Origin of the sequence: Terrabacter sp. NPDC000476, from assembly GCF_040300125.1 — a bacterium.
Taxonomy (GTDB): Bacteria; Actinomycetota; Actinomycetes; order Actinomycetales; family Dermatophilaceae; genus Terrabacter.
The window spans coordinates 55,266-111,394 of sequence record NZ_JBEPDF010000002.1 but is presented as its reverse complement, the minus strand read 5'-3'; the positions used below and the strand labels follow the sequence as shown (position 1 = coordinate 111,394).

The 56,129-nt window shown below is 72.5% G+C and carries 52 protein-coding genes, 2 tRNA genes and 1 other RNA gene (2 of these 55 cut by a window edge); 33 read left to right on the top strand and 22 right to left on the bottom strand.

Annotated elements, in window-relative coordinates:
* From ABT295_RS12955 to ABT295_RS12925, 7 genes are all read left to right on the top strand, one after another.
* Positions 1–1,305: the 3' portion of an AMP-binding protein gene (locus tag ABT295_RS12955; RefSeq protein ID WP_352394824.1), read on the top strand. The gene continues 354 nt to the left of window position 1, outside the view; only the last 1,305 of its 1,659 coding nucleotides appear in the window; the start codon falls outside the window, past its left edge; it ends in the stop codon at positions 1,303–1,305.
* Positions 1,306–1,440: 135 nt separating this feature from the next.
* Entirely contained in the window at positions 1,441–2,886 is a 1,446-nt protein-coding gene (locus tag ABT295_RS12950; RefSeq protein WP_352394823.1) for a sunset domain-containing protein, read from the top strand.
* A 112-nt stretch (positions 2,887–2,998) separates the two neighbouring features.
* Positions 2,999–4,759, top strand: a complete 1,761-nt coding sequence (argS, locus tag ABT295_RS12945; RefSeq protein WP_352394822.1) for an arginine--tRNA ligase — start codon at positions 2,999–3,001, stop codon at positions 4,757–4,759.
* 49 nt (positions 4,760–4,808) lie between these two features.
* Positions 4,809–5,528, top strand: coding sequence for a flavodoxin family protein (locus tag ABT295_RS12940; RefSeq protein WP_345508026.1), 720 nt, complete (start codon positions 4,809–4,811; stop codon positions 5,526–5,528).
* Positions 5,529–5,642: 114 nt separating this feature from the next.
* Positions 5,643–6,023: an SHOCT domain-containing protein gene (locus ABT295_RS12935; RefSeq protein ID WP_352394821.1), complete on the top strand. Its 381-nt coding sequence runs from the start codon at positions 5,643–5,645 to the stop codon at positions 6,021–6,023.
* A 21-nt stretch (positions 6,024–6,044) separates the two neighbouring features.
* Positions 6,045–7,418: a DUF2252 domain-containing protein gene (locus ABT295_RS12930; protein WP_352394820.1), complete on the top strand. Its 1,374-nt coding sequence runs from the start codon at positions 6,045–6,047 to the stop codon at positions 7,416–7,418.
* 67 nt (positions 7,419–7,485) lie between these two features.
* Positions 7,486–8,340 (top strand): DUF4328 domain-containing protein, encoded by an 855-nt coding sequence (locus ABT295_RS12925; RefSeq protein ID WP_352394819.1) that lies wholly within the window; start codon positions 7,486–7,488, stop codon positions 8,338–8,340.
* An 89-nt stretch (positions 8,341–8,429) separates the two neighbouring features.
* On the opposite strand, the gene xylB is transcribed toward ABT295_RS12925, so the two are convergent.
* From xylB to ABT295_RS12895, 6 genes are all read right to left on the bottom strand, one after another.
* Positions 8,430–9,851: a xylulokinase gene (gene xylB / locus ABT295_RS12920; RefSeq protein WP_352394818.1), complete on the bottom strand. Its 1,422-nt coding sequence runs from the start codon at positions 9,849–9,851 to the stop codon at positions 8,430–8,432.
* Positions 9,848–11,368 (bottom strand): mannitol dehydrogenase family protein, encoded by a 1,521-nt coding sequence (locus ABT295_RS12915; RefSeq protein WP_352394817.1) that lies wholly within the window; start codon positions 11,366–11,368, stop codon positions 9,848–9,850. Before ABT295_RS12915 ends, xylB begins: the two co-directional genes overlap by 4 nt.
* 47 nt (positions 11,369–11,415) lie before the next feature.
* Positions 11,416–12,171, bottom strand: a complete 756-nt coding sequence (locus tag ABT295_RS12910; RefSeq protein ID WP_352394816.1) for an SDR family oxidoreductase — start codon at positions 12,169–12,171, stop codon at positions 11,416–11,418.
* Entirely contained in the window at positions 12,168–12,992 is an 825-nt protein-coding gene (locus tag ABT295_RS12905; protein ID WP_352394815.1) for a carbohydrate ABC transporter permease, read from the bottom strand. The genes ABT295_RS12910 and ABT295_RS12905 overlap by 4 nt, the downstream gene beginning before the upstream one ends.
* A complete protein-coding gene (locus ABT295_RS12900) occupies positions 12,989–13,945 on the bottom strand; it encodes a carbohydrate ABC transporter permease (protein WP_352394814.1) in 957 nt (318 codons plus the stop codon). Before ABT295_RS12900 ends, ABT295_RS12905 begins: the two co-directional genes overlap by 4 nt.
* 102 nt (positions 13,946–14,047) lie before the next feature.
* Positions 14,048–15,415, bottom strand: coding sequence for an ABC transporter substrate-binding protein (locus ABT295_RS12895; RefSeq protein ID WP_352394813.1), 1,368 nt, complete (start codon positions 15,413–15,415; stop codon positions 14,048–14,050).
* A 228-nt stretch (positions 15,416–15,643) separates the two neighbouring features.
* Here ABT295_RS12895 and ABT295_RS12890 point away from each other — a divergent pair, with 228 nt between their 5' ends.
* From ABT295_RS12890 to ABT295_RS12875, 4 genes are all read left to right on the top strand, one after another.
* Complete coding sequence (locus ABT295_RS12890) at positions 15,644–16,654, top strand: helix-turn-helix domain-containing protein (protein ID WP_352394812.1); 1,011 nt, start codon at positions 15,644–15,646, stop codon at positions 16,652–16,654.
* A 158-nt stretch (positions 16,655–16,812) separates the two neighbouring features.
* Positions 16,813–18,375 (top strand): Re/Si-specific NAD(P)(+) transhydrogenase subunit alpha, encoded by a 1,563-nt coding sequence (locus ABT295_RS12885; RefSeq protein WP_352394811.1) that lies wholly within the window; start codon positions 16,813–16,815, stop codon positions 18,373–18,375.
* 6 nt (positions 18,376–18,381) lie between these two features.
* Entirely contained in the window at positions 18,382–19,770 is a 1,389-nt protein-coding gene (gene pntB / locus ABT295_RS12880) for a Re/Si-specific NAD(P)(+) transhydrogenase subunit beta (protein ID WP_352394810.1), read from the top strand.
* A gap of 223 nt (positions 19,771–19,993) precedes the next feature.
* Entirely contained in the window at positions 19,994–20,878 is an 885-nt protein-coding gene (locus ABT295_RS12875) for a helix-turn-helix domain-containing protein (RefSeq protein WP_352394809.1), read from the top strand.
* Here ABT295_RS12875 and ABT295_RS12870 read toward each other — a convergent pair.
* The 3 genes from ABT295_RS12870 to ABT295_RS12860 all read right to left on the bottom strand — a co-directional run bounded on the left by ABT295_RS12870 (position 20,794) and on the right by ABT295_RS12860 (position 23,449).
* Positions 20,794–22,293, bottom strand: coding sequence for an amino acid permease (locus ABT295_RS12870; RefSeq protein WP_352394808.1), 1,500 nt, complete (start codon positions 22,291–22,293; stop codon positions 20,794–20,796). The two genes, ABT295_RS12875 and ABT295_RS12870, sit on opposite strands and share 85 nt — an antisense overlap.
* Before the next feature lie 80 nt (positions 22,294–22,373).
* The gene (locus tag ABT295_RS12865; protein ID WP_352394807.1) at positions 22,374–23,261 is read right to left on the bottom strand and encodes a PH domain-containing protein; all 888 of its coding nucleotides are present in this window, start codon (positions 23,259–23,261) and stop codon (positions 22,374–22,376) included.
* 17 nt (positions 23,262–23,278) lie between these two features.
* Positions 23,279–23,449, bottom strand: a complete 171-nt coding sequence (locus ABT295_RS12860; RefSeq protein WP_352394806.1) for a hypothetical protein — start codon at positions 23,447–23,449, stop codon at positions 23,279–23,281.
* A 158-nt stretch (positions 23,450–23,607) separates the two neighbouring features.
* Here ABT295_RS12860 and ABT295_RS12855 point away from each other — a divergent pair, with 158 nt between their 5' ends.
* Positions 23,608–24,588 (top strand): small ribosomal subunit Rsm22 family protein, encoded by a 981-nt coding sequence (locus ABT295_RS12855; protein ID WP_352394805.1) that lies wholly within the window; start codon positions 23,608–23,610, stop codon positions 24,586–24,588.
* A gap of 49 nt (positions 24,589–24,637) precedes the next feature.
* Here the strand turns inward: ABT295_RS12855 and upp are convergent, their stop codons facing one another.
* The gene (gene upp, locus ABT295_RS12850; RefSeq protein ID WP_345508044.1) at positions 24,638–25,276 is read right to left on the bottom strand and encodes a uracil phosphoribosyltransferase; all 639 of its coding nucleotides are present in this window, start codon (positions 25,274–25,276) and stop codon (positions 24,638–24,640) included.
* Between the two features lie 17 nt (positions 25,277–25,293).
* On the opposite strand from upp, the gene ABT295_RS12845 reads away from it, so the two are divergent.
* The 3 genes from ABT295_RS12845 to ABT295_RS12835 all read left to right on the top strand — a co-directional run bounded on the left by ABT295_RS12845 (position 25,294) and on the right by ABT295_RS12835 (position 26,846).
* Entirely contained in the window at positions 25,294–25,797 is a 504-nt protein-coding gene (locus ABT295_RS12845; protein ID WP_352394804.1) for a nucleoside deaminase, read from the top strand.
* 10 nt (positions 25,798–25,807) lie between these two features.
* A tRNA-Ser gene (locus ABT295_RS12840) sits at positions 25,808–25,897 on the top strand.
* A gap of 112 nt (positions 25,898–26,009) precedes the next feature.
* Entirely contained in the window at positions 26,010–26,846 is an 837-nt protein-coding gene (locus tag ABT295_RS12835; protein ID WP_352394803.1) for a helix-turn-helix transcriptional regulator, read from the top strand.
* A gap of 4 nt (positions 26,847–26,850) precedes the next feature.
* Here the strand turns inward: ABT295_RS12835 and ABT295_RS12830 are convergent, their stop codons facing one another.
* Positions 26,851–27,147 (bottom strand): hypothetical protein, encoded by a 297-nt coding sequence (locus ABT295_RS12830; protein ID WP_352394802.1) that lies wholly within the window; start codon positions 27,145–27,147, stop codon positions 26,851–26,853.
* Between the two features lie 135 nt (positions 27,148–27,282).
* Positions 27,283–28,881, bottom strand: a complete 1,599-nt coding sequence (locus ABT295_RS12825) for a helicase HerA-like domain-containing protein (protein WP_352394801.1) — start codon at positions 28,879–28,881, stop codon at positions 27,283–27,285.
* Between the two features lie 50 nt (positions 28,882–28,931).
* On the opposite strand from ABT295_RS12825, the gene ABT295_RS12820 reads away from it, so the two are divergent.
* The gene (locus ABT295_RS12820; RefSeq protein WP_020145941.1) at positions 28,932–29,228 is read left to right on the top strand and encodes a type II toxin-antitoxin system VapB family antitoxin; all 297 of its coding nucleotides are present in this window, start codon (positions 28,932–28,934) and stop codon (positions 29,226–29,228) included.
* Between the two features lie 45 nt (positions 29,229–29,273).
* Positions 29,274–29,810 (top strand): LytR C-terminal domain-containing protein, encoded by a 537-nt coding sequence (locus ABT295_RS12815; RefSeq protein WP_352394800.1) that lies wholly within the window; start codon positions 29,274–29,276, stop codon positions 29,808–29,810.
* Between the two features lie 119 nt (positions 29,811–29,929).
* Here ABT295_RS12815 and argF read toward each other — a convergent pair whose 3' ends face one another.
* Positions 29,930–30,937 (bottom strand): ornithine carbamoyltransferase, encoded by a 1,008-nt coding sequence (gene argF / locus ABT295_RS12810; RefSeq protein WP_352394799.1) that lies wholly within the window; start codon positions 30,935–30,937, stop codon positions 29,930–29,932.
* A gap of 93 nt (positions 30,938–31,030) precedes the next feature.
* Here argF and ABT295_RS12805 point away from each other — a divergent pair.
* Both ABT295_RS12805 and ffs read left to right on the top strand, forming a co-directional pair.
* Positions 31,031–31,115: transfer RNA gene (locus ABT295_RS12805), tRNA-Ser, on the top strand.
* A gap of 103 nt (positions 31,116–31,218) precedes the next feature.
* An RNA gene (gene ffs / locus ABT295_RS12800) (signal recognition particle sRNA small type) lies at positions 31,219–31,315 on the top strand.
* Positions 31,316–31,320: 5 nt separating this feature from the next.
* Here the strand turns inward: ffs and ABT295_RS12795 are convergent.
* Positions 31,321–32,403 (bottom strand): LacI family DNA-binding transcriptional regulator, encoded by a 1,083-nt coding sequence (locus ABT295_RS12795; protein WP_352394798.1) that lies wholly within the window; start codon positions 32,401–32,403, stop codon positions 31,321–31,323.
* Between the two features lie 73 nt (positions 32,404–32,476).
* Between ABT295_RS12795 and ABT295_RS12790 the strand changes: the two genes are divergently transcribed.
* The gene (locus ABT295_RS12790) at positions 32,477–33,691 is read left to right on the top strand and encodes an MFS transporter (RefSeq protein ID WP_352394797.1); all 1,215 of its coding nucleotides are present in this window, start codon (positions 32,477–32,479) and stop codon (positions 33,689–33,691) included.
* A gap of 154 nt (positions 33,692–33,845) precedes the next feature.
* Here the strand turns inward: ABT295_RS12790 and ABT295_RS12785 are convergent, their stop codons facing one another.
* The 6 genes from ABT295_RS12785 to egtB form a co-directional block, all read right to left on the bottom strand.
* Entirely contained in the window at positions 33,846–35,042 is a 1,197-nt protein-coding gene (locus ABT295_RS12785) for a GNAT family N-acetyltransferase (protein WP_352394796.1), read from the bottom strand.
* Between the two features lie 53 nt (positions 35,043–35,095).
* A complete protein-coding gene (locus ABT295_RS12780) occupies positions 35,096–36,517 on the bottom strand; it encodes a hypothetical protein (RefSeq protein WP_352394795.1) in 1,422 nt (473 codons plus the stop codon).
* 13 nt (positions 36,518–36,530) lie between these two features.
* The gene (locus tag ABT295_RS12775) at positions 36,531–37,187 is read right to left on the bottom strand and encodes an ABC transporter ATP-binding protein (protein WP_352394794.1); all 657 of its coding nucleotides are present in this window, start codon (positions 37,185–37,187) and stop codon (positions 36,531–36,533) included.
* Between the two features lie 131 nt (positions 37,188–37,318).
* Complete coding sequence (locus tag ABT295_RS12770) at positions 37,319–37,780, bottom strand: DUF3817 domain-containing protein (RefSeq protein WP_352394793.1); 462 nt, start codon at positions 37,778–37,780, stop codon at positions 37,319–37,321.
* Between the two features lie 175 nt (positions 37,781–37,955).
* Positions 37,956–38,936 carry an L-histidine N(alpha)-methyltransferase gene (egtD, locus tag ABT295_RS12765; RefSeq protein ID WP_352394792.1) on the bottom strand — a complete coding sequence of 327 codons (981 nt, stop codon included), beginning with the start codon at positions 38,934–38,936 and terminating at the stop codon, positions 37,956–37,958.
* Complete coding sequence (gene egtB / locus ABT295_RS12760) at positions 38,933–40,222, bottom strand: ergothioneine biosynthesis protein EgtB (protein ID WP_352394791.1); 1,290 nt, start codon at positions 40,220–40,222, stop codon at positions 38,933–38,935. The genes egtD and egtB overlap by 4 nt, the downstream gene beginning before the upstream one ends.
* A gap of 199 nt (positions 40,223–40,421) precedes the next feature.
* Between egtB and ABT295_RS12755 the strand changes: the two genes are divergently transcribed.
* From ABT295_RS12755 to ABT295_RS12710, 10 genes are all read left to right on the top strand, one after another.
* Positions 40,422–43,244: a DNA polymerase III subunit gamma and tau gene (locus ABT295_RS12755; RefSeq protein WP_352394790.1), complete on the top strand. Its 2,823-nt coding sequence runs from the start codon at positions 40,422–40,424 to the stop codon at positions 43,242–43,244.
* A gap of 76 nt (positions 43,245–43,320) precedes the next feature.
* Positions 43,321–44,079 carry a class I SAM-dependent methyltransferase gene (locus ABT295_RS12750; RefSeq protein ID WP_352394789.1) on the top strand — a complete coding sequence of 253 codons (759 nt, stop codon included), beginning with the start codon at positions 43,321–43,323 and terminating at the stop codon, positions 44,077–44,079.
* Positions 44,080–44,102: 23 nt separating this feature from the next.
* The gene (locus ABT295_RS12745; protein WP_352394788.1) at positions 44,103–44,777 is read left to right on the top strand and encodes a lysophospholipid acyltransferase family protein; all 675 of its coding nucleotides are present in this window, start codon (positions 44,103–44,105) and stop codon (positions 44,775–44,777) included.
* Between the two features lie 45 nt (positions 44,778–44,822).
* The gene (gene nicT / locus ABT295_RS12740; RefSeq protein WP_352394787.1) at positions 44,823–45,923 is read left to right on the top strand and encodes a Nickel transporter NicT; all 1,101 of its coding nucleotides are present in this window, start codon (positions 44,823–44,825) and stop codon (positions 45,921–45,923) included.
* Between the two features lie 98 nt (positions 45,924–46,021).
* Positions 46,022–46,621, top strand: coding sequence for a recombination mediator RecR (gene recR, locus ABT295_RS12735; protein WP_345508066.1), 600 nt, complete (start codon positions 46,022–46,024; stop codon positions 46,619–46,621).
* A 126-nt stretch (positions 46,622–46,747) separates the two neighbouring features.
* Positions 46,748–47,335: a DUF5063 domain-containing protein gene (locus tag ABT295_RS12730; protein ID WP_352394786.1), complete on the top strand. Its 588-nt coding sequence runs from the start codon at positions 46,748–46,750 to the stop codon at positions 47,333–47,335.
* A 128-nt stretch (positions 47,336–47,463) separates the two neighbouring features.
* Complete coding sequence (locus ABT295_RS12725) at positions 47,464–48,735, top strand: aspartate kinase (RefSeq protein WP_345508068.1); 1,272 nt, start codon at positions 47,464–47,466, stop codon at positions 48,733–48,735.
* Positions 48,736–48,848: 113 nt separating this feature from the next.
* Positions 48,849–49,973 carry a WD40/YVTN/BNR-like repeat-containing protein gene (locus ABT295_RS12720; RefSeq protein WP_352394785.1) on the top strand — a complete coding sequence of 375 codons (1,125 nt, stop codon included), beginning with the start codon at positions 48,849–48,851 and terminating at the stop codon, positions 49,971–49,973.
* 235 nt (positions 49,974–50,208) lie between these two features.
* Positions 50,209–50,427 (top strand): hypothetical protein, encoded by a 219-nt coding sequence (locus tag ABT295_RS12715; RefSeq protein WP_352394784.1) that lies wholly within the window; start codon positions 50,209–50,211, stop codon positions 50,425–50,427.
* A 50-nt stretch (positions 50,428–50,477) separates the two neighbouring features.
* Positions 50,478–51,512 carry a DNA topoisomerase IB gene (locus ABT295_RS12710; RefSeq protein WP_352394783.1) on the top strand — a complete coding sequence of 345 codons (1,035 nt, stop codon included), beginning with the start codon at positions 50,478–50,480 and terminating at the stop codon, positions 51,510–51,512.
* A gap of 99 nt (positions 51,513–51,611) precedes the next feature.
* Here the strand turns inward: ABT295_RS12710 and ABT295_RS12705 are convergent, their stop codons facing one another.
* The gene (locus ABT295_RS12705; protein WP_352394782.1) at positions 51,612–52,097 is read right to left on the bottom strand and encodes a pyridoxamine 5'-phosphate oxidase family protein; all 486 of its coding nucleotides are present in this window, start codon (positions 52,095–52,097) and stop codon (positions 51,612–51,614) included.
* A 187-nt stretch (positions 52,098–52,284) separates the two neighbouring features.
* On the opposite strand from ABT295_RS12705, the gene ABT295_RS12700 reads away from it, so the two are divergent.
* Positions 52,285–52,722, top strand: a complete 438-nt coding sequence (locus ABT295_RS12700; protein ID WP_352394781.1) for a hypothetical protein — start codon at positions 52,285–52,287, stop codon at positions 52,720–52,722.
* An 85-nt stretch (positions 52,723–52,807) separates the two neighbouring features.
* Here the strand turns inward: ABT295_RS12700 and ABT295_RS12695 are convergent, their stop codons facing one another.
* Positions 52,808–54,286, bottom strand: a complete 1,479-nt coding sequence (locus ABT295_RS12695) for an MDR family MFS transporter (RefSeq protein ID WP_352394780.1) — start codon at positions 54,284–54,286, stop codon at positions 52,808–52,810.
* Positions 54,287–54,585: 299 nt separating this feature from the next.
* On the opposite strand from ABT295_RS12695, the gene ABT295_RS12690 reads away from it, so the two are divergent.
* Entirely contained in the window at positions 54,586–55,563 is a 978-nt protein-coding gene (locus ABT295_RS12690) for a LacI family DNA-binding transcriptional regulator (RefSeq protein WP_352394779.1), read from the top strand.
* Positions 55,564–55,717: 154 nt separating this feature from the next.
* Positions 55,718–56,129, top strand: partial view of an alpha/beta hydrolase gene (locus tag ABT295_RS12685; protein WP_352394778.1) — the beginning only. It continues 626 nt past the right edge of the window; only the first 412 of its 1,038 coding nucleotides appear in the window; it begins with the start codon at positions 55,718–55,720; its stop codon lies off the right edge, out of view.

Here is a 56,129-nt window from a genome sequence, read left to right as displayed (position 1 = left end):
CACGAGCTGAAGTACGTCCTCGAGCAGGCCGGCATCTCGACCCTGGTGGCGGCGGAGTCGTTCAAGTCGAGCAGCTACCGCGACATGGTCGACGAGGTGCGCGAGGAGGTCGAGACGCTCGAGCGGGTCGTCTACATCGGGACCGCCGACTGGGATGCGCTCGTCGCGCGGGCCGACGACGTCGCCGCGAGCGAGCTGGCCGGCATCCAGGCGGGCCTCGCGAACACCGACCCGATCAACATCCAGTACACCTCGGGCACGACGGGCTTCCCCAAGGGTGCGACCCTCAGCCACCGCAACATCCTCAACAACGGCTACTTCGTCGGGGAGCTCTGCGACTACACGGAGGAGGACCGGGTCTGCATCCCGGTGCCGTTCTACCACTGCTTCGGCATGGTCATGGGCAACCTCGCGTGCACGACGCACGGCGCCTGCATGGTGATCCCGGCGCCGGGCTTCGACCCCGCGGCGACCCTGCGGGCCACGCAGGACGAGAAGGTCACCTCGCTCTACGGCGTGCCCACGATGTTCATCGCCGAGTGGAACCTGCCCGACTTCGCCGACTACGACCTCTCGAGCGTGCGCACCGGCATCATGGCCGGCTCGCCGTGCCCGGCGGAGCTGATGAAGAGCCTCATCGCGGCCGGCATCGAGGAGATGACGATCTGCTACGGCATGACGGAGACGTCGCCGGTGTCGACGCAGAACCGCACCGACGACACGTTCGAGCAGAAGGTCGGCACCGTCGGCCGCGTCGGGCCGCACCTCGAGATCAAGATCGTCGACCCGGTGAGCGGTGAGACCCTGCCGCGCGGCCAGGCCGGCGAGTTCCTCACCAAGGGCTACTCGGTGATGCTCGGCTACTGGGAGCAGCCCGACAAGACGGCCGAGGCGATCGAGGACGGCTGGATGCACACCGGCGACATCGGCGTCATGCACGACGACGGCTACGTCGAGATCACCGGGCGGATCAAGGACATGGTCATCCGCGGCGGCGAGAACGTCTACCCGCGCGAGATCGAGGAGTTCCTCTACACGCACCCGGACGTCCTCGACGCCCAGGTCATCGGGGTGCCCGACGAGAAGTACGGCGAGGAGCTCTGCGCGTGGGTCCGGATGAAGGACGGCGCCGAGCCGCTCACCGCGGAGTCGCTGCGGGCGTTCTGCACCGGCCAGCTCGCCCACTACAAGATCCCGCGCTACGTCGAGATCGTCGACGAGTTCCCCATGACGGTGACGGGCAAGATCCGCAAGGTCGAGATGCGGGAGGAGACCGCGCGCCGGCTGGGACTCGGCTCACGGTGACCCTGCGGTCACACGGGTGCGGACCGGGGGGCCTGACCTCTCCCGGGACGGTCCGGGTCGCGCCCGCGGGGCAGTAGGTTCTGGGGGAGGCGGCCGCCAGGACCGGCGCCCGACACGACTCGACAAGGGGATGCAATGTCCGACACGGGCAAGACGGTGCTGTGGATCGCGGTGGCGGTCGTCGTCGTCGTGGTGGTCGTCTGGTGGTTCGTCGCCGCAGGGCGTCGCCGCGAGCACGAGGCGCGCCGCTTCGAGGCCGGCGAGCTGCGCGCGAGCGCCGACGAGCGTCGCGCCGAGGTGCGCAGCCGGGAGGACCGCGCGTCGGTGACCGGCGAGATGGCGGCGGAGGCGCGGGCGGAGGCCGAGCGCAAGGCCGCCGAGGCCCGGCGGCTCGAGGACCAGGCCCGCCGTGACCGCGAGGCGGCCACGGCCGCGGCGGCCGAGCAGCAGCGGCTCGCCCGCGAGGCCGACCGCATCGACCCCGACGTGCGCACCGACGAGCAGGGTCGCCGTCTGGACGCCCCGGCCACGCACGAGCCGCTCGGCGCCGACGAGGACAAGGACGACGACCTCGCCGACGCCGTCAACCCCTTCGCGCCGCCCGCCGACCTGGCGGCCGACGAGAGCGTCGACGGGACGCGTGAGGCCCCGGTGGGTACTGAACGGACGACAGCGGCGTCGACCGGCACCGGGACCGACACCGAGACCGCCAGCGAGGGGACTCCTGCCATGGCACAGAGCACGCCCAGCACCGAAGGACAGGACGCCGCCGAGGCGACCGAGCAGCCGACCGACCAGCCGACGGGGCAGGTCGCGGCGCCGACCGACGAGCCCGCCGCGGCGCCGGCCGACGAGCCGAAGAGCTCCGCCGCGACCCAGGACGCCACGCCGGAGCCGACCGAGGTGGCCGCACCGGACCGGTCGGGCGACACGGCATCCGACGACACGGCATCCGACGAGACGGCATCGGACGACACGGCATCCGTCGACACCTCGGATGACGCGGCATCCGGCGACACGGCATCCGGCGACGGCCCGGCTCCGGCGGCCCAGGAGGTCGACGTGCCGGCGCTCGCCGACGCGGACGACGTCGTCGTGGCCGGCGGCACCCCCGACAACGACCCCGGCGACCACCGCGGCCAGCCGTGGGCGACGACCCCCGGCCAGCCCGGTCTGGACGACGGCGACGAGCCGGCGGACGAGGGGGTCGACGTCGACATGGCGCCGCACTCCCACGCGAGCGACGAGACCGACGAGGTCGCCGAGGCCGTCGGCGACGACGCCGCGGGTGACCGGGTGCCTGACGACGACGCGGACGGCACGGGTGCGGACGCCGGTGCGCAGGCGGGCTCGCGCCGGGTCTCGGAGTTCGACGAGGTCGTCGACGGTGGCTTCGGCCTCGGCTCGGCCGCGCCGATCCACGACGGCGCCCAGCCGCTCGGCCACGCCGTCAAGGGCCGCCGCGAGGCCATGACGTTCACCGGCCCCGGCGACGAGGGCTACGACGACGCCGAGCCGGACGTGTGGTTCTACAACGAGGAGGCCGCCCGCCGCGCCGGCTTCCACCGCGACGGCGAGTGACCACCGCCTGACCACGGACTGACCACCGCCTGACCGCTCGATCGCAGGAGCGCACCCGCGCCCGGGGAAACCCGGGCGCAGGTGCGCTCGTCGCGCTCATAGACTGGCCCGCATGGTTTCACCGCTCGTGGCGATCACGCCCAAGGTCCAGTCCGCGATCGCCGCCGCTCTCGGCGACGACTTCCGCGAGGCCGACCCGGTGCTGCGCCCGTCGCAGTTCGCCGACGTGCAGGTCAACGCCGCGCTCGCGCTCGCCAAGCGGGTCGGTATGCCGCCGCGCGACGTCGCGGCCAAGATCGTGGCCGCCCTCGAGCTCGACGGCGTCTGCGAGGGCGTCGAGGTGAGTGGCCCCGGCTTCATCAACCTCACCTTCTCCGACGCGTGGCTCGCCCAGCTGCTCCAGCAGGTCGAGGGCGACGAGCGGGCCGGCGTGCCGCTCGAGCAGACGCAGAACATCCCGATCGACTACTCCGCCCCCAACGTGGCCAAGGAGATGCACGTCGGCCACCTGCGCACCACCGTCGTCGGTGACTCGATCGCCCGCACGCTCGAGCACCTCGGCCACCACGTCATCCGGCAGAACCACATCGGCGACTGGGGCACCCCGTTCGGCATGCTCATCGAGCACCTCCTCGAGGTGGGCGAGGGGTCGCCGGAGTCGGAGCTGCTCGTCACCGACCCGAACGCCTTCTACCAGGCCGCGCGGGTGAAGTTCGACGCGGCGGAGAAGGCCGAGCCGGCCGGCAGCGCGGGCGACTTCAACGTCCGGGCCCGCTCGCGCGTCGTGCTGCTCCAGGCCGGCGACGCCGAGACGCTGCGGCTCTGGAACGAGCTCGTCGACCTCTCCAAGGTCTACTTCAACAAGCTCTACTCGACGCTCGGCGTCACCCTGACCGACCTGCACCTCGCCGGCGAGTCGATGTACAACGACGCGCTGCCCGGGATCTGCGAGGAGCTCGAGTCGCGGGGGATCGCCGAGGTGTCGGAGGGCGCGCTCTGCGTCTTCCTCGACGGCTACACGGGCCGCGAGGGCAAGCCGGTGCCGCTCATCATCCGCAAGTCCGACGGCGGCTACGGCTACGCCACGACCGACCTCGCGACGATCCGCTACCGCGTGCGCGACCTCGGCGCGCACCGGGTGCTCTACGTCATCGGTGCGCCGCAGTCGCTGCACCTCAACATGGTGTGGGACACCGCCCGCAAGGCCGGTTGGCTGCCCGACGGCGTCAAGCCGGTCCACGTGCAGATCGGCAACGTGCTCGGCGAGGACCGCAAGATCCTCAAGACGCGCTCCGGGGCGCCGCTGCGGCTCATGGCCCTGCTCGAGGAGGCCGTCGACAAGGCCCGCTCCGTCATCGACGAGACGCGGCCCGACCTCGACGACGACGTCCGCGCCACCATCGCGCGCCAGATCGGCATCGGCGCCGTCAAGTACGCCGACCTGTCCGTCGCGCACGACAGCGAGTACGTCTTCGACCTCGACCGCATGGTCGCCCTCACCGGCAACACCGGCCCGTACCTGCAGTACGTCGTCGCGCGGATCCGCTCGATCTTCCGCCAGGTCGCGCTCGACCCGGCCGACCAGCACGCCGCGCTCGTGCTCGGCGAGCCGCACGAGCGGGCCCTCGCCCTGCACCTGCTCGGGTTCGGCGACGTCGTGGCCGAGGTCGGCGCGACCTACGAGCCGCACCGGCTCGCCGGCTACCTCTTCGACCTGGCCCAGGCGTTCTCGGCGTTCTACGAGAACTGCCCGGTGCTCAAGGCCGACCTCGACGAGGTCAAGGCGTCGCGCCTGACCCTGTGCGCGCTCGTGCTGCGGGTCATGACGACCGGACTCGACCTGCTCGGCGTGGAGGCACCCGAGCAGATGTGACCGGTTCGACCCGTTGTCGATCCGACTGCGGGAGAGGACAGTCGGTCGCATGAGCGAGACGAGCGGGTGGGACTTCAGCGGCCTCAGGGCCACGTACGTCAACTGCACCCTGAAGAAGAGCCCGGAGACGAGCCACACCCAGGGTCTCGTCGACGCGAGTGCCGCCATCATGCGCGAGCACGGGGTGCGCGTCGACGAGATCCGTCTCGTCGACCACGACGTCGCGACCGGCGTCTACCCCGACATGCGCGAGCACGGCTGGGAGACCGACGCCTGGCCGGACCTCTACCCCGGCATCCTCGAGAGCCAGATCCTCGTCGTCGCGGGCCCGATCTGGCTCGGCGACAACTCGAGCGTGACGAAGCGCCTCATCGAGCGCATCTACGCGTTGAGTGGGATGCTCAACGACAAGGGCCAGTACCTCTTCTACGGCAGGGTCGCCGGCTGCCTCATCACCGGCAACGAGGACGGCATCAAGCACTGCGCGCAGAACGTCCTCTACAGCCTCCAGCACGTCGGCTATACGATCCCGCCCAACGCCGACGCCGGCTGGATCGGCGAGGCGGGGCCCGGCCCGAGCTACCTCGACCCGGGCAGCGGCGGACCGGAGAACGACTTCACCAACCGCAACACGACGTTCATGACCTGGAACCTCATGCACCTGGCGCGGATGCTCGACGCGGCGGGGGGAGTGCCGGCATACGGCAACCAGCGATCGGCGTGGAACTCCGGCGAGCACTTCGGGTGGCACAACCCCGAGTACCGCTGAGCTGCGCGGCGCCGGCGCCCGAGTCACCCCGCGGGGATGATGCCGCCCGCGGGCGGTGGTCCGGACGATGGGAGGGGCACCAGAGCGGTGCTGCCTTTCGAGAGAGGTCGGCCCATGTCGTTCTGGGACATCATCTGGTTCATCATCGTCTTCTTCGCGTTCGCCTCCTACCTCATGGTGCTCTTCTCGATCGTCGGGGACCTCTTCCGTGACCCGTCGGTGTCGGGAGGCATGAAGGCCGTGTGGGTCGTCTGCCTCGTCTTCTTCACCTTCATCACGGCCGTCGTCTACCTCGTCGTGCGCGGCCGCGGGATGAACGAGCGCTCGGCCAAGGTCTACGAGCAGGCCCGTCAGGCGCAGGAGAACTACGTGCGCTCGCTCGCCGGCTCCGGCACCTCGGCGCCCGAGCAGATCGCCAAGGCCAAGGAGCTGCTCGACTCGGGCGCCATCTCCGCCGACGAGTTCGCGACCCTCAAGCAGAAGGCGATGGCCTGAGGTCAGGAGTCGAGGGTCCCGGTGGGCACCCTTCCCGGTCTGCCCGGTCTGCCCGGTCTGCCCGGTCTGCCTGGTCCGCCCGGTCTCGGCGAGCACGCGCGGCTCGTCGTGCCGCCCGGTCAGGACCCCGTCGCGATCCTGCAGGAGCAGGGGAGCAGCCGCATCGAGGAGCTGCTGCCCGTGCGCTACGGCCGGATGCTCGCCTCGCCGTTCGCCTTCTACCGCGGTGCGGCCGCGATCATGGCTGCCGACCTCGGCGCCGGCCCGCGGACCGGGCTCGACGTGCAGCTCTGCGGCGACGCCCACATCTCGAACTTCGGCCTCTTCGCCTCGGCCGAGCGTCGTCACCTCTTCGACCTCAACGACTTCGACGAGACGTGGCCCGGCCCCTTCGAGTGGGACGTCAAGCGGTTCGCCGCGAGCCTGCACGTCGCGGCGCGCGGCAACGACGTGGGGCGGAAGCGTCGGCGCAGGATCGTCGTGGAGGCGGTCGACGCCTACCGGCGCGCCATGGCGGACTTCGCGGGCCGCTCGACGCTCGAGGTCTGGTACGCCCACGTCGAGCTGCAGCCCGGCCTGCCGCAGCTGAAGAAGGCGCTGCCGAAGCCGGCGCGGTCGTCGGCCCGCAAGGTGGTCACCGCCTCGCGCGGACGGGACTCGACGCGGGCCGCGCGGAAGCTGACCGTCACCGTCGACGGGCAGCCGCGCTTCCGCAGCGACCCGCCCCTGCTCGTCCCGATCCGGGAGCTGGCCCCCGACCGGGTCGCGGCGCTCGGCGAGTGGCTCGACCGCCTGCTCGACCAGTACCGCGAGAGCCTCCAGTCCGACCGGCGCGTCCTGCTCGACCGGTTCCGGCTCGTCGACGTCGCACGCAAGGCGGTGGGCGTCGGCAGCGTCGGCACCCGGGCCTGGCTGCTCCTCCTGCTCGACGAGGGCGGCGAACCCCTCGTGCTGCAGGCGAAGGAGGCGGTGCGCTCGGTGCTGGCCCACCACGCGCCCGCCGTCGGCCCGGACAACGAGGGGCAGCGCGTCGTCGAGGGCCAGCGCCTCATGCAGGCGAGCAGCGACCTGCTGCTCGGGTGGCAGCGCACCGCGGGCGACGACGGCGTGACGCGGGACTACTACGTGCGCCAGTTCCACGACTGGAAGGGCGGGTACGACGTCGAGGCGCTCGACGCCGACACCCTCGAGCTGCTCGCCAGGATCGCGGCCTGGACCCTGGCGCGCGCGCACGCCCGCTCCGGCGACCGGCGCGCGCTCGCCGCCTACCTGGGCGACACCCTCGAGTTCGCCAAGGCGGTCGCGGACTTCGCGGAGGCGTACGCCGACAAGAACGAGCGCGACCACGCGGCCCTCGCGGCGGCGGCGGCCGAGGGGCGGGTGCCCGTCGCCTGAGTGGCGCGGCCGGCCGCGACGGGCGATGCGCTAGATTCCGGCTGCCGACTCACAGGGGAGAGAACACATGAGCTACCAGCCGCCCACCACCTCAGGCACGCCCGACGTGCCGCCGACCCCGGACGCCCGCGATGCCGGCATCCCGGTCCCGACCGCGCCGGAGCCCGTCGCCGGCACGCTGCCCGCGCCGGTCGGGCAGCCGTATGCCGCAACGTTCCCCGCGACCGCGAGCGGGACGGCGAGCGGGACGGCGAGCGGCCCGGGTGCCGGGGTCGACGTGCGCCCGTGGCGCTCGTCCAACGACGTCATCGCGATCATCGTGCAGGTGCTCCTCGGCCTCACGGCCCTCGTCAACCTCGCCGTGGCGTTCACCGACGTCAGGCTGGCCGGGCTCGTGCGCGAGCGCGACTTCGACCGGGTCGTCGAGCTCGCCACGTCGGCCGAGTCGACCTACCGCCTCGCGATGCTGCTCGCCGTGCCGACCGTCATCGTCTTCGTCGTCTGGGTGCACCGCCTCTGGACCTCCGACCGGTCGGCGCACGCCGTCTACACCCGGAGCACCCGTCTCGCCGTGGGTGGCTGGTTCATCCCCGTCGCCAACCTGCTGCTCGGTGGGCGCGCGCTGCGCGACCTGTGGCACGGCACGGCGGCGGCCCGGGCCGGCGTCGACCAGGGCCCGGGGGTGCGCAGCACGCCCCGACTGCTCCTCGGCTGGTGGGTGGCGTGGTGCGTCATGTTCGTCACCACCCTCGCCAGCCGCGGTTCGCAGGCCGGGGTCGACCGTGCCACGTCGCTGACCGAGCTCGTGTCGGCGCTGGAGTCGGCGATCAACGCCGAGATCGCCGCGTGCACGATCTCGGCCGTGGCCGCCGTGCTCCTCGCCCTCGTCGTCCGCCGCATCACCGGCTTCACCCGGCGCTGAGCGGGCGCGAAGCGGGCGCGAAGCGGGCGGGCACGCAGCCGCGCCCGCCCCGCGCCCGTTCCGCGCCCGTCCCGCGCCCGCGTCGGTCGTCAGCGGCCGTGCGTGCGCGCGAGCAGGTCGCGGTAGCGCGCGACGACCTCCTCCTGCTCCTGCTCGGATCCCGGCGCGACCTCGTGCTCGGCCTCGATCCCGGCCTGCCAGGTGGGCGGCTCGGCCGCACCCGAGAGGGCCCACGCCGCCTGCCGGGCCGCCCCGATGCCGACGTACTCGCCGGGCGCGGGCACGGCCACGGGTGCGCGGAAGAGGCCGGGTGCGAGCTCCCGGACGGCTCGCGACGCGGAGGCCCCGCCGATGAGCAGCACCCGGTCGACGCGCACGCCGTGGTCGCGCAGGGCGTCGACGCCGGCGACGAGGTTGCAGAGCATCCCCTCGACGGCTGCCCGGGCGAGGTTCTCCGGGGTGGCGTTCGCGCGGGTGAGCCCGCCGAGGGTGCCGGTGGTGTCCGGAAGGTCGGGGGTGCGCTCGCCGTCGAGATAGGGCAGCAGCGTCAGGCCGTCCGCGCCCGGGCGAGCCTGCAGGGCGAGGCGGTCGAGCTCGGCCAGGTCGACCCCGAGCAGGGCCGCGGCCGCGCCGAGCACCCGCGCCGCGTTGAGGGTGCACATGAGGGGCAGGTGGTGGCCGGTCGCGTCGGCGAAGCCGGCGACGGCGCCGCTCTCGTCGCGGATCGGCGCCTCGCTGCGGGTGAACACCGTGCCGCTCGTGCCGAGCGAGACGACGACGTCGCCGGGGGCGGTCGTCAGGCCCAGGGCCGCACCCATGTTGTCACCGGTGCCGGCGGCGACGAGGACGCCGTCGGCCGTGCGCCCTGCTGCCGCCGCGGGCGAGAGCACCTCGGGCACGTCGACGACGCGCCCGAGCGACCGCTCGAGTAGGTCGAGGCGGTAGTCGTTGGTCGAGGCGGACCAGTAGCCCGTGCCCGAGGCATCGCCGCGGTCAGTGCTCCACCGCTCGAATCCCTTGCCCTGCTTGAGGATGCGTCCGGTCAGCCAGTCGTGCGGCAGCACGACGCGGGCGACCCGTCGCGCGGCGTCGGGCTCGTGCTCGGCGAGCCAGCGCAGCTTGGTCACGGTGAAGCTCGCCACCGGAACGCTGCCCACGGCATCCACCCACGCCGCCACGCCGCCGAGCTCGTCCACGAGGTCGCGGGCGGCGTCGGCGCTGCGGGTGTCGTTCCACAGGAGGGCGTCGCGCACGACGACGTCGTCCTCGTCGAGCGTCACCATCCCGTGCTGCTGGCCGCCGACGGCGAGCGCCGCGACCCCGTCGAGGACCCCGTCGCCGGTCGCCTCGACGTAGGCGTCCCACCAACGGTCCGGGTGCACCTCGGTGCCGTCGGGGTGGGGCGCGCGGGAGGTCCGCACGACCTCGCCCGTGTCGGCGTCGCAGACGACGACCTTGCTCGACTGCGTGGAGCTGTCGACCCCGGCGACGAGGGTGCGGCCGTCGGTCATGCGCCGACCTTGCTGCTCCAGCTCTGCAGCGTCGCGCGAGCGCCCTGGTCGTGCAGGGCCGCGAGCGCCTCCGTGTAGGCCGCGGTGAACCGTGCGTCGTCGGCGAGGCCGCCGAAGAGGTCGCGGTCCCGCAGGAAGGCCAGTGGGTCCTGACGCTGCCGCGAGGCGGCCGCCATGACGCGGTCCTTGATGCGGTCGACGACCTCGATCGGCTCGCCCTGCTCGTCGACGCCCTCCGCGTAGCGGGCCCAGGAGGCCACGACGAGCGCCGAGCGCTCGACGTCCCCGCCGGTCTCGAGGTTGCGCACGATGACGGGCACGAGCCACTTGGGGATCCGGTCGGAGCTCTCGGCGCAAAGGCGCGCGAGCGTGTCGCGCACCTCCGGGTTGGCGAAGCGCGCGATGAGCTCGTGGCGGTACGCGTCGAGGTCAACGCCGGGCACCTCGGGCAGGGTCGGGCTGCCCTCGTGCTCCATGTAGCCGAGGAGGAAGTCGACGAAGAGCGGGTCCTGGCACACCTCGTGCGCGTAGCGGTAGCCGGCGAGGTAGCCGAGGTAGCACAGCGCCTGGTGGCTGGCGTTGAGCAGGCGCAGCTTCATCAGCTCGTAGGGCACGACGTCGTCGACGAGCTGCACCCCCGACTCCTCGAGCGGCGGACGTCCGTCGGTGAAGTGGTCCTCGAGCACCCACTGGGTGAACGGCTCGCACACGACCGGCCAGCCGTCCTCGACGCCGAACTCCGTTGCGAGCCGGTCGATGTCGTCCTGTGCGGTGACCGGGGTGATCCGGTCGACCATGGCGTTCGGGAACGACACGTGCTCGTCCATCCAGTCGGCGAGGCCCGGGTCCGCGAGCCGCGCGAAGGCGGTCATCATCCGTCGCGCGACGTCACCGTTGCCGGGCAGGTTGTCGCACGACATGACGGTGAACGGCTCCTCGCCCGCGGCGCGGCGGGCCGCGAGGCCCGCGACGACGTAGCCGAACACGGTGCGGGGGGTGGCGCCCGGCTCGAGGTCGGCCACGATGGCGGGGTCGGTGGCGTCGAACTCGCCCGTCACCTGGTTGACGAGGTAGCCGCCCTCGGTGATCGTCAGCGACACGATGCGGGTGCGGGGGTCGGCGAGCCGGTCCACGACCGCCTGCGGGTCGTCGGGGGCGAAGAGCATCTCGACGATGCTGCCGACGACCCGGGCCTCCCGGTGGCCGTCGGGGTGCTTGACCACGAGGGTGTAGAGGCCGTCCTGGGACGTCAGCGTGTCGACGATCCGCCGGTCCTGGGGGAGCGCGCCCACGCCGCAGATGCCCCAGTCGAGCCCGTGGCCGGCGTTCATGAGCCGGTCGAGGTACATCGCCTGGTGCGCGCGGTGGAAGCCGCCCACACCGAAGTGCACGATGCTGGCCGTCACGGCGCCGCGGTCGTATGCCGGTCGCCCCACCCCGGGCGGCAGGGCGGCGAGGTTGCCGGCGGTGAGGCGGACCGGCAGGGCCGAGGGGGCGGAAGGGGGCGTGCTGGACATGGGTCCTCCAGGTGTCTCGAGGGGGCGCGGCGACGGGTGGGGTGGCTTCAGTGGGCCTCGGACATGCTCCACATCGTCCACAGCTCCGTGCGCATGCGTCTCGGCTGGGTCAGCGTGTAGCCGACGGCCCGGGCGATGTCGCCCGGCTCCATGAAGTCGCCGTCGGCCGGGTCCCGGTCGCCGAAGCGCCCGTCGGCCGCCGCGAAGGGGGTGTTGACGCCGGCCGGGGCGATGGTCGTCGTGCGGATCAGCTCGGACCGCAGCTCGCGGTCGAGGGCGTAGCCGAGGTTGATCTGCGCGGCCTTGGTCGCGGCGTACACGGCCTCCTTGCCCCCGCCGATGAGCAGTCCGGCGACGGACCCGATGATGACGAGGTCCCCGCCCCCGCCCTGCTCGCGGAACCGGCGCACGGCCGCGCGGGCCAGCCACACCGTGCCCTTGACGTTGACGTCGACCATGAGCGACACCTCGTCCGAGGAGTAGTCGAGCACGCCGCCGTAGAAGCCGACCGCCGCGTTGGCCACGACGGAGTCGAGCCGGCCGAAGGAGCGCACCGCGGTCGCCACGAGCTCGTCGGCGGTCGACTCCTCCCGCACGTCGCCGACGGCGAGGGCGAGGCGGTCCTCGCCCCAGTCGGCCCGCAGACCCGCGAGCGCCTCGGCGCGCACGTCGCCGGCCACGACCCGGCCACCGGCCTCGAGCACGAGGCGGGCGATCGCGCCGCCGATCGCGCCGCCGGCGCCGGTGACCGCGACGACCGTGTCGGTGAGGTCACGCGTGTGGTCGGTGGAACCCGCCGTCACTTGATCGCTCCCATCGAGAGGCCGCGGACGAGCTGCTTCTGGGCCACCCAGCCGGCGACGATGACCGGCAGGGCCGCGATCGTCGCGGCGGCGGAGAGCACGGCGAGGAACTGGCCGCGCCCGTCGACGAAGCTGCCGAGGAAGGGCGGCGTCGTGCGAGCGGCCGAGCTCGTGAGGAGCAGGGCGAGGAAGTACTCGTTCCAGGCGAAGATGAAGCTGATGAGGGCGGCCGCCGCCACCCCCGGCAGTACGAGCGGCAGCACGATGCGCACGATCTCGCGGAACATGCCGGCGCCGTCGACCCGGGCCGCCTCGATGATCTCGAACGGCACCTCGAGCAGGAACGAGCGCATCATCCAGACGGTCACGGGCAGGTTCATCGCGCCGTAGACGACGGCGAGGACGTAGATGTTGTCGAGCAGGCCGACCGTCTTGAAGATCATGAAGAGCGGCAGCACGATGGCGGCGAGCGGCATGAAGCGCGTCGAGATGAAGAACGACAGCGAGTTCTCGACGTTCTTGACGCGGCGGATCGACAACGCGTACGCCGCGGGGATGGCGAGCAGCACCGAGATGACCGTGGAGGTGACGGCCGCCGTCAGCGAGTTCTGCAGGTAGCCGGCCATGCCGCGGTCCATCGCGAGCTGGTAGCCCTCGGTGACGGGCTTGAAGAAGAACGTGGGGTTGATCGACGAGGCGAGCGACTCCGGCTTGAACCCGTTGAGGAACATCCAGAGCACGGGGAAGAAGAAGACCAGGACGAGGATCCAGGTGACGAGGGTGGTGAGGGCCGCGCGGGCCGACCTGTTCGAGCCGTTCATCGGCTTCCTCCTGCCATGAAGACCTTGAAGACGCTCTTGAGCGCGATGGTGGCGACGATGATGGTGAGCAGCACGGTCACGACGCCGTATGCCGCTGCCTGCCCGACGTCGAGGCCGATGAAGGCCCGCTCGTAGAGGAGGTAGGCGAGGGTCTTCGTGCCGCCGGTGCCCTTGGTGAGAATGGCGATCGGGTCGAAGACCTGCAGGATGATGACCGAGCCGAGCAGCACGCCGATCTCGATGTACATCCGCAGGTGGGGCAGCGTGATCCACGTGAAGGTGCGCCAGGGGCCGGCGCCGTCGACCTGGGCCGCCTCGAGGATGCCCTTGTCCTGGCCCTGCAGGCCGGCCAGCAGGATGAGCATCATGAACGGGGTGAACTGCCACGTCAGGACGATGACGACCGTCATCATCGGGTGCTCGGTGCTCCACGAGACGACCGGCAGGTGCAGGGTCCGGAAGAGCCAGTTGAGCATCCCGATGTTCGTGTCGAACATCGAGTACTTCCAGATGAGGGCGGCCGCCGCCGGCATGATGAGGAACGGCGTGATCATGAGCGTCCGGGCCAGCGCCCGCCCGGGGAACTTCCGGTCGAGCAGCACCGCGAAGAGGAGCCCGAAGAGCACCGCGAGCGTGACCGAGAACGCCGTGATGAGCACGGTGGCCACGATGGAGGGCCACAGGTCGCCCGAGGTGAGCGCGCTCGTGTAGTTGTCGAACCCCGCGAAGGCGCGGTCGTTCGGGTAGAGCAGGTTCCACTTCGTCAGGGAGAACCCGATGGTCGTCAGGAACGGGATCTGCGTCAGCAGGACGAGGAAGATGACGGCCGGGAGCAGCAGGCCCCGGTTGCGCCAGAGCTCCTTGCGCTGCACGCGGCGCTTGTCCGTCGCCGTGATCCCCTGGACGTTCTCGAGCTCGGTCGGTGTGGTCGGTGTGGTCGTGGTGGTCGTCATGTCGGCACTCCCTCGTGCGACGTCGGGTGGGCGCTACGGGTGGGCGGAGGGTGGTGCCGGGGCCGGTCCGGGCCGGCCCCGGCACCACGGGTCACGAGGAGGTCACTTGTTCTTGTGCTTGTCGCCGGCGGCCTGGGCGATGCTCTGGCACTTGCCGAGGGCGTCGTCGATGGTGCCGCGGTTGGCGAGGTAGTCAGCGACGAGCTGGGCGCACTGGTTGCCGACGTCCTGGAACTCGGGGATCGAGACGTACTGGATGCCGACCCAGCCCTGCGGGTTGACGCCCGGCTGCTTCGGGTTCACCGAGCTCATGACGTCGAGGGTGATCGGCGCGTAGGCCTTGGCGGCGTCCTTGTACTCGGGCAGCTCGTACGTCGAGGTGCGCGAGCCCGGAGGCACGTTGGACCAGCCGATCTTCGTGCCGACGAGCTTGATGTAGTCCTTGCTCGTGGCCCACTTGACGAACTTCAGCGCCGCGTCCTTCTGCTTCGTCGACGCGGGGATCGCGAGGTTCCAGCTCCAGAGCCAGCCCGACTCCTTCGTCTTGACGACGGGCATGTGGGCGTAGCCCATCTTGCCCTTGACCGGCGAGTCGGCGGCCTCGAGCATCGAGGCGGCCACGGAGGCGTCGGCCCACATCGCGGCCTTGCCCTCCTTGAGCGCGGTCAGGCACTCGTTGAAGCTGTACGAGACCGGGTCCTTCTCGCCGGAGGTGTCGAGCATCGTCTTGTAGAACCCGACGGCCTCCTTCCACTCCGGGGTGTTGACCGTGGCGTTCCAGTCCTTGTCGTACCAGTTGCCGCCGAAGGTCTGCACGACCGTGGTGAGCGGCGCGAACAGGTCGCCCCAGCCGGGCTTGCCGCGCATGCAGATGCCCGCCATGTCGGCCGAGTTCACCTTCTTGGCCGCGTCGGCGACCTGCTGCCAGGTCGGGTTCTGCGACAGGGTGACGCCGGCCTTGTCGAGAACCTCCTTGTTGTACATGAGGATCGAGGACTCGCCGTAGAACGGGACGGCGAAGAGCTTGTTGTCGAAGGTGTTGACGTCACGCACCGGGGGCAGCAGGTCGGCCACGTCGTAGGACGAGTCCGACTGGAGGTCGGGGGTGAGGTCGACGAGCCAGCCGTTCGCCCCCCACTGGGGCGTCTCGTAGGCGCCGATGGTGACGATGTCGTACTGGCCGGCGCCGCTCGCGACGTCCGCCGTGACGGCGGCGCGGAGGTCGCCCTCCTCCATGACCTGGAAGTTGACCTTGACGCCGGGGTTCGCCGACTCGTAGTCGGTCTTGAGCTTCTCCATGTCCTTCATCTGGCCGTTGTTGACGGTGGCCAGGTTGAGGGTGACGGATCCGCCGGCCGCACCGGTCGACCCGCTGCCCGACTGCACGGCGCCGGACGAGCAGGCGGTCACCGTCATGGCCACCGCCACAGCCCCCGTCCCGAGCGCGAGCACGCGCTTGTTCGCAAGCATTCCTAACTCCTTTGGTAGGCAAACTCTCGTTCCACGGCCCGAGCCCGGGCGACGACGTCCTTGACTGGAACTTGCCGGAACGGTAATGACGCGGCGGTGGCGCCAACAAGGACCATGAGCACGCTGTCGTTGATACGATTTTTCCGGGAGGCTCGGCCGGCACGACCGCATCGGCGGCTGTCACGCACGAGTCGGCGACGACGAGGTCCGACACCGGCGGGGGGCGGCATGAATTCGTATCGATCGGGTGAGCTGCCCGGACGGGGAACGGCCGCCCCGGGCGAGCCAAGTACCAGTGCGCCCGCCTCCGCCCTCCAGCTGGGCGCGCCGATCCGGCGCGAGGTCATCCCGCCCCACCCGCAGGCCTCGGTGCGCGTGCTGACGCACGACTTCCCGAGCGAGATCTGCGGCTGGGGCTACCACCCCGAGTACGAGATCCACCTCATCACCAAGACGCGCGGCAGCTTCATCGCCGGCGACCACATCGGCACCTTCGCGCCGGGGCACGTCAGCATGCTCGGCCCGAACCTCCCGCACGACTGGGTGAGCGACCTCGCGGACGGGCAGGTCGCCGTCGACCGCGACGCCGTCATCCAGTTCAGCGACGAGTGGCTCCGCGGCGCGATGGAGCTGTTGCCCGAGCTCGCCGAGGTGACCGAGGTGCTGCAGCGCTCGACGCGCGGCCTCGTCTTCTCCGGCGCGACGGCGTGGCGGGCGGCCGAGACGATCCTCGCCTGCGTGCACAGCCACGGTGTCGAGCAGCTCGGCCACCTCTTCAAGCTGCTCGCCCTCTTCGCGCACGCCCCGGCCGACGACTACGAGCTGGTGGCGAGCGAGTGGGTCGGCCGCCCCACCGACCCCGCCTCCCGGGACGCGGGCGAGGCCGGGCTCAGCTACATCCTCGAGAACCTCACGGGCGACATCCGCCTGTCCACGGCGGCGCGCCTCGCCTTCATGTCGGAGCCGACGTTCTCGAAGTACTTCAAGAACGCCACGGGCATGACCTTCTCGAACATGGTCAAGAAGCTGCGGATCGCCTACGCCCGCCGCCTGCTCGACACGACGGAGGACTCGGTGGCGCAGATCGCCGAGATGAGCGGCTACCACAACATGGCCAACTTCAACCGGCAGTTCCTCGCGGAGGTGGGCACGACCCCGAGCGCGTACCGCCGGCTCGAGTCCGACCAGAAGCCGCCGCCCGAGCTCTTCAGCCTCGGGCTCCGCGCACCGTCGCACTGAGGCCGTCCCGAGCGGGACGTGCTGCCCACCATCAGAGACGGACGGGCCGGGTTGCGTGTCATTTGTGTGACGTGACCGGCAGGGACTGCCGGAGGGCGAGGTGGTGCTCTAGGTTCGGGAGCCAAGTGCCCCCGACCGTGAGAGCGAAGGAGCCCAGCGTGCAGATCGGTGTCCCCCGTGAGACCCGCGCCCGCGAGACGCGTGTCGCCGCCACGCCCAAGACCGTCGAGCAGCTCGTCGGGCTCGGCTACGAGGTCGCCGTCGAACGCGGCGCGGGCGAGCGCGCGAGCTTCTCCGACGAGGCGTATGCCGCCGCCGGCGCCCACGTCGTCGACGCCGAGCAGGCCTGGGGCTCGGACGTCGTGCACAAGGTCACCGCGCCGTCGGACGAGGAGGTCGCGCGGCTGCGGCCCGGTGCGGTGCTCGTCTGCCTGCTCGCCCCGGCGCTCGCGCCCGAGCTGGTCGAGAGGCTGCGGGCCGCCGGGGTGACGGCCATGGCGATGGACGCGGTGCCACGCATCAGCCGCGCCCAGTCGCTCGACGTGCTCTCGTCGATGGCCAACATCGCCGGTTACCGAGCCGTCGTCGAGGCCGCGCACGAGTTCGGGTCCTTCTTCACCGGGCAGGTCACGGCCGCCGGCAAGGTGCCACCTGCCCGCGTCCTCGTCGCCGGCGCCGGCGTGGCGGGCCTCGCGGCCATCGGCACGGCCCGCTCGCTCGGGGCGGTGGTGCGCGCGACGGACGCCCGCGCCGAGGTCGCCGAGCAGGTCGAGTCGATGGGTGCGGAGTTCCTCGCCGTGCAGCTGCCCGAGGTCGACGAGGCGGCCCGGTCGAGCGACGGCTACGCCAAGGAGATGGGGGAGGAGTACAACCGGCGCGCGGCCGAGCTCTACGCCTCCCAGGCGCCCGAGGTCGACATCGTCGTCACGACGGCCCTCATCCCGGGGCGCCCGGCGCCGCGGCTGATCACCGGCGAGATGGTCGCCTCCATGAAGCCCGGTTCGGTCGTCGTCGACATGGCCGCGAGCAACGGCGGCAACGTCGAGGGCTCCGTGGCCGACGAGCTCGTCGTCACCGCCAACGGGGTGAAGATCATCGGCTACACAGACCTCGCGTCCCGGCTGCCGACGCAGGCGTCGCAGCTCTACGGCACCAACCTCGTCAACCTCATGAAGCTGCTCACCCCCGGCAAGGACGGCCGGCTCGTCCTCGACCTCGACGACGTCGTGCAGCGCACCATGACGGTCGCGCGCGACGGCGAGCTGCTCTGGCCCCCGCCCGCCATCCAGGTCAGCGCCGCCCCGACCGTGCAGAGCGCGAAACCGGTGGCCGCCAAAGAGCCTGAGCCACCGAAGGACCCGCGAAGGAAGTACGTCGCGATGCTCGTCGGAGCGATCGTCTTCGGCGTCATCGCCGCCGTCTCGCCGGCGAGCTTCCTCGGGCACTTCACCGTCTTCGCGCTCGCGGTCGTCATCGGCTACTACGTCATCGGCAACGTCCACCACGCCCTGCACACGCCGCTGATGTCCGTGACGAACGCGATCAGCGGCATCATCGTTGTCGGGGCCCTGCTCCAGATCGGCTCGGCCGCGTCGACGGGCGGGACGAGGGGCTCCGTCATCCTCGTCCTGGGATTCGTCGCGGCCCTTCTCGCGAGCATCAACATCTTCGGTGGCTTCACCGTGACCCGCCGCATGCTGACGATGTTCCGGAAGGGCTGAGCGCACATGGACATCGCACTCATCTCGGCGGCATACATCGTCGCGGCCCTGCTCTTCATCATGTCCCTCGCCGGCCTCTCGAAGCACGAGACGGCCCGGGACGGCAACGTGCTCGGCATGGTGGGCATGGGTCTCGCGCTCGTGGCCACCCTGTGGCTGTCGCTGCGCGGGGCGGCGTGGTCGGCCTGGGTCCTCATCGCCGTGGCCATGGCCATCGGGGCCGCCATCGGCATCGCCCGGGCCCGCAAGGTCGAGATGACCGGCATGCCCGAGCTCATCGCCATGCTCCACTCGTTCGTCGGCGCGGCGGCGGTGCTCGTCGGCCTCAACACCTTCGTCGCGACCTCGGGGGTCGTCGGGCTCGAGGGGGAGGCGGTGCACCTCGTCGAGATCTTCCTCGGGGTCTTCATCGGCGCGGTCACCTTCACCGGGTCGATCGTCGCGTTCCTCAAGCTGTCGGCGCGCATCTCGAGCAAGCCGCTCATGCTGCCGGCCCGGCACTGGCTCAACCTCGCCGCCCTGCTCGTGTCGGCGGGCCTGCTCGTGTGGTTCGTGGCCGCGCACTCGATCGTGCCCCTGCTGGTCATGACGGCGGTCGCGCTGGCCTTCGGGTGGCACCTCGTCGCCTCGATCGGTGGTGGCGACATGCCCGTCGTGGTCTCGATGCTCAACAGCTACTCGGGCTGGGCGGCGGCCGCGGCCGGCTTCATGCTCGGCAACGACCTGCTCATCGTCACGGGCGCCCTCGTCGGCTCCTCGGGTGCCTACCTCTCCTACATCATGTGCCAGGCGATGAACCGCTCGTTCGTCTCGGTCATCGCGGGCGGCTTCGGCTCCGACGGCACCGTGAGCGACGCGGACGTCGACTACGGCGAGCACCGGGAGACGACGGCCGCGGAGGTGGCCGAGCTGCTCAAGAACGCGTCCTCGGTCGTCATCACGCCCGGCTACGGCATGGCGGTCGCGCAGGCGCAGTACCCCGTCGCCGAGCTGACGGCGAAGCTGCGCGAGCGCGGCGTCGACGTGCGCTTCGGCATCCACCCGGTCGCCGGCCGGCTGCCCGGTCACATGAACGTGCTGCTCGCCGAGGCCCGCGTGCCCTACGACATCGTGCTCGAGATGGACGAGGTCAACGACGACTTCCCCGATACCGACGTGGTGCTCGTCATCGGCGCCAACGACACGGTCAACCCGGCCGCCGCGGAGGACCCGACCTCGCCCATCGCCGGCATGCCGGTGCTGCAGGTCTGGAACGCCCACGACGTCATCGTGTTCAAGCGCTCGATGAACGCCGGCTACGCGGGCGTGCAGAACCCGCTCTTCTTCCGGGACAACTCGGCCATGCTCTTCGGCGACGCCAAGGAGCGCGTCGAGGACATCATCAAGGCGCTCTGACGCCGGGCCCGAGCGGCGGCGGAAGGGTGGGGGAGCTCTCCCATCGGGACCTGCTCCGATTCTCGGAGCAGGTCGGGCCGGCACGCGTTCACCTCGGCGGTCACCTCGGCGGTCACCGTGCCGTTCACCTCGGCGCTCACCTCGGGCTCTCCAGGGCTGTCACCGGCGGCTGTCACGATCGGTGTGCACGGGGCGGGCGCGGTGGACCGATGGGAGCGGACCGGTGGGTGACACGCAGCGGCAGGAGCCGGCGGGGGACGTCGGCGGTGGGGCGGGCGCCGAGGCCTTCGACGGCGCCCGCTTCATCGTCCGCGCGCGTCGGTTGGCAGACCTGAGCCAGCGCGAGCTGGCGGACGCGCTCGGGGTCTCGCGCGCGGCGATCGGCCGCCTCGAGTCAGGGGCGGCGCGGGTCGAGACCGGCACGCTCTCGGCGATCCTCGCGCTGGCCGGCCTGCGGCTCGCCGTGCTGGACGGTGCGGGGGCCGAGGTCGCACCGGTCCCGGTCGACGTCCTGCGCGACCGCGCGGACCGGCGGTTCCCCGGCCACCTCGACGCGCGACCTCCGGTGGACGCGCCCTCGGACCGGGTCCACCCTCGGCGCGGCGTTCCCGAGCCCCGGGGGTGGTACCACCAGCGTCCGTCCCGGGCCCGTCGACGGGCGATCACCGGCACTCCCGCCGACCACCCCACCGTCAGCGGGCTCCGCGAGGCCCGCCGGGCGGCGTACTGGCAGGGCGTCGCGCAGGCGGAGGCCCGTCGGGCCCTCGACCCCGAGCCGGAGTGCTGCTGCTTCGACGGCTGCTTCGAGCTCGCCTGCCGGGACGACTGCCCCTGCCAGTGCGAGCCGGACCGCCGGGGCGCCCTGCACCGGGAACCGTACGTCGGCGACTGGACAGACCACGCAGCGCGGAACGGCGGGCAGCCCGTGGGACGCACGCAGCCCGCCCGTGAGGTCACGGGCGGGCTGCGTCGTGCTCGAACCGTCGTGCTCGAACGCTCGAACCCTCGAACGCCGTGCGTGGGTCAGCGCTCGCTGAGCACCTCGGGGGCGCCGCGGGTGCCTTCCTCCTCCTCGCCGGTCGCCAGCTTGCTGTGGTGGCGCGAGTAGAGGAAGTAGATGCCGAAGCCGAGCGCCATCCACACGACGAAGCGGATCCACGTCTCGATGGAGAGGTTGAGCACGAGGTAGAAGCAGGCGAGCGCCGACAGGTAGGGCACGACCGGGTTGCCCGGCACCTTGAAGGCCCGCTTGAGGTCGGGGCGACGCTTGCGCAGGATCGGGATGGCGAGCGAGACGAGCATGAACGCCGTCAGCGTGCCGATGTTGACCATCTCCTCGAGCTTGCCGATCGGCGTCAACGAGGCGATGAGGGCGACGACCGTGCCGATGATGAGCGTCAGCTTGATCGGGGTGCCCGTGCGCTCGCTCGTGCGGCCGAGGCTGCCGGGGATGAGGTGGTCGCGGCTCATCGCGAAGGTCACGCGGGTGGCGCCGATGATGAGCGTCATGACGACGGTCGTCAGACCGGCGACCGCGCCGGCGGAGATCAGGGTGGCGAAGCCGTCACGACCGACGTTCGTGAACGCCGTGGCGAGCGCGGCCTTCGGGTCGATGTCCTTGTAGTTCTGCATGCCGGTGATGACGAGCGTCACGGCCACGTAGAGGACGGTGCAGATGGCGAGCGAGCCGATGATGCCGCGGGGCAGGTCGCGCTGCGGGTTCTTCGCCTCCTCCGCCGTCGTGGCGACGACGTCGAAGCCGATGTAGGCGAAGAAGACGATGGCCGCGCCGGCCATGATGCCGAGCACGCCGTAGGTGGCCGGGGTCATGCCGGTGATCACCTGCAGGAGCGGGGTCGTCAAGCCCTGCGCGGCCTCACCCGGCTGCGACGGCGGGATGAAGGGCGACCAGTTGTCGCGGTTGATGAACTGGATGCCCGCGAAGATGACGAAGAGCACGATGAAGAGCTTGACCCCGACGAGCACGAGGTTGACCCGCATCGACTCCTTGATGCCCTTGGCGATGAGCAGCGTCAGGGCGGCGATGAGCAGGAAGGCCGGCAGGTCGAAGACCGACCCCGGCCCCACCGATTCCGGCCAGGTCACGCCCAGCTGGTCGAGGAGCGTCACGAAGTACTGCGACCACCCCTGCGCGACCACGCTCGCGCCGAGCATGAGCTCGAGCAGCAGGTCCCAGCCGATGATCCAGGCGACGAGCTCGCCGAGGGTCGCGTAGGAGAAGGTGTAGGCGGAGCCGGAGATCGGCACGGTCGACGCGAACTCCGCGTAGCAGAGGGCGGCGAGGCCACAGACGATGGCGCCGACGACGAACGACAACGCGATCGACGGGCCGGCGTAGTCCTTCGCGGCCCTTCCGGTCAGCGTGAAGATACCGGCGCCGATGATGACGCCGATGCCGAAGACGGTGAGGTCGAGCGCGCTCAACGTCCTCTTCAGCTTGTGGTCGGCGTCCTCGGCCGAGGCCATCGAGGCCTCGATCGACTTGGTGCGGAACACGCTCATGCTGACCTCCGAGCGGGTCGGTGACGGGCGGATCACCACAAACTAGCGGGGGACGGGCCTCCCGGCGAGCCCCGCTCCGGTCAGTCTCGGGGCGGGGGCCAGATCGGGCCGGTGTCCGCGCCGCGCCGGCGGCGCTTGATGTCGTCGCTCTCGTAGACCGTCTCGCCCTCGGGGACGTCCCGCCCCGGCTGTCGTGACCCGCGGGCGGGCCGGGTCGGCCGCTGGACCGGCACGGCCCGCGAGTACGAGTCGAGGCGGTCCTGGATCGGGTTGTGGGTGCGGTGCACGTCGGGGAAGCCCTCGCCGGACCGCGTGACCGGGCCTGGCTGCGGGGCGGAGGGGCCGGCTGACCCGCCGGACCCGCCGGACCCGCCCGGCCCCCCGATGTCGCCGATGTCGTCGAAGTCCTCGGGGTCGCCGAAGTCGCCCGAGCCCACGGAGCCGGCGGGGCGGCTCGACGGCTCGATGTGGAAGATCTCCGCGCAGATGTCCCGGTAGGTCTGGTCGGGGTCCGGCACCCACTTGATCTCGCGGAGGGCCTGGTCCTGCCCGGCGCTCTCGAGGACGAACTTGCCGTAGCCGAGGAACTGCCCCGGGATGGAGCGGACGTAGCTCATGTCCGTCACCTTCTGCAGCGGCATCATCGCCACCTTGTGGCTGATCAGGCCGTAGCGCAGGAGCAGGCGCTTGTCCGTCGCGACGAACCAGTGCTGGCTCCAGTCGATGACGCACCAGACGAGCCGCGCGAGCAGCACGAAGAAGAGCCACCAGACGATGGTGCCGATCGTCTGCGTCGAGCGCGTGACGTTCGAGTCGACCCAGACGGCCACGACGAAGCCCGCGAGCAGCGACGCGACCGGCTCGGCGAGCTTGGTCCAGTGGGCGCGCACCGCGGTGACGAGGCGCTCCCCGGGCAGCATGATCGGCGCGAGCCCCGTCGGGACCTCGAGGCTGCGTCGGGCTGCCATGGCGTCGGCCGGGACCGTCAGCGGTTGAGCAGCGAGTTGAAGAACCTCAGGATCGCGTTGAACCCGTCGACGATGACACCCCAGATGTTGCTGACGATGTCCGCGGCCTTGTCCGGTGAGGTGAAGACGGCGTAGACGAAGAACGCGAGCACGAGGATCAGGAGGATCTTCTTGGCCTTGGGGCCCATGGGGTGTCGCTCCTTGGAGGAAGGTGGGCCGGGCCGCGCGGACGGCCTGGTGGCACAGGTGTGCGACCAGTGTGCCGCACGGGACGGGTGGGGTCGCGCACCCCCGCCCGCGTGTCCGGGGCGGGTGGGCGGCCCGGACAGCGGCTACGCTCCGTCGCGTGTCGCGAACCCCGCCGTATGCCGCCGACCTCCGGGCCGCGCTGGCCCGGGTCTCGCGCGGGGTGGACGAGCGCGAGCTGGCTCGCGCGACCGAGGTGCTCGTCAGCCGGTACCGCTCCGTCGCGCCGGCGGGCGCGCCGATCCTCGCCTCCGACGTGCACGTCGCGGCGTACGCCGCCTACCGGATGCCGGCCACCCACGCCGCGCTGGGCCGGGTGCTCGGCGAGCTGGCCGACCGTGGCCTCGCGCCCAGGACCATGTTCGACCTCGGTGGCGGCACCGGTGCGGCCGCCTGGGCGGCCGCCGGCGCCTTCGACGAGCTGGAGCGCGTCACCGTGCTCGACCAGGTGGAGGCCGCGCTCGCGCTCGGCCGTCGGCTCGTCGAGGGCGCCGCGGCTCCCGCGCTGGCCGCGGCGAGCTTCGCCCGTGCCGTCGCGGGTCGCTGGCCCGAGGCCGACGTCGACCTCGTCACCGTCTCCTACGTGCTCAGCGAGCTCGACGAGGGCGAGCAGCAGACCCTGGTCGCCGACGCGATGCGGCGTGGCGGCTGCGTCGTCGTCGTCGAGCCCGGGACGCCGGACGGCTACGCCCGCGTCATCCGAGCCCGGGACGCCCTGCTGGCAGCCGGGTGGCACCTCGTCGGCCCGTGCCCGCACTCGGCGGACTGCCCTCTGTCGCAAGGGGACTGGTGCCACTTCGCGGCTCGCGTCAACCGCTCGGCCGAGCACCGCCGGCTCAAGGGCGCCGAGCTGTCCTACGAGGACGAGAAGTTCTCCTGGGTGGCCGCCGTCGCCCCGGGCACGCCTGCGCCCGAGCCCCGTTCGGGTCGCATCCTGCGCCATCCCCTGAAGCGCAAGGGGTTCGTCGAGTTCCAGGTGTGCCGGCCCGACGGCACGGCCGGTCGCGAGGTGGTGTCGAAGAAGGCCGGTGAGCGCTACCGCGAGGCGCGCGACGCCGAGTGGGGCGACCTGCTGCCCTGAGCGGACGGCATACGGCGGGGGCGTGCGGGCAGAAGGTCGCCCCGACGGCTCAGACGACGCCGTATAGGCGGTCGCCCGCGTCGCCGAGGCCGGGCACGATGTAGCCCTTCTCGTTGAGCTTCTCGTCGATGGTGCCGAGCACGACCTTGACGGGGATGTCGCTGTCGGCCAGCTCGTCCTCGAGGTGTTTGATGCCCTCGGGGGCGGCGAGCAGGCAGACGGCGGTGATGTCGCGCGCGCCCTTGGCCGTCAGGTAGTCGATGGCCATGACGAGCGTGCCGCCCGTGGCGAGCATCGGGTCGAGGATGAAGACCTGGCGGTCGGTGAGGTCGTCGGGGAGGCGGTTGGCGTAGGTCGAGACCTCGAGCGTCTCCTCGTTCCGGATCATCCCGAGGAAGCCCACCTCGGCGCTCGGCAGCAGCTTGACCATGCCGTCGAGCATGCCGAGGCCGGCGCGGAGGATCGGGACGATGATCGGCTTGGGGTTCGAGAGCTTGATGCCCGTCGTCGGGGCGACGGGCGTCTCGATCTCGAACGGCTCGACGCGGACGTCGCGCGTCGCCTCGTAGGCCAGCAGCGTCACGAGCTCCTCGGCGAGGCGCCGGAAGGTCGGGCTGTCGGTCCGCTTGTCGCGCAGGTAGGTCAGCTTGTGGGCGATGAGCGGGTGGTCTGCGACATGGACGTCCATGGGTGGAAACTTATCGCGTGGCGAAGCGATCCGACTCCCCCGACGAGCGTGCCGTGCCCACGCCCGAGACGTATGCGGCCTGGATGGGGCAGGCCCTCGACCTCGCGGCGGCCACGGCGCGCTCGCAGGACGTGCCTGTCGGCGCGCTCGTCGTCGCGCGCGACGGCGGCGTCGTCGGGCGCGGCCACAACGTGCGGGAGGAGCGTGGCGACCCGACGGGGCACGCCGAGGTCGTCGCCCTGCGCGAGGCGGCGGACCGGCTGGGCACGTGGCGGCTCGACGGGTGCACCCTCGTCGTGACCCTGGAGCCCTGCGTCATGTGCGCCGGCGCGGCCATGGCGGCGCGGGTCGAGCGGGTCGTCTTCGGCGCGTGGGACCCCAAGGCCGGGGCGTGCGGCTCCGTGTGGGACCTGACGCGCGACCGGCTCGCCACGCACGCCGTCGACGTCGTCGCGGGGGTGCGCGCCGAGGAGTCGGCGGCCCTGCTGGTCGATTTCTTCGAGGGCCGCAGGCTCGGGTAAGGTCTCTCCCGGTGGCGTGTCCGAGCGGCCTAAGGAGCACGCCTCGAAAGCGTGTGTGGGGGTGACTCCACCGTGGGTTCAAATCCCACCGCCACCGCCAGAACGACGCAGGACCCGACATGCTTCACCGTCGGGTCCTTCGTCGTTCCATCGAACGCGACGGGTCCACCGCCACGGCCACCGACCGCCACCGCACTGGCAGGATGAGCGCCATGACCACGGACGTCCCCCTCAGCGTGCGCACGCCCTCGCCCCTCGGTGAGTTCCTGCGCGCCCGGCGCCACGAGCTCGCCCCCGAGGAGGTCGGCATCAAGCGCGCCAAGGGCCGTCGCCGGGTCGGGCTCAGCCGCACGGAGGTCGCCGAGCTGGCCGACATCTCCGTCGCCTACTACGACATCATCGAGCGCGGCCGTGACCTGCGCCCGAGCAAGAGCGTGCTCGACGGCCTCGCCCGGGCGCTCAAGCTCAACGCCGACGCGCGCGCCCACCTGCACGCCCTCGCGAGCGGCACGCCGTCGCGCCGGCCCTCGGACCAGGAGGAGCTCACCGAGGAGCTCGAGGAGATGCTCGACGCCCTCGACCCCAACCCGGCCTACGTCGTCGGTGCCAGGTGGGACGTGCTCGGGGCGAACCACACGGCCTGCCAGCTCTTCACCGACTGGGAGGGCAAGCGCGCCAAGCGGGAGCGCAACCTCCTGTGGTTCTACTGCTGCGACCCCGCCGCGCGCACCCTCTTCGTCGACTGGGAGCAGGAGGCGGCCGACCAGCTCGCCCTCTTCCGCGAGGCGTACGCGCGCCACCCCGACGACCCGTCGTTCACGCGGATCCTCGACGAGATCTTCCGCGCGAACCCCGCGACGGTGGAGTGGTGGGAGCGGCACGACACCGACCCGACCCGCGGGCGCACGAAGCGGATCCGCCTCGCCAACGGCGAGGTCGTCCAGCTGCGCCAGCTCGTGCTTCAGGTGCTCGACGAGCCCGACATCCGGATCATCAGCTACTTCGCCGACGTCGACGGCGACCTCGACGACGTCGAGCTCGACGCCTGACCGGTCAGTCGATCGTCTCCGAGGGGGTGTCGGTCGAGGGGTGCGGCACGTCCGTCACCTGGGCGGCGTGCGAGGAGACGACGTAGGCGTTGCCCTGCGCGATCTCGTCGGCGACCGCGTCGAGCCACGGCTCGGGCCGCGTGCCGAGCCCGTTGCTCTCGATGGCTGCGGTCAGGGCCTCGACGACCTCGGGCTGCGACCGACCGCCCTCGCGGACGAGGTCGTTGATGATCGTCTGGAGGCGCGCCTCCCTGGAGCGCGCGACGTCCTCGAGGTCGCGCTCGCTCGGCATGTCCGTCATGGCAGTCCCGTCCCGGCAGCCACGAGGGGCACCGGTGCGTGCCCAGCGGTCGTGACCGCGTCTACCAGTCGCGTACCCGCCCGTGTCACCGCGTCGGCGGCTTGTCCAAGGTGGTGACCGGGTGGGGCAGCGGCCTCAGCGCTTGCGGGTGCCGAACAGGCTGCGGGTGATCTCGCGGCCGATGACCGTGCCGGCCGAGCGCAGCATCGAGCGGAAGGCGGAGCTGCCCGCGACCTGCTGGAGCAGGCCCGGCTCCTCCTTGGGCGCTCGCGTCGCGCGGGGCTCCAGGGCCGGCGCGCTGGGGGCGGGAGCGGGGGCGGGCGCGGGGGCGCTGGGAGCCGGCGTCGCCGGGACCGCCTGCAGGCGCTGCGCGAGCAGCTCGTAGGCGGACTCGCGGTCGACGACCGCGGCATACTTGCCCGCGATCGCGGAGGCGCCGATGACGGCATCCATCGTCGGGGTGGGGGAGGGGTCCATGAGGGAGTTGGGCGCCTTCATCCGCGTCCACGCGACGGGCGTGGGCACGCCCCGCTCGGAGAGCACCGTCACGACGGCCTCGCCGATGCCGAGGCTCGTCAGCAGCTTCTCCATGTCGTAGGCCGTGTGCGGGTAGGTCGCGATGGCCTGCTTGAGCGCCTTGGCGTCGTCGGGGGTGAAGGCCCGAAGCGCGTGCTGGACGCGGTTGCCGAGCTGGGCGAGCACCCCGGCGGGCACGTCCTTGGGCGACTGCGTCACGAAGAAGACGCCGACGCCCTTGGAGCGGATGAGGCGCACCGTCTGCTCGATGGCCTGCAGGAACGCCTTGCTCGCGTCGTCGAAGAGCAGGTGCGCCTCGTCGAAGAAGAAGACGAGCTTGGGCTTGTCGACGTCACCCTCCTCCGGCAGGTCGTGGAAGAGGTCGGCGAGCAGCCACATGAGGAAGGTCGAGAAGAGCTGCGGGCGGTCCTGCACCTGCGGCAGCTCGAGGCACGAGATGATGCCGCGCCCGTCGGCCGCGGTGCGCAGCAGGTCGCTCGTCTCGAACTCGGGCTCGCCGAAGAAGTCGCCGGCGCCCTGGTCCTCGAAGGTGATGAGGTTGCGCAGGATGACCCCGGCGGTCGCGCTCGAGAGGCCGCCGAGCTCCTTGAGGTCGGCCTTGCCCTCGTCGGACGTCAGGTGGCTGATGACCGCGCGGAGGTCCTTGAGGTCGAGCAGCGCCAGGCCGTTCTTGTCGGCGTAGTGGAAGATCAGCCCGAGGCTGCTCTCCTGCGTGTCGTTGAGGCCGAGGACCTTGCTTAGGAGCGTCGGGCCGAAGCCGGTGATCGTCGCGCGGATCGCGATGCCGTCGCCCTTGCCGCCGAGCGTGAAGAACTCGGTGGGGTATGCCGTCGCCGTCCACGGCATGCCGACGTCGGCCGCGCGGGCGGTGATCTTCTCGCCGCCCTCGCCCGGCGTCGCGAGCCCGGAGAGGTCGCCCTTGAGGTCGGCGAGGAACACGGGGACCCCGGCGTCGGACAGCTGCTCGGCCATCAGCTGGAGGGTCTTCGTCTTGCCCGTGCCGGTGGCGCCGGCGACGAGGCCGTGCCGGTTGAGCACGCTGAGCGGGATCTGGACGGGCGCGTCGGCGTGCGCCACCCCGTCGACGACGGCCGCGCCGAGCTTGAGCACGCCCCCGTCCGCGAAGGCGTATCCCGCGCGGATCTCGTCGATCTGCGTGCTGTCAGGGCTCTCCGGTGATGCCGCGCTCTGGGTCACGGCTCGACTCTAGTCGGCGGCGTCCTGCCCGGGCTGTCTATGCTGACCCGGTGATTTTCAAGGCCGTCGGAGACTCCCGCCCCTATCCCGACCACGGGCTCGAGACGACGAAGGACTGGTCGAACGTGCCGCCCCGGGTGGTGCAGCTCGGCGAGCTCATCACGACGAAGAGCACCCTCGACCTGCGCGGCCTCCTCGCCGACGACTCGACCTTCTACGGCGACCTCTTCCCGCACTGCGTGGAGTGGGAGGGCGAGCTCTACCTCGAGGACGGCCTGCACCGGGCCCTGCGCGCCGCGCTGCAGCAACGTCCTGTCCTTCACGCCCGAGTCCTCGTACTCTCCTGACACGAGGCGGCGCCACCGTGGCTGCCCACGACCGAAGGAGGGCGGATGCCGAACGCCGGTGACGCCGACGAGCGCCGCTACGGCGTGCGCCGTCAGCGCCGATCGACGATTGTCATCGCGATCGTCCTGCTCGCCCTGGGCGGCGCGTTCTACTACGCGTCGACCTACTTCCGCGACACGACGCCCCAGCCCGGCCCGTGCACGACGGTGCCGCCCGTCGACCCGCTGCGGCCGGCGGACGTCAGCCTCAACGTCTACAACTCGACGAACCGCAGCGGTCTCGCGGCCGCGGTCGCGAAGGGTGCCCGCACCCGCGGCTTCACGGTGAAGGCCATCGGCAACGACCCCAAGGACGCCGGCGTCAAGCAGGTCGCTCAGATCCGGTTCGGTCCGGAGGGTGCGGCCTCGGCGCGCCTGCTCAAGGCGCACGTGCCGCAGGCCGTCTACGTCAACGACAAGCGCAAGGGCGACACGGTCGACCTCGTCGTCGGCCAGGCCTGGAAGAGCTTCGGCAAGGTGCCGGTGGTGGCGACGCCCACCCAGACGCTGCGCCAGTGCCCGACGATCACCGTCGAGGGCTGACCCCTCGAGGCGCTCGCGCGCCCCGGGTCGTGCTCGGTCCGGCCGTGCGGCTCCGGTCCCACGACATGTCACGGGACCGGAGCCGGGTCGCGGGACCGAACGCACCACGCGGGACCGGGTCAGAGCTGGACCATCGTGGCGACCATGAGCGCCTTGATGGTGTGCATCCGGTTCTCGGCCTGGTCGAAGACGACCGAGGCGTCCGACTCGAAGACGTCGTCGGTCACCTCGAGCTCCTTGAGCCCGAAGCGCTCGTGCACGTCGACGCCCACCTTCGTCTCGAGGTCGTGGAAGGCGGGGAGGCAGTGCATGAAGCGCACCGAGGGGTTTCCGGTCAGCGCGAGCAGCTCGGCGTTGACCTGGTAGGGCATGAGCAGGGCGATCCGCTCGGCCCAGACCTCGGCCGGCTCGCCCATCGACACCCAGACGTCGGTGTGCACGAAGTCGACGCCACGCACCCCCTCCGCCACGTCCTCGGTCAGCGTGACGCGCGCGCCGGTCTCGGCGGCATACCTCCTCGCGACGGCCACCACGTCGTCGGCGGGCCACAGCGACCGCGGCGCGACGATGCGCACGTCCATGCCGAGGATGGCGCCCGTCACGAGCAGCGAGTTGCCCATGTTGAAGCGCGAGTCGCCGACGTAGGCGTACGCGATCTCCGCGTCGGGCTTGCCCGCGTGCTCGCGCATCGTCAGCGCGTCGCAGAGCGACTGCGTCGGGTGCCAGTCGTCGGTCAGGCCGTTCCAGACCGGCACGCCGGCGTGGGCGCCGAGCGTCTCGACGACGTCGTGGCCAGACCCGCGGTACTCGATGCCGTCGTAGAAGCGGCCGAGCACGCGCGCGGTGTCCTTGGCCGACTCCTTGTGACCCATCTGCGAGCCGCTCGGGTCGAGGTAGGTCGTGCTCGCGCCCTGGTCGGCCGCGGCCACCTCGAAGGCGCAGCGGGTGCGCGTCGAGGTCTTCTCGAAGAGCAGCGCGACGTTCTTGCCGGCGAGGCGCCGCTCCTCCCGGCCCTCCCGCTTGGCGGTCTTGAGGTCGGCGGCGAGGTCGAGCAGCGCCCGGAACTCCTCCGGCGTGAGGTCGATCTCCTTGAGCAGGTTGCGGCGGTGAAGTGCGGCGAGCGACATGACCGGATGCTTTCAGGCGCGGTCGGCGCGCGGCAATCCGGTCTCAGGTCGCCGATTTCTTGGGCGGGGCCTGCCTCGGGTAGCCTCCCCCACGGAGGATTCGCATAGTGGCCTAGTGCGCACGATTGGAAATCGTGTTGGGATAAAACCCTCGGGGGTTCAAATCCCCCATCCTCCGCCCGAGACGGCCCCCGTCGCGCCCAGCGCGCCGGGGGCCGTCGTCGTTCCCGTCACTCGTGCGGGCGGATTTCCGGCTGACGGGGCCCCGGCATACACTGGCCGTCGGCACCCCGCGTGGTGGTACCTCTCCGAACTCCCCCAGGGCAGGAATGCAGCAAGGGTAGGAGAGCTCTTCCAGGTACGCGGGGTGTCCCTTTTCCCGGTCAGCCGGCCTCGGGCGGTGGGGCCGTCGTGGTGCCCGCGCGGAGCGCCACCGGGGAGTTCGTGCTCCGTGGCCGGGTGCCGTCGAGGCGCCGCCGCACGAGGGTGCCGATGAGGCGCCCGCGCTCGCGACCCTGCTGGTCCATGGTCGTGATGCGGTGCGGGAGCCAGGGCAGGTCGACCCCGTCGAAGCCGGTGACGCTGACGTCCGCGGGCACCTGCAGGCCGAGCTCCTCGGCCGCGACGATGACGCCGGCGGCGATGACGTCCGACTGCGCGACGATGGCCGTCGGGCGTTCGGCCGCCGGCACGTCGAGCAGGGCGCGGCCCAGGGCGATGCCGCCCTCGACCGACGAGCCGTCGCCGGTCTGCACGACCGGGGCGCCGGGGCCGAAGACGTCGCGGAAGCCGAGCACCCGGCCGATGCTCGGGATCTGGACGTCCGCCTCGCGCACGCGCTCCTCGCGGATCGGACCGGGCTCGCCCATCGGGCCGAGCGGCATGGCGACCGACGCGACCCGGCGGTGCCCGAGGGCCCGCACGTGCCGCGACACCTCCGCGAACGCGGCCCGCTCGTCGATGCGCACCTGGGTCACGCGGCGGTCGGCGGGCACGCCGGTGCTGAACATCGGGATGCCGCGCGCGGCCAGGTGGTCGACGGCCGGGTGGTCGCCCGGCCCGCAGAGCGAGAAGACGACGGCGTCGAGGGCGAGACCGGCGAGCTGGGGCACGACGGCCTCGACGTCGTCGCTGGGCTGGGCGAGGAGCAGCATGCCCGTCGGCACCCGCTCGAGCTCCTCGGCGAGCCCGTCGAGCACGGCGACGGCGAACGGGTCGCGGAAGGCGGCCTGCAGCCGGCCCTCGACGAGCACGCCGACGGCACCGGCGCGGCCCTGGCGCAGCGAGGAGGCCAGCGGGTTGGGGCCGGTGAAGCCGAGCTCGTCGGCGGCCGCGCGCACGCGCTCGGCCGTGGCGGTCGCGACCGGGCCCTTGCCGCTGAAGACGAGCGACGCGGTCGACACCGAGACGCCCGCGCGGTCGGCGACGTCGCGGAGCGTCGGGCGGGCTTGACCGTGGGCGACCATGGGAGGCATGCTATCGAAACGTTTCGAGTCGAATCGATTCGAACCCTGATCGTCACCCTGAGAGGCTTGTCGCATGTCCGCCGCCGCCAGCGCCCCGCCGGCACCCGTCGTCCGCACCGCCCGCAACGCCGTCTTCACGGCCTTCGCCGTCAACGGGGCGGCCTTCGCGGCCTTCGCCTCCAGGGTTCCCGACCTCAAGCACGAGCTCGGCCTCTCCGCCGGCGAGCTCGGCGTCACGCTCCTCGCCGCGTCGCTGGGGTCGGTGCTCGGCCTGCCCCTGTCGGGGTGGATCGTCCACCACCTCGGCGCGGCCCGCACGCTCCTCGGTGCCGCCGCGGTGCAGAGCGTCGGCCTCGTCGGGGTCGGCATCGGCGTCGACGTCGTGCACGAGCGCGCGGTCGTCATGGCCGGGCTCTTCCTCGTCGGCATCGGGGTCGGCGTCTTCGACGTCGGCATGAACCTCGAGGGCGCCTCGGTCGAACGGCTGCTCGGCCGGGCGATCATGCCCCGCTTCCACGCGGCCTTCAGCGGCGGCACCGTCGTCAGCGCGCTCATCGGCGCCGGGCTCTCGGCCCTGCACGTCTCGATCGCGGCCCACCTCGTCGGCGTCGTCGTGATGGTGCTCGGCATCACGCCGTGGTTCCTCCGCGCCTTCCTGCCCCGCTCGGTCGAGGTCGACGAGTCCGGCGCCGAGGTGAAGCAGAAGGCCGGCATCGCCTCGGCGTGGCGCGAGCCCCGCACGCTCCTCATCGGCGTCGTCGTGCTGGCGGCCGCCTTCACCGAGGGCACCGCGAACGACTGGATCGGCGTGGCGCTCGCCGACGGCTACGGCCTCGAGCGCTGGGTCGGCGTCGTCGGCTTCGCCGTCTTCCTCATCGCGATGACGGCCGGCCGACTCGTCGGCACCCGCGTGCTCGACAGCCGCGGCCGGGTGCCCGTGCTGCGGGTCCTCTTCGTCGCCGCCGTCGTCGGCTGCGTGCTCGTCGTCTTCGGCGGCCCGGTGCTCGCCTTCGTCGGTGCGGCGATCTGGGGCATCGGCGCGAGCCTGGGCTTCCCGGTCGGCATGAGCGCGGCCGCCGACGACCCGGCGCGCGCGGCCGCCCGGATGAGCGTCGTCTCGACGATCGGCTACACCGCGTTCCTCGCGGGCCCGCCCCTGCTCGGCTTCCTCGGCGACCACGTCGGCATCCTGCGCTCGCTGCTCGTCGTCGGGGCCATGGCCGTCGTCGCCCTGCTCGCGCTGCCGGCGGTGCGCGAGCCGCAGGTCCGGGAGCGAGCCTCCGCCTGACGCGTGAGGTTCCCGCCGGGGTCGGCGGTCGTTCGAGGTATGCCGCCGGGCCGGGCAGCGAGGTCCCACCTCGACCCGCCGGGGTCGGCGCTCGGTCGAGGTGTGCCGCCGGGCCGGGCAGCGAGGTATCACCTCGACCCGCTGGGGTGAGGGCTCAGAAGTACTCGGTGATGTAGGGGGTGCAGGCGAAGACGGCGTCGAGCGCGGCGTCCCCGTCGGCGGTGCCGCCCGTCGCGAGCCCGGCCTGCCGGAGCCGCGAGACCGACCAGCCGCACCAGAGCGCCGAGAGGCCGCGAGCCCCGACGTGCAGGGCCGAGCCGGCGGGCTGGTCGCCGGTGCGGGTCGCGGTGCCCCGGCCGTCGCGCACCTCGAGGTGCCAGGCGCCGGCGTTGGCCGGGGCCTCGGCGTCGTCGACGACGAGCTCCGCGTAGACCGCGAGGGGCGCCGCGAAACCACGGCCGGCGACCGCTGCGGCGAGGTCGACGACCCGGCCCATCCACGGGACCTGGCGCACCTCGGTCGCCGGGAGGCCGCCCAAGGCGAGCGCCACGGGGTCGCGCGGGTCGAGGAAGGTGTGCACGGTGGGCGTGGCCGACGAGCCCGAACCGACGACGCCCCAGAGGGTCGCGGCCGTCGCCGGGGAGCCGGCCACGAGCTGCTCGACCGTGAGGGCCTCCTGCGACAGGTCGTAGACGACGAAGCCGTCGTCGACGACGTAGCTCGTGAGCTCGCCGCGACCGAGCTCGTCGGCCAGTCGCTCCGCCGACGGCAGCATCGGCCCGCTCACGGCATGCCGCGTCTGGGCCTCGCGGGCGAGCGCGTGGAGGGCGGCCGCGTCGTCCGGGGTGGCGCTGCGCACGGTGGCGTCGCCACCCGGCAGGGCGCCGAGGGCGCCGAGGGCCCCGAGGGCGCGGAGGTGGTGGCCGGCATACGTGCTGCGGGTCTGGGTGCCGCCGATCTCGTAGCCCGACCGGCGGTAGAGCGTGGCGGTCGTCGGGAAGAGGCACGAGACGACGTCGCCGAGCTCGCCCATCCGCGTGATGAGCGCGCGGGTCAACGTGGTGGCGACGCCGCGGCCGCGCGCGCTCGGTTCGACGTAGACCCCGGCCACGCCGCCCATGCGCAGGTGGCGGCCGCCCCAGGCCTGCTCGAACGGCCGGATGCGTCCCGCGCCGAGGATCGTGTCGGTCTCGTCGACGACGGCGATCATCCGTCCGCCGAGCGTCTCTGCCGAGACGCGCTGCCACCACGTGTCGCCCCCGCTGCCCAGCGGGCCGAAGGAGCGGCTGCGGATCGTGAGGACGGCGGGCAGGTCGGACTCGACGACGTCGCGGGTGCGCAGCTCGCTCATGCACCCGAACCTAACGAGTGCGCGCCCGGAGCCGCGACCGGGACGCCGAGCGCTCAGGCGCGGTGCTCGTAGGTGAGCCGGCGCACCCGCGAGACCGCCCACGCCAGCACGGCGTAGACGATCCAGCTGACGGCCGAGAGCCACGTGTAGCTGCCGGACTTGGTGAACACCGCCACGAGCGAGCCGAGGACGACGACGGTGAGGGCGGGAACGGCATACCAGGCGACGACGACCTGGGGTCGCAGCATGAAGGTCGGCGAGCCACGGAAGGCGGCGAGCACATTGCCGGCCACGACGAGCACGAGCACGAGCCACAGCGACAGGAGGGTCGTCACGGTGAGCGTGCCGGACGTCGCGGCGACGGCGAGCCAGCCGCCGAGGACGAGGGCGGTGAGGACCGTCGGCACGACGACGTGGGCCACGGCCTCGGTGACCTCGCCCGTGCCGAGCAGCGAGGGCGTGCCGACGTTGTCGGCCTGCAGGCGCAGTCCCTCGGCCCACGCCCCGAAACCGAGGTAGAGCGGCAGCAGGCCGATCGTCGCGGCGATGCTCGGGGCGGCCGGCTGGGTGAACGCCCACGTGACGATCGCGGCACCGAGCAGGGTCAGCCCGAGGCCCGAGAGGAAGGCGCCCGGCGTGCGCCGCAGCCCCAGCACGTCCCGGCGGACGAGCACCCCGAAGGGACGGCCGCCGCGCAGGCGGGCCGAGCGGCCGTGGTGCACGGGGCGGGCCAGCGCGAGCCGGGCGGTGCGGAGGTTGCCGGTGAGAGCCGAGCCCGCCACGGTCGAGGTGTTGGCCGAGTGCGCCCGGAGCGACTCGGCGTGCAGCTCGCGCAGGGCGTCGGGCACGCGCCAGAGCAGGGTGAGGCCGCGGTCGGGGCCGGGCCAGGAACGCACCTGCGACCACAGCCAGAGCCGGACCGTGAGCACCCCGAGCGCGGTGCCTGCGAGGGTGGTGACGACGATCGTGCCGATGCCGGCGAGCTGGGCGAAGGCGAGACCGGCGCCCATCGTCAGGCCGCTGAGCGCCCCGACGAAGAGGCCGCCGACGGCGGCGTAGCGCCACCAGCGCCGCAGCGCGAGCGCCCGGTCGAGCGGTGCGGCGAGCACGAGGTCGATCCACGGCATCGGCGGCACGACGGGGCCCCGGAACCGGCCGGCGAAGACGACGGCGCCGAGCAGTGCCGCGACCGAGGCGACGAGCAGCGCGATGGCGACGGGCGAGCGCAGCTGCTCACCGAGCGAGCCGGCATCGGTCGTGCGGAACACCGTCTGCACGATGGGCAGCCCGTAGACGAGGGCGCCGAGGAAGAGGACGTAGCCGGCGTAGAGCCCCTGCTGGCGTGCCTTGCGCGCGGCCTCGCCGCCGATGACCCAGTCGGCCTGGCCGAGCAGGTCGTGGTCGTCGTACTCGACGAGCGCGACGTCGTCGTGAAGGTTCGGCTCGTCGGGGTCCGGCTCGGCGTGGGGGCTCATCGGGCGGCCCCGGTCACCGGGCGGGCACGACGTCGACGACCCCGGTGGCGAGGCTCGCCGTGAGCTCGGGGTCGTGGCACGCCATGACGACGGTGGCGCCCGCGGCCGTGCGCTCGCGCAGCAGCTCGGCGACGACCTGGCGCTTGGCGGTGTCGAGGCGCTGCTCCGGCTCGTCGAGCAGCACGACGCTCGCAGGGCGGGCGAAGGTCAGGGCGAGGCGGAAGAGCTGCTCCTGGCCGGAGGAGAGCTCGTGCGGGAAGCGGTCGTCGAGGTGGGCGACGCCGAGGCGGTCGAGCAGGGCCAGGCCGCGCTCGTCGGAGGTCGCGGGCTCCCCGCCCCACGTCGAGTCGACGAGGACGAGGTGGTCGATGAGGGTGAGGTCGCGATACGTCGTGGGCGCGCCGAGCAGGGCGGCGACGGCGGCGCGCACCGCCCGGTCGCGCTCGTCGGCGTCGCGGCCACCGATCGTCGCGGTGCCCGTGGTCGGGGCGAGCAGGCCGCCGATGATCCGCAGCAGCGTCGTCTTGCCCGACCCGTTCGGCCCGCGCAGCACGACGCACTCGCCGGGGTCGGCGGAGACGTCGGTGGGCAGCAGCAGGGTGGTCTCGTCGATCGTCTTGCCGACGCCCTCCGCGCGCACCTCGCCCGTCAGCACCGCGACCGCAGCCATGCATCCGTCCCTTCGTCGTGCCTCGTCGTGCCTCGTCGTGCCTCGTCGATCCGGTCGAGCTCTCGGACGTCACCGTATGCCGTGCGCCTCCGAGCCCGCTGACCGCCGCAGGCGCCGGCTTCGGGAGTGGCTCAGCCCTGCGTGCCGACGGGCGGGCCGACGACGAGCGCCACGCCGGTCAGGGCGAGCACGGCCACGACGCCGACCCCCACGGCCACGAGCGGGCGCGCGAGCAGTGCGGCGACGACCCGCTCGGCGGGGTTGCGCGGCGCCTCGCCGTCGCGGCCGAGCCGCCAGCCGCCGTCGAGCCGGCCCCGGCGCTCGAGGCGGCGCTCCCACCACACGGTGAGGAAGGGTGGGACGGCGCTGAGCAGCCCGAGCACGCCCTCGCGGGCGCTCCACCGCTGGTTGACCCAGAGCAGCACCGTCACGAGGCAGAAGGCGATGAAGACGACGCCGTGCACGAGGCCGAAGACGCGCACGCCCAGGTCGGTCGTCCTCGTCCCGTACTTGAGCACCATGCCGAGCAGGAGCAGGGCCCACGTCACGACCTCCGCGAGGGCGAGGCGGCGGTAGAGGGCGCGAGGGGTCATGCGGGTTTCTCCTACGTCGTGTCGTACTCGAGTCGCCCCAGTCTCACCCACGCCGCGCCGGATCGCCCAATCCGGCCCCGCACCAGCAACACACCGAGCAGGTCACAACCCACCGGCATCCGATCCCGGTGTGTCATGACTTGCTCGGTGTGTTGCGAAGGAGGCGACCGGGGCGCTACGGAAGACGGCGGGCGAGGGTGAGGGCGAACTCGTCGGCGGGGTCGGTCCACGTGCGCTCCGCCTCGAAGCCCGCGGCCGCGAGCTCGTCGCGCAGCCGCTCGGGGCGGAACTTCGTCGAGATCTCCACCCGGATCTCCTCGCCGTGGGCCAGGTCGACGACGAGGTCGGCACCCGGGATCGTGACGCGGTGCGGCATGTCGGCCCGCAGGCGCAGGTCCATCCGCTCCTGGCGCGGGTCCCAGAACGGCACGTAGGAGAAGGCCTCGACGTCGAAGTCGGCGCCGAGCTCGCGGTTCAGCACGTGCAGGCAGTTCGTCACGAACGCCGCCGTGACGCCCTCGGCGTCGTCGTAGGCGGCGATCAGCCGGTCGGAGCTCTTGACGAGGTCGGTGCCGAGCAGGAACCAGTCGCCGGGCTCGAGGCTGTCGTGCAGCGCGCCGAGGAAGGCCGCGCGCTCCTCGACGTAGAAGTTGCCGATCGTGCCACCGAGGAAGGCGACGAGCCGGCGCCCGCCGCGGGGGAGGTGCCCGAGGTGCAGGGTGAAGTCGCCCACGAGCGCCTCGACGCGCACGGTCGGGTAGCGCTCGGACAGCATGGCGGCGGCGTCGCGCAGGGTCTGCTCCGAGACGTCGACGGGGACGAAGCGCTCGAGGCTGCCGGCGGCCGCGAAGGCGTCGAGCAGGGTGCGCGTCTTGTCGCTCGTGCCGCTGCCGAGCTCGACGACGGTCGTGGCGTCGCACGCGGCCACGATGTCGTCGGCGTGCTCGCGCAGGATCGCCCGCTCGCACTCGGTCGGGTAGTACTCCGGCAGCCGCGTGATGCGGTCGAAGAGGTCGGAGCCGGCGTCGTCGTAGAGCCACTTCGGCGGCAGCGTGCGTGGCTGCGACCCCAGGCCACGGCGCACGTCGGCGACGAGTGCCCCGGCCGCCCAGTCGGGGTCGAGGGCGACGGTGACGACGGGCTCGGGCCGGCTCATCGGCGGGCACCCCCGTCCGCGAGGCGCACGCCGCTCAGGGCCCACCGCGAGCCGGGCGGGAAGAAGTTGCGGTAGCTGAGCCGCGCGTGCCCGGGCGGGGTCAGCGCGCACCCGCCGCGCAGGACCATCTGCCCCGACATGAACTTGCCGTTGTACTCACCGATGGCTCCGGCCGGCGGGTGGTAGCCCGGGTAGGCGAGGTAGGCCGAGCTGGTCCACTCCCAGCAGTCGCCGAAGACCTGGCGCAGGTGGCCGGTCGCCGGACCGGCCGGGCGCGGGTGGAAGGTGGTGCGGTCGGCGAGGTTGGCGGCCTCGGGCGACGGCTCGGCCTGGCCGTCGGCCACCACCGCGTGCTCCCACTCGCCCTCCGTGGGCAGCCGCTTGCCGGCCCACGTCGCGTAGGCGTCGGCCTCGTAGTGGCTGACGTGGCTGACGGGCAGCCCCGGGTCGACGGGCCGGGTGCCGCTCAGGGTGTGCTCGAACCAGACGCCGTCGACCTCGCGCCAGTAGAAGGGGGCGCGCCACCCCTCGTCACGCACCTTCCCCCAGCCGTCGGAGAGCCACAGCTCGTGGCGCTCGTAGCCCCGGTCGGCCATGAAGTCGAGCCACTCGCCGTTCGTCACGAGCCGGTCGGCGAGCCGGTAGGGCTCGAGCCACTGCTGGTGGAGCGGCAGCTCGTTGTCGAAGCCGAACCCGCCACCCCGGTGCCCCACCTCCACGAGGCCGCCCTCGACGTCGACCCAGCCGAGCGCGTCGGGTGCGGACGGCGTGAGGGGCGTGCCGGCATACACGGGCTGGAGGGGGTTGACCGAGAGCACGTGCTTGATGTCCATCAGGAGCAGCTCCTGGTGCTGCTGCTCGTGGTGGAAGCCGAGCTCGATCGTCGAGGCGAGCTTCTCGAGGGAGCCGCCGTCGAGGGTCGTCACGAGGTCGCGCATGCGCGCGTCGACGTCGGCGCGGTAGAGGCCGACGTCGTGGGCGCCGGGGCGCGTGACGTGGCCCCGCTCGGCCCGGGCGTACCGGGGGCCGACACCCTCGTAGTAGCTGTTGAAGAGGAACCAGTACTGGTCCTGGAACGGCTTGAACGACGGCTCGTGCTGCGCGAGCACGAACGTCTCGAAGAACCACGTCACGTGCGCGCGGTGCCACTTCGTCGGCGACACGTCGGGCATCGTCTGGACGGTCTGGTCCTCGGGCGAGAGCGGGGCGGCGAGCGTCTCGGTATGGGCGCGCACCTCGTCGTAGCGGGCGACGATCGTGTCGGCGTCCCAGGTCGGGTCGGGCATGGGTGACCTCCTCCGTCCGGCTGCGGGCGCACCCTGCGCCCCGAGCCGGTGCATCGAGCCTAGGCATACCCGCCGACAACCGCCCCTCACCCGGCGACCCGTCAGAACCTGTCCACCCTGCGGCCGCGGCCACGGGCCGCGCCACCGGCCCCCCTCGGCCGCGTTCCCGGCGTCGGTCCCGACGGTTAGGGTTTCGGGCATGGCCACCGCCCTGTACCGCCGCTACCGGCCCGAGAGCTTCGCCGACGTCATCGGCCAGGAGCACGTGACGGAGCCGCTCATGCAGGCGCTGCGCACGGGTCGGGTCAACCACGCCTACCTCTTCAGCGGCCCGCGCGGCTGCGGCAAGACGACGAGCGCGCGCATCCTCGCGCGCTGCCTCAACTGCGAGCAGGGCCCGACCCCCACCCCGTGCGGCACGTGCGACTCGTGCGTCGCCCTGGCCCGCGGCGGGTCCGGCTCGGTCGACGTCATCGAGATCGACGCGGCGAGCCACGGTGGCGTCGACGACGCGCGCGACCTGCGGGAGCGGGCCAGCTACGGCCCGGCGCAGAGCCGCTTCAAGATCTACATCATCGACGAGGCGCACATGGTGACGCCGCAGGGCTTCAACGCGCTGCTCAAGATCGTCGAGGAGCCGCCGGAGCACGTGAAGTTCGTCTTCGCGACGACCGAGCCGGAGAAGGTCATCGGCACCATCCGCTCGCGCACGCACCACTACCCGTTCCGCCTCGTGCCGCCGGCCAAGCTGACGAGCTACATGGAGCGCCTCCTCGAGTCCGAGCACGTCGCGACCCAGCCGGGCGTGCTCAGCTTCGTCACGCGGGCGGGCGGCGGGTCGGTGCGCGACTCGCTCTCGGTGCTCGACCAGCTCATCGCCGGGTCGGGTCCCGAGGGCCTCACCTACGACGGCGCCGTGTCGCTGCTCGGCTTCACCGACGAGGAGCTGCTCGACAGCACCGTCGACGCGCTCGCGGCCGGCGACGGCGCCGCGACGTTCCGGCAGGTCGACAAGGTCATCGAGTCGGGTCACGATCCCCGCCGGTTCGTCGAGGACCTTCTCGAGCGGCTGCGTGACCTCATCATCGTCGCCGCCGTGCCCGAGGGCGTCGCGCAGGTGCTCCGCGGGGTGCCCGAGGACCAGCTCGAGCGGATGCGCGTGCAGCAGTCCGCGTTCGGGCCCGGCGCCCTCTCCCGCGCCGCCGACATCGTCAACACCGGGCTCACCGAGATGACCGGGGCCACCGCCCCCCGCCTCCAGCTCGAGCTGATCTGCGCGCGCATCCTGCTGCCCGCCGCCTCCGGGGAGCAGGGGTATGCCGCCCGCCTCGACCGCCTGGAGCGCCGGCTCGACGTCGGTGGGGTCCCCAGCGCCGCCCGCGGTGACGTGGCACCGGCCGCTCCGCCCGCCGGTATGCCGCTGAGCGCACCTCCGGCCCCGCCCGCCACGCCCGCTGCCGCCCCCGGTGGTCCGGTCGTCTCGGCCCCCGCGCGCACGGTCGCCGACTACACGCCGCCCTCCAGCGGTGTGACCCGTGGCGACGGTCCGGCCCTCTCGGCCGGTGGCATGGGCGGTGGCGGGCGCAGCTCGGCCGTCCCGGCCACCGAGGGTGCGGCCGCACCAGCGGGTCCAGTGGGTCCCACCGCACCCGGCGGATCGGGCGGACCCGGTGGACCCGGTGACGCCGGTCGCGTCGACGCGGCCCGCGCCGAGGTGGGGGCGCCACCGGTCGTGGCGCCCAAGGAGTCGGTCGGCGGTCCCTCGGCGGTCGACGAGCCCGGTGTGACCGCCACCCACCTCTCCGGCGCCGCGCCGGAGGGTGAGTCGCAGGCGTCCGGCGGTGGGCAGCCCGCGGGACCGGGCACGGGACGGAACGCCGGACCGAACGCCGGCCCGGACGCCCGGCCCGACACCGCGCAGGGTGCCTTCGCGGGCGCCTCCACGGGTGCCTCCACCGGTCCCTCCACGGGCGAGGCCCCGGCACCGGCCGGCGGCATGGACACCGACGCGATCCGCCGGGCCTGGCCGAACGTGCTCGGGCGGATCTTCACCATGCGCCGGCTCACCTGGACCTTCGTCTCGCAGAACGCGCAGGTCACGGCGTTCGACGGGCGCACCCTGACCCTGGGCATCGCGACGGCCGGGCTGACGCAGACCTTCCGGGCCGGCAACCACGCGGACATCGTGCGGCAGGCGCTCATCGACGAGCTCGGGGTGGACGCCGTCGTCGACGGCGTGCACACCGAGGCGGTCTCGCAGCAGCAGCCCGTCGCGCCCCCGGCCGGGTCGGTGCCGCCGGGCCCGCCCGACCCGCCGACCAAGGGCATGCCCGCCGACGGCGTCGGGCAGGCCGGCCCGGCGGCCCCTTCGTCGGACGGCGGCGGCGCCCGCCCGTCGTGGGGCGACGCCGGGGCAGGGCACGAGTCGGGTCCCGCCGGCGCGTCGGGCCCGCCGGGCTCGTCAGGCTCGGGGGCGGACGGGACCGGCCCGAACGCCTCTCACGGCTCCGGCTCCGGCCGGGGCAGCGGTCCGAACGCGGTCTCCGGTGCCGGTCCGGCCATGACGGGACACGGTGGCGGCGCCGCCCAGCGGGGTGCCACGGCGCTCGCGGACGCCGGGCTCAGCCCGGTCGCCGGTCGCTCCCTCGAGGACAACGCCGGCTGGGGGTCGGCCACGGGCCCCGCCCCCGAATGGGCGACCGGGCCGACGCCTGACGCGGCCGGCCCGCAGGCCGCCGCGACCGCGACCAGCACCCCGGCAGCGTCGGCCCCCGGCCAGGCGGACAGCGCCCCGACCCACTCCGCCGTCCGCGGCGCGAGCGCCGTGCGCCAGTCGTTCGCCGCCGCGCGCTCCCGCTCGGCCGGGTCCCGGCCCAGCGACGACGAAGAGCCGCGGCCCCCGATGACCGACGACTCAGCCGTGAGCGCGGACGACGAGGACATCGAGCAGTCGGGCGACGTGGGCCGGGCCGTCATCGAGAAGGTGCTCGGCGGCCGCGTCGTGCAGGAGCTCGGCGACTGACCCGCCGGATCCCGGGCGGGGTTGGGATCTCGACGATTTCGCGCCCGCGCCCGAGGCCCGGCGGTAGCGTGCCAGCGTGACCTTCGAGGTTGCGGCAGAGGCCTACAACCGTTTCATGGGACGGTACTCGGGCCCGCTCGCCACCCGCTTCGCCGACTGGTCGGGCGTGGCCCGCACCGGCCGGGCGCTCGACGTGGGCTGCGGGACCGGCGCGCTCACGCGGGTGCTCGTCGACCGGCTCGGCGTCGACGGGGTGTCGGCGGTCGACCCCTCCGCGCACTTCATCGCCGCCCTGCGTCGCGCCTTCCCGACGCTCGACGTGCAGACCGGGGTGGCCGAGCACCTGCCCTACCCGGACGACCTCTTCGACGTCACCCTCGCCCAGCTCGTCGTGCACTTCATGCGCGACCCCGTCGGGGGACTGCGCGAGATGGGCCGGGTCACCCGGCCCGGGGGCACGGTCGCGGCCTGCGTCTGGGACCTCGCGGGGGACGACGGTCCGTTGCACACGTTCTGGCAGGCGGCGCGCGAGCTCGACCCCGAGGCCGCCGGCGAGGGCGACCTGCCGGGCGCCCGCGAGGGGCAGCTCGCCCAGTTCTGCGACGCCGCCGGCCTCGTCCTCCTCGAGGACTCCCTGCTGACCGTGGTCGTGCGGCACGACACGTTCGAGGAGTGGTGGGAGCCCTACACCTTCGGCGTCGGCCCGGCCGGCGACTACGTGCACGGCCTCGACGAGCCCGCCCGGGCGGCCCTGCGCGACCGCTGCCGGCAGCTGCTGCCACCCGCGCCGTTCGAGGTGCGCGCGTCGGCCTGGGCGGTCCGCGCCCACGCCTGAGCCCGGGCCCTAGGCTGTCAGCCATGTTCTACAGCCTCGGGCGGTCCGCGCTCTACCCGATCACCCATGCGCTGTACCGCCCGACGATCGAGGGCAAGGAGAACATCCCCCGGGAGGGCGGCGTCATCGTCGCGAGCAACCACCTGTCGTTCATCGACTCCTTCGCCATCCCGCTCGCGTCACCGCGCCAGGTGCGGTTCCTCGCCAAGGACGAGTACTGGACGGGCAAGGGGGTCGGTGGCTTCCTGCGCAAGGGCTTCTTCACGGCGGTCGGCATGGTGCCCGTCGACCGGCACTCGCCGACGGCCGCGCAGGAGAGCCTCGACACCGCGCTCGAGCTGCTCCGCGACGGCGACGCGTTCGGCATCTACCCCGAGGGCACCCGATCGCGCGACGGACGGCTCTACCGCGGTCGCACCGGGGTGGCGTGGCTCGCGCTCACCGCGCAGGTGCCCGTGGTGCCGGTCGGGCTCATCGGCACCGAGGACATCCAGCCCGTCGGCGCGCGCTTCCCCAAGCTGGCCAAGGTGACCGTGCGCTTCGGCGCGCCGATCGGCGTCGAGGAGTATGCCGGCATGCCCGCGGGCAAGGCCCGTCGCCTCCTCACCGACCGCGTCATGGCCGCGATCGCGGAGCTGAGCGGGCAGGAGCGCGTCGACGCCTACAACGAGGTGCCGAGCGCCGAACCAGGCGTCTGACTCGCCCCGTTGCAGATGCGACCCAGTCGCATCTAGCGTGGGCCCGTGACGCTGACACCCACGAGGACCCGCCCCACCCTGCTCCAACGCCTGAGCCGTGGTGAGCGTCGCAGCCTCCTCGGCATGGCCGGCTTCGTGCTCCTGCTCCACGTCGTCGGCTGGGGTCTGCTCGTCGGCGTCGTCGCACCCCACGAGTACCGGGTCGCGGGGCAGCTCTTCGGGGTCGGCCTCGGCGTCACGGCCTACACGCTCGGCATGCGCCACGCGTTCGACGCCGACCACATCGCCGCCATCGACAACACGACGCGCAAGCTGATGAGCGAGGGGCAGCGCCCGATGAGCGTCGGCTTCTGGTTCAGCCTCGGCCACTCGTCGGTCGTCTTCATCATGGTCGCGGTGCTCGCCTTCGGCGTCCGGGCGCTCGCCGGTGCGATCGAGGACGACGGCTCCACCCTGCAGCAGGTCACCGGGGTGTGGGGCACGAGCGTCTCGGGTGTCTTCCTCGTCCTCATCGGCCTCATCAACCTCGTCGCGCTCGTCGGCATCCTCAAGGTGCTGCGCCGCATGCGCGCCGGCCACTACGACGAGGCGGAGCTCGAGCGGCAGCTCGACAGGCGCGGTCTGCTCAACCGCGTGCTCGGGCGGGTCACCCGGGCCGTGACGAAGTCGTGGCACATGTATCCCGTGGGACTGCTCTTCGGCCTCGGCTTCGACACGGTGACCGAGGTGGGGCTGCTCGTCATCGCCGGTGGCGCCGCCGCGGCGGCCCTGCCCTGGTACGCCGTGCTCACCCTCCCCGTGCTCTTCGCCGCCGGCATGTCGCTCCTCGACAGCATCGACGGCTCGTTCATGAACTTCGCCTACGGGTGGGCGTTCAGCAAGCCGGTGCGCAAGATCTACTACAACCTCACCGTCACGTCGCTGTCGGTGGCCGTGGCGCTCGTCATCGGCGTCATCGAGCTGGGCGGGCTGCTGGCCGAGAAGCTCGACGTCACGTCCGGACCGCTCGGGTGGGCGGCCTCGATCGACCTCGGGCAGGTCGGCTTCTGGATCGTCGGGCTCTTCGTCGTGACCTGGCTCGTGGCGCTCGCGGTGTGGCGCTTCGGGCGCATCGAGGAGCGGTGGTCGGCGGCACTTCCCGACTGAGGCCTCCCGCGCACCACCGGAGGGCGTCCGCCCCGGGCGGGCCCTCCGGGCCGGAGCGGCGGTCCGCGGCACGGCCTCGCGAGGCTTAGGGTTGCGGTGTGTACGAAGGCGCGGTCCAGGACCTCATCGACGAGCTCGGGCGACTCCCCGGGGTCGGCCCCAAGAGTGCCCAGCGCATCGCCTTCCACCTGCTGCAGGCCGACTCGGAGGACGTGACGCGGCTCGTCTCGGCGCTGACCGAGGTCAAGGCCCGGGTGCGCTTCTGCGACGAGTGCGGCAACGTCTCCGAGGCCGAGAAGTGCCGCATCTGCGCCGACCCGCGCCGCGACCACACGGCGATCTGCGTCGTCGAGGAGCCCAAGGACGTCGTCGCCATCGAGCGCACCCGGGAGTTCCGCGGCACCTACCACGTGCTCGGCGGGGCGATCAGCCCCATCGACGGCGTCGGCCCCGACGACCTGCGCGTGCGCGAGCTGATGACCCGCCTCGCCTCGGGCGAGGTGACCGAGGTCATCATCGCGACCGACCCCAACCTCGAGGGCGAGGCGACGGCGACCTACCTCAGCCGCCTGCTGCGCGACGTGGGTCTCACCGTGACCCGACTCGCGTCCGGCCTGCCCGTCGGCGGCGACCTCGAGTATGCCGACGAGGTGACCCTCGGGCGGGCGTTCGAGGGCCGGCGCCGCGTCGACGCCTGAGCCGACCGGGGTCACGGCCGGCCACGGTCGGCCACGGTCGGCCACGGTCGACTGCACGAGCGACGCCATGAGCGAGGGCACGACCGGCCCGCGACCCGGCGGCACGGCATACGGCATGCTGGGGGCATGACTGACGAGCAGGTGACCGCCGACGTCGCGTCCGAGATCGACGACCTCTCCGGGCTCGCCGACCTCACGGCGGCGGAGGCGAGCGCGTTCCTCACCTCCGTGACCGAGGTCGCCTCGGGCAGCTCGCCCGAGACGGCGCTGCCGATCCTCACGCTCGCGCTCTCGCAGGTGCTCGTCGCGGGGGCGCGGCTCGGCGCGATCCAGGACGTCGTTCCGGAGGAGCGGTTCGAGCCCGACGCCGCCGACGACGACGCCGACCCGCTGCGCACGGGGCTCGCGAACGTCTTCGCCGGCATCGACGACTACGTCTACGTCATCGACCCGATCACGTCGTCCGACCGTGCCGACGGCTCGATCACGAACGACCTCGTCGACGTCGCCGTCTCGCTCAGCCACGGGCTCAAGCACTACGCCGAGGGCCGTCGCGTCGAGGCCCTCTGGTGGTGGCAGTTCGGCTACCTCGCCCACTGGGGTGACCGCGCCATGATGGCGCTCCGCGCGCTGCACTCGATCCTCGCCCACCTGCGCCTCGACGCCGACGACGAGGTCGTCGGCGAGGCGGAGTTCGACGCGCTGCACCCCTGACCGGCGCGAGATCGTCCGGTCGCGCGGCCGACGGCGCGGACGTCTCACCATCGTGACGTCCCGGTGGACGCCCAGGGCGCGAGCCTAGACTCGGGGCACCGCAGCCCCCGAGGAGATCCGGAGCCAGTGTGAGCATCGTCGTCCAGAAGTACGGCGGTTCGTCCGTGTCCGACGCGGAGGCCATCAAGCGCGTGGCCCGCCGGATCGTGGAGACCCAGCGCGCCGGCCACTCCGTGTGCGTCGTCGTCTCGGCCATGGGCGACACGACGGACGAGCTGATGGACCTCGCCGAGCAGGTGACGCCCGCGCCGCCCGCGCGCGAGCTCGACATGCTCCTCACCTCGGGCGAGCGCATCTCGATGGCCCTCGTGGCGATGGCGATCGCCCAGCTCGGGGCCGAGGCCCGCTCGTTCACCGGCAGCCAGGCCGGCGTCATCACCGACGACGCCCACGGTGCGGCCCGCATCATCGACGTCACCCCGGGGCGCATCCAGAGCGCCCTCGCCGCCGGTCACATCGCCATCGTCGCGGGCTTCCAGGGCGTCAGCCAGACGACGAAGGACATCACCACCCTCGGCCGCGGCGGCTCCGACACGACCGCCGTCGCGCTCGCGGCCGCCCTCGAGGCCGACGTCTGCGAGATCTACACCGACGTCGACGGCGTCTTCACCGCCGACCCCCGCGTGCTGCCGAGCGCGCGCAAGCTCGACGTCCTCTCGATGGAGGAGATGCTCGACCTCGCGGCCAACGGCAGCAAGATCCTGCACCTGCGCTGCGTCGAGTACGCGCGCCGCTACGGCATCCCCATCCACGTGCGATCGTCGTGGTCGCAGAGGGCCGGCACGTGGATCAAGGACAACCCCTACGAAGGAGAAGGCGCTGTGGAAGCTCCGATCATCGCCGGCATCGCCCACGACCGCAGCGAGGCCAAGATCACCATCGTCGGTGTGCCGGACCGCGTCGGGGTGGCCGCCAAGATCTTCGGCGCCATCGCGGAGTCGGGCATCAACATCGACATGATCGTGCAGAACGTGTCGGCCGCCGAGACGGCGAAGACCGACATCTCCTTCACCCTCCCGCAGGCCGACGGCGCCCGCGGCATGCAGGTGCTCCAGTCGATCAGGCACGAGGTCGACTACGCCGACCTGCGCCTCGACGACAAGATCGGCAAGATCGCCCTCGTCGGGGCGGGCATGAAGAGCCACCCCGGCGTCTCCGCGAAGTTCTTCGGGGCGCTCGCCGAGGCCGGCATCAACATCGAGATGATCTCGACCTCCGAGATCCGCGTCTCGGCGGTGACGCGTGCCGAGCAGCTCGACGACGCCGTCCGCGCGGTGCACACCGCGTTCGGGCTCGACTCGGCCGACGAGGCCATCGTCTACGGCGGCACCGGGCGCTGACGCACCCGGCCTCCGGGCCCGGCCGGTGCGGGCAGCCGCGTCGGCCGGGGCCGCGAGAACCGGGCGCTCGTGAACCTGCCCGCGCGGCGTCGGCAGGGCTAGGTTCGCGAGGTATGAGAACTCCCACGCGAAGCGTCCTCGTCGTCGCGGCCACGGCCGCACTGCTGGCCTCCTCCACCGCCGGGTATGCCGCCACCCCCACCCGTGGCAGCGACGGGCACGACCACGGTCACGTCCACGGTCACCACCACCCGACGGCGTACGCCTGGCGCATCACGCCCACCGACACGACGGCGCGCTTCCGCGGCCTCGCGCCCGTCTCCCGGAAGGTCGCGTGGGTCAGCGGCACCGACGGCACGGTCCTGCGCACGACCGACGGCGGGCGCAGCTGGCGCGACGTCAGCCCGCAGGGCCTGGGCACGGAGGCCCTGCAGTTCCGCGACATCGAGGCCTTCGACTCCCGGCACGCCGTGATCCTGTCGATCGGCGAGGGTGAGGACTCGCGGATCCTCGTCACCCGTGACGGCGGAGCGAGCTGGACGGAGTCGTTCCGCAACACCGACCCGGCGGCCTTCTACGACTGCATGGCGTTCAGCTCGCCGCGCAAGGGGCTGGCGCTCAGCGACCCGGTCGACGGGAAGTTCCGTCTCGTCGAGACCTCGGACGGGGGCCGCTCGTGGCGTCTCGTCGACCCCGCGGGGATGCCGGCCGCGCAGGCGGGGGAGTTCGCCTTCGCCGCGTCGGGCACGTGCCTCGCGGCAGGGCAGGGAGACCGGACCTACCTCGTGAGCGGCGGGGTCGACCCGGCACGGGTCTTCACCTCGACGAACCGTGGACGCACGTGGACCGTGGCCGACAGTCCGGTGGCGGGCGGGGCCTCCGCCGGCATCTTCTCGGTGGCGTTCCGCGACGCGCGCCGCGGCGTCATCGTCGGTGGCGACTTCGAGACGCCGACCGGCGCCGTCGACAACGCGGCGTGGACCGCGGACGGCGGGCGCACGTGGACCAAGTCGCGCACCAACCCGTCGGGCTACCGGTCGGGGTCGGCGTGGGTGGCCCACACCCGCTCCACGGTCCTCGCGGTCGGACCGACGGGCTCGGACGTCTCGACCGACGGCGGCCGCTCGTGGTCGACCTTCGACACGGGCAGCTTCGACGCGGTCGAGTGCACGCACGACGGCGCGTGCTGGGCCTCCGGGGAGCAGGGCCGGGTCGGCGTCCTCACCCGCCACCGCTGACGGCAGGTCCATCGAGTCGCACGTGCGGGGTGCCCACCCGACGCGTCCGTCGGGTGGGCACCGGACGCCCGTCGAGTGCCCACAGGGCCAGGACTGCGCGGAGGGCGCAGACGCGGAGGGCTCCAGGGTGCGGGCGGTGGCCGGTGCGGTGCAGGCGGGTTCATCCGCCGGGACCGTGGGTATGGTCGGAGGACCAGTGTCACCAACTTGCTCGGGGCGATAGGCGATGACAGACGTGACCCCTCACGAATCCCACCTCCAGAGCGACGGCTCGGTCTTCCCACCCGTCACCCCCGACCCGCCTCCGTCGCCGGGTCAGCCCGAGGTCCGGGTGCCCGACCTCGTGCCGGTCGCGAGCCCCGACGGGCCCGACAAGGAGGCGTCGTCGCGGGAGTCCACCGACGCGTCGTCCGAGGTCGCCGGGGTGCACTCGGACGAGGAACCGACGGACTGAGCGGGGCACGCGCCGGTTGGTCGGGCACCCCCAGGGGGTAATTGCTGGATGTGAGACTTCGGCGCAGTGCTCTCGACAAGTCCGGCATCCGACGCGTCCGGCGCGGCAGTGGCTTCGGCTACGTCGACGCCGACGGCCAGCGGGTCGACGCGGAGACGAGGGAGCGCATCACCGCCCTCGTCATCCCGCCGGCCTGGCAGGACGTCTGGATCAGCCCGCACCCGAACGGGCACATCCAGGCCGTCGGCACCGACGACGCCGGGCGCCGCCAGTACCTCTACCACGACGCGTGGCACGAGGCACGGGGCCGCGAGAAGCACGACCGGGTGCTCGTGCTGGCCCGCAAGCTCCCGGCGGCGCGCAAGCAGGTGGCGGCCGACCTGCGTACCAACGGCCTGACGCGCAAGCGGGTCACGGCGGCGGGGTTGCGCATGCTCGACGCCGGCCTCTTCCGCAGCGGTGGGGAGGAGTACGAGGCCGAGCACGGTTCGCACGGCGTCGCGACCCTGCTGCGGTCGCACGTCACCGTGAGCGGCGAGGACGTGACGTTCGAGTTCCCCGCCAAGTCGGGGGTGACGCGCGAGGCGGTCATGACCGACCAGCTGCTCGCGCGGATCGTGCTGTCGCTCAAGCGAAGTGGCTATCCGGGCGAGCGCCTCCTCGCCTACCGTGACACGAACGGGTGGCACGAGCTGCACTCGAGCGACCTCAACGTGGCGTTCAAGGAGCTCGTCGGCGAGGAGTACACCGTCAAGGACCTGCGCACCTGGGCGGCCACCGTGACCGCGGCCGTGACGCTGGCGCGCACCGGCCCCGTCGACTCCGAGCGTGAGCTGAAGCGAGCCGAGAAGGACGCGATGAAGGTCGTGTCCGAGCACCTCGGCAACACCCCTGCCGTGGCCCGTCGGTCCTACGTGGACCCGCGCGTCCTCGACGAGTACGCGGTCGGGCGCACCATCGCCCGCAGCCTGAACCGCCTGACGAAGGCCGACCGAGCACGTCTCGAGCTCGGTGAGATCGTGCGCGTGCGTGACCGCGACGCCCTGGAGCGCGCGGTCATGCGCCTCGTCAAGGGTGCCGCCTGACCCCGCCGGACGGGCTCGTCGCTCAGCACGACGGCCGGGTTGCCCACGGGGAGTGGGGAACCCGGCCGCATACGTGCTCGTGACGAGCGTGGGGACTGCTCAGAGGTCGACGACCTCGTTGTCGCCCTCCATGCGCTCGCCGGTCACCTTCGCCTTGATGAAGTTGGCGATCTGGGTGACCTTGGCGCCGGGGGAGTCCCAGTACTCCGCGGAGTCGGCGCTCACCTTGATGAGGATGTTGTTCGGGTTCTCCGGGCCGCCCTCGAGCCAGGCGCCGGTGAAGGTGTTCCACAGCTCGGCCAGCTTGGCCTCGTCGTCGACGATGGTGGCCGTGCCCGACAGCGAGACCCACGAGCTCGAGCTGCTGTAGGCCACGTTGACGCGCGCGGGGGACTGCGCGGCGATGTCGCGGGCCTTGTGGCTGTCGCGCTCGGCGATGAAGAGCACGTCGCCGTCGAACTCCACCTCCTGGGTCGCCATCGGGTGGCTGACGAGGGCGCCGTTGCCGTCCGTGTGGGTCAGCATCGCGATGCGGATGTCCTTGATCAGCTCGGCCACCTTGGCGGTGCCGTCGTGCTCGCTCATGGCGTTCTCCTCGTCGTGCGGGTCGGTCGTGCTGTCGGTCGGTCCGTACCCGAACCACGGTCGTCGGGCTCGGTCGTGTCGAGGGTTCAGGCCGCCGGATGCCGCCCCGTCAAGAGGCCGGGTCGTCCGGGACATCTCGGGCGCGGCGAGGACTAGGGTGACGCGCACCACCAGGGGAAGGTCGACCATGTCAGCACGCACCACCGGGCGCCGCGCCCGCACCCGCACCCGCACCTGCACCCGCACCGTCAGCGTCGCGGCCGCCGTGGCGGCGGCCGCGCTCGCCCTGCCGCTCGCGGCCTCGCCCGCCAGCGCCAACTCGTTCAGCGGGCGCATCTACCAGGGCTCGTACTCCTACGACGACGGCGCGGACCGGTTCTGCGTGCACGCCGACGAGGTGGACATCCGCGACCGAGCGGTCGTCTCGGTGACCCTGACGCCCTACGACTCCTCGCGCGGACCGGTCGTGCGGCTGGCCGACGTCGACACCCCGGGCCGCGACTGCGCGAGCCTCGCACGGGCCTACGAGGACACGCACTACCGCGCCGTCATCAAGAGCCTGCTCAGCTTCGACCGGCTCGGCGGGTCGACGTACAAGACGAAGACGGTCGACTTCTACAGCTGACCCACACCTCCGGCCCAGGCTCCGACCCGCCCACCGGTTCGTGCGGTGGGCGCGTCGGCCGGACCGGTGCGGCGCGACCTCTGGCTCAGCCCGCCGCCCGCTCCGGTTCGCCGGCCCCCTGCGGCACGGCGTCGACGCGGTCGCCGGAGCCGCCGTGCTCGACGTCCTCGGCGCGCGTGTGCGGCATGAGCAGCCCGGCGAGGATGCTGACGCCCGCAGCGACGAGCACGGCGAGGAAGACGCCCGTCGATCCCGCCTGCACCGCGTCGGCCGAGCCGTCACCGCCCCGGGAGGCGATGATCGCGTTGGCGATGGCGCCGAAGATGGCGACGCCCACCGCGCTGCCGATCGAGCGCATGAACATGTTCGTGCCCGTCACGACGGCGCGCTCGTTCCACGGCACCGACGCCTGGGCGGCGATGAGGGTCGGAGTGGCCACCAGGCCGAGCCCGAGGCCCACGACGAGGCACGAGCCGGCCGTCGCCCACACGCCGGGCGTCGACGACGTGAGCCAGAGCGCGAGCGCACCGATCGTGGCGACCACGAGACCGAGGAGCGCCGTGGGCCGGAAGCCGACGCGCATGTAGAGCCGGCCCGACTGCGACGCGGAGATCGGCCAGCCGATGGTGAGGGCGGCGACGGCCAGCCCGGCCACGATCGGGGTGGCGCCGGTCGAGCGCTCGAGGAAGGTCGGCACGTAGGAGGTGAGGCCGACGAGCACCGCGCCGATGCCGATGCCGATGAGGCAGGTGGCGACGACGAGGCGGCGGGTCAGGGTCTCGAGCGGCAGCACCGGCTCGGCCGCCCGGCGCTCGACGAGGCCGAAGACGACGAGCAGCAGACCGCCGACGACGAACGCGCCGATGCTCTGCCACGAGCTCCAGTCCCACGCCTGACCGCCCTCGAGCACGGCCAGGATGAGCAGGGTCAGCGCCACCGTCAGCAGCCCCGCCCCGGCGTAGTCGATGCGGTGCCGACGACGCTCGACGGACTCGTCGTAGTTGCGCCACAGCATCGCGCCGGCCAGGAGGCAGAACGGGATGTTGACGAAGAAGATCCAGCGCCACGAGGCGAACTGGGAGAAGACGCCGCCGAGCGTGGGGCCGACGACCGACGAGACGGCCCACACGCTCGCGATGTAGCCCTGGGTCTTGGCCCGCTCGGCCACCGTGTAGATGTCGGCGGCGATCGTCGTCGTGAGCGGCAGCACCGCGCCCGCGCCGAGGCCCTGGACGGCGCGCATGACGATGAGCGAGCCCATGTTCCACGCGAGGCCGCAGAGGATGCTGCCGAGCAGGAAGAGGCCGATGCCGAAGAGGATGACCGGCTTGCGACCGAACGTGTCGGCCACCTTGGCGTAGACCGGCACCGAGACGGCCTGCGCGAGCAGGTAGACGGAGAACAGCCACGGGAACTGCCCGAGGCCGCCGAGGTCGTCGACGATGGAGGGGACGGCGGTCGCGAGGATCGTCGAGTCGAGCGCGATGAGCGACGTCGCCAGCATCAGCGCGATGAGGATGGGGCCGCGGTCGGACCGGAACCCGAGGTTTGACGAGGTCGACACGATTCTCCAGTGCTCGCAGGGACATCGGGAGACAACGCCACCCACCGGCATTCATTCCCCCGATGCCCACCCTCCGGTCGGGGGGTGTGGCCCGGGTCCGTCGATCCGGCGCCGGTCCGTCGACAGGTCGGGGGACCGAACCCGGATCAGGCGGCCGGACACCGGTCCCCACCGGCGCGAGACCCATCGTGGACCTCGTTGGACGCGTCCCCGGACGAGGGTGGGCGCTGTGGCGGTGCACAGGGGGCGACCGCGGGTGCGAGAATGCCCAGCGCAGAGCAACGCCGAGGAAGGTGCTCATGGAGCGAGTCACGATCTATGCCGTCGCCTCGGCGGCCAACGTCAGCATCTCGACGGTCTCGAACGCGCTCAACAAGCCGGAGCGGGTCAACGCCGAGACGCTGGCCCGCGTGCTCACCGTCGCCGACGAGCTCGGCTACGTGCCGAGCGAGCGTGCGGTCGCCTTGGCCCGCCGCCGTACCCACAGGGTCGGGGTGATGGCGCCGTTCACCTCCTACGGCTCCTACCTGCGCCGGCTCGCGGGGGTGCTCGACGCCGCCTCCGAGAAGGGCGTCGACATCGTCGTCTACGACCACGAGTCCGCAGCGGTGGCCAGCTCGCCCGTGCTTGCCGGGATGCCGATCCACGGGCGCCTCGACGGCCTCATCGTCATGGGTCTCGAGATCGAGGGGTCGATCGCCGAGCGGCTGCACCACCGGGGCCTGCCGACCGTCGCGCTGGACGCGGGTAGTGACCGCTTCAGCCGGATCGTCTCCGACGACGTCGAGGGCGGCCGGATCGCGGCCGCGCACCTCGTGGAGCGCGGGCACCGCCGGCTCGGCTACCTGCTCGAGCGACAGGTCTCGGACTACGAGTCCCAAGCCGTGAAGCGGCTGGCCGGCTTCCGTGAGGTGGCCGAGCGTGCCGGGGCCACCGTGGAGGTGCTCCACTCCGGCAACTCAGTGGCGCAGGCGCGGGCCGAGGCCGGCCGGATGCTCGAGGGGGCCGACCGACCGAGCGCGGTCATGGCCCACCACGACCTGCTGGCCGTCGGCGTGGTGCTCGCGGCCCGGGACCTCGGGCTGAGGGTGCCGGACGACGTCGCGGTGATGGGGTGCGACGACGGGGAGGCCGCCGTCGCCGCTGACCTCACGACGGTGCGCCAGCCCTTCGAGCGTTCGGGGCGCGTCGCCTTCGAGATGGTGCACCGGGGCGTGGCCGGGGACCGGACCACCGTCGTGCTCGACCTCGAGCTCGTCGTCCGCTCGACCACCTGAGGACGGCCTCGGGCGCCGGTCACGGCTCGGGACATCCGCTTGGGCCCCGGTAGTAAAGTGCTTTACAAAAACCCTTGACAGGGGCCGGTGCGTCGACTTGGCTGGCACCTGCCGCCACCGGACGCCGACGTCCGCGGTAGGGAGGATCGACCGGATGGACGACGCCGTGCGCGAGTTCCTCGCGACGAAGCCCGACTCGGGCTCTCCCGACGACCCCCTGCCCCGGCGCCGCCGGGCCATCCTCGCGGCCTCCGACGAGCTCGCGGCCCGGTGGACGACGCCGGGCCCCCGCGGGGTCGCCGTGCGCGACGTCAAGATCGACGGGCCGGCCGGCCCGAACGGCACCGACGGCCCCACCACGCCCCTGCGCCTGCGGGTCTACGACGCCGGGCCGGCTTCGCGTCACGGCGTGCACGTCTTCCTCCACGGTGGGGGCTTCTGGCTCGGCTCGGTAGACGAGGACGTCGTCGATGCGACCTGCCGGGAGCGGGCGGCGACGGGCTGCGTCGTCGTCTCCGTCGAGTACCGCCACGCGCCCGAGCACCCCTTCCCGGCGGCCGTCGAGG

What these genes read in the sequence shown, in the direction of transcription:
- ABT295_RS12950 (WP_352394823.1), top strand. Translation starts at nt 1,441, where the DNA reads ATGTCCGACACGGGCAAGACGGTGCTGTGGATCGCGGTGGCGGTCGTC.
- argS (WP_352394822.1), top strand. Translation starts at nt 2,999, where the DNA reads ATGGTTTCACCGCTCGTGGCGATCACGCCCAAGGTCCAGTCCGCGATC.
- ABT295_RS12940 (WP_345508026.1), top strand. Translation starts at nt 4,809, where the DNA reads ATGAGCGAGACGAGCGGGTGGGACTTCAGCGGCCTCAGGGCCACGTAC.
- ABT295_RS12935 (WP_352394821.1), top strand. Translation starts at nt 5,643, where the DNA reads ATGTCGTTCTGGGACATCATCTGGTTCATCATCGTCTTCTTCGCGTTC.
- ABT295_RS12925 (WP_352394819.1), top strand. Translation starts at nt 7,486, where the DNA reads ATGAGCTACCAGCCGCCCACCACCTCAGGCACGCCCGACGTGCCGCCG.
- xylB (WP_352394818.1), bottom strand. Translation starts at nt 9,851, where the DNA reads ATGACCGACGGCCGCACCCTCGTCGCCGGGGTCGACAGCTCCACGCAG.
- ABT295_RS12915 (WP_352394817.1), bottom strand. Translation starts at nt 11,368, where the DNA reads ATGTCCAGCACGCCCCCTTCCGCCCCCTCGGCCCTGCCGGTCCGCCTC.
- ABT295_RS12905 (WP_352394815.1), bottom strand. Translation starts at nt 12,992, where the DNA reads ATGAACGGCTCGAACAGGTCGGCCCGCGCGGCCCTCACCACCCTCGTC.
- ABT295_RS12900 (WP_352394814.1), bottom strand. Translation starts at nt 13,945, where the DNA reads ATGACGACCACCACGACCACACCGACCACACCGACCGAGCTCGAGAAC.
- ABT295_RS12895 (WP_352394813.1), bottom strand. Translation starts at nt 15,415, where the DNA reads ATGCTTGCGAACAAGCGCGTGCTCGCGCTCGGGACGGGGGCTGTGGCG.
- ABT295_RS12890 (WP_352394812.1), top strand. Translation starts at nt 15,644, where the DNA reads ATGAATTCGTATCGATCGGGTGAGCTGCCCGGACGGGGAACGGCCGCC.
- pntB (WP_352394810.1), top strand. Translation starts at nt 18,382, where the DNA reads ATGGACATCGCACTCATCTCGGCGGCATACATCGTCGCGGCCCTGCTC.
- ABT295_RS12870 (WP_352394808.1), bottom strand. Translation starts at nt 22,293, where the DNA reads ATGAGCGTGTTCCGCACCAAGTCGATCGAGGCCTCGATGGCCTCGGCC.
- ABT295_RS12865 (WP_352394807.1), bottom strand. Translation starts at nt 23,261, where the DNA reads ATGGCAGCCCGACGCAGCCTCGAGGTCCCGACGGGGCTCGCGCCGATC.
- ABT295_RS12860 (WP_352394806.1), bottom strand. Translation starts at nt 23,449, where the DNA reads ATGGGCCCCAAGGCCAAGAAGATCCTCCTGATCCTCGTGCTCGCGTTC.
- upp (WP_345508044.1), bottom strand. Translation starts at nt 25,276, where the DNA reads ATGGACGTCCATGTCGCAGACCACCCGCTCATCGCCCACAAGCTGACC.
- ABT295_RS12835 (WP_352394803.1), top strand. Translation starts at nt 26,010, where the DNA reads ATGACCACGGACGTCCCCCTCAGCGTGCGCACGCCCTCGCCCCTCGGT.
- ABT295_RS12830 (WP_352394802.1), bottom strand. Translation starts at nt 27,147, where the DNA reads ATGACGGACATGCCGAGCGAGCGCGACCTCGAGGACGTCGCGCGCTCC.
- ABT295_RS12815 (WP_352394800.1), top strand. Translation starts at nt 29,274, where the DNA reads ATGCCGAACGCCGGTGACGCCGACGAGCGCCGCTACGGCGTGCGCCGT.
- argF (WP_352394799.1), bottom strand. Translation starts at nt 30,937, where the DNA reads ATGTCGCTCGCCGCACTTCACCGCCGCAACCTGCTCAAGGAGATCGAC.
- ABT295_RS12795 (WP_352394798.1), bottom strand. Translation starts at nt 32,403, where the DNA reads ATGGTCGCCCACGGTCAAGCCCGCCCGACGCTCCGCGACGTCGCCGAC.
- ABT295_RS12790 (WP_352394797.1), top strand. Translation starts at nt 32,477, where the DNA reads ATGTCCGCCGCCGCCAGCGCCCCGCCGGCACCCGTCGTCCGCACCGCC.
- ABT295_RS12785 (WP_352394796.1), bottom strand. Translation starts at nt 35,042, where the DNA reads ATGAGCGAGCTGCGCACCCGCGACGTCGTCGAGTCCGACCTGCCCGCC.
- ABT295_RS12780 (WP_352394795.1), bottom strand. Translation starts at nt 36,517, where the DNA reads ATGAGCCCCCACGCCGAGCCGGACCCCGACGAGCCGAACCTTCACGAC.
- ABT295_RS12775 (WP_352394794.1), bottom strand. Translation starts at nt 37,187, where the DNA reads ATGGCTGCGGTCGCGGTGCTGACGGGCGAGGTGCGCGCGGAGGGCGTC.
- ABT295_RS12770 (WP_352394793.1), bottom strand. Translation starts at nt 37,780, where the DNA reads ATGACCCCTCGCGCCCTCTACCGCCGCCTCGCCCTCGCGGAGGTCGTG.
- egtD (WP_352394792.1), bottom strand. Translation starts at nt 38,936, where the DNA reads ATGAGCCGGCCCGAGCCCGTCGTCACCGTCGCCCTCGACCCCGACTGG.
- egtB (WP_352394791.1), bottom strand. Translation starts at nt 40,222, where the DNA reads ATGCCCGACCCGACCTGGGACGCCGACACGATCGTCGCCCGCTACGAC.
- ABT295_RS12755 (WP_352394790.1), top strand. Translation starts at nt 40,422, where the DNA reads ATGGCCACCGCCCTGTACCGCCGCTACCGGCCCGAGAGCTTCGCCGAC.
- ABT295_RS12745 (WP_352394788.1), top strand. Translation starts at nt 44,103, where the DNA reads ATGTTCTACAGCCTCGGGCGGTCCGCGCTCTACCCGATCACCCATGCG.
- ABT295_RS12730 (WP_352394786.1), top strand. Translation starts at nt 46,748, where the DNA reads ATGACTGACGAGCAGGTGACCGCCGACGTCGCGTCCGAGATCGACGAC.
- ABT295_RS12720 (WP_352394785.1), top strand. Translation starts at nt 48,849, where the DNA reads ATGAGAACTCCCACGCGAAGCGTCCTCGTCGTCGCGGCCACGGCCGCA.
- ABT295_RS12705 (WP_352394782.1), bottom strand. Translation starts at nt 52,097, where the DNA reads ATGAGCGAGCACGACGGCACCGCCAAGGTGGCCGAGCTGATCAAGGAC.
- ABT295_RS12700 (WP_352394781.1), top strand. Translation starts at nt 52,285, where the DNA reads ATGTCAGCACGCACCACCGGGCGCCGCGCCCGCACCCGCACCCGCACC.
- ABT295_RS12690 (WP_352394779.1), top strand. Translation starts at nt 54,586, where the DNA reads ATGGAGCGAGTCACGATCTATGCCGTCGCCTCGGCGGCCAACGTCAGC.